Annotated in this window: 51 protein-coding genes (1 of these 51 running past the window's edge); 29 read left to right on the forward strand and 22 right to left on the reverse strand. The window is 67.6% G+C overall.

Going from position 1 to position 56,530, the window contains the following annotated elements:
* A protein-coding gene (gloA2, locus tag GCU53_RS10755) for an SMU1112c/YaeR family gloxylase I-like metalloprotein (protein WP_152387610.1) crosses the window boundary here: on the forward strand, positions 1–147 show its final stretch. The gene continues 258 nt to the left of window position 1, outside the view; only the last 147 of its 405 coding nucleotides appear in the window; its start codon lies beyond the left edge, outside the window; it ends in the stop codon at positions 145–147.
* A gap of 153 nt (positions 148–300) precedes the next feature.
* Here gloA2 and GCU53_RS10760 read toward each other — a convergent pair whose 3' ends face one another.
* On the reverse strand, positions 301–1,269 hold the full coding sequence (locus tag GCU53_RS10760) for a glucokinase (RefSeq protein WP_152387611.1): 969 nt from the start codon (positions 1,267–1,269) through the stop codon (positions 301–303).
* A 727-nt stretch (positions 1,270–1,996) separates the two neighbouring features.
* A complete protein-coding gene (locus GCU53_RS10765) occupies positions 1,997–2,431 on the reverse strand; it encodes a helix-turn-helix domain-containing protein (protein ID WP_152387612.1) in 435 nt (144 codons plus the stop codon).
* 88 nt (positions 2,432–2,519) lie between these two features.
* Here GCU53_RS10765 and GCU53_RS10770 point away from each other — a divergent pair, with 88 nt between their 5' ends.
* Positions 2,520–2,783 (forward strand): helix-turn-helix domain-containing protein, encoded by a 264-nt coding sequence (locus tag GCU53_RS10770; RefSeq protein WP_152387613.1) that lies wholly within the window; start codon positions 2,520–2,522, stop codon positions 2,781–2,783.
* Between the two features lie 197 nt (positions 2,784–2,980).
* A complete protein-coding gene (locus tag GCU53_RS10775; RefSeq protein ID WP_152387614.1) occupies positions 2,981–3,214 on the forward strand; it encodes a hypothetical protein in 234 nt (77 codons plus the stop codon).
* Between the two features lie 195 nt (positions 3,215–3,409).
* On the opposite strand, the gene GCU53_RS26060 is transcribed toward GCU53_RS10775, so the two are convergent.
* Positions 3,410–3,715 (reverse strand): hypothetical protein, encoded by a 306-nt coding sequence (locus tag GCU53_RS26060; RefSeq protein ID WP_244307115.1) that lies wholly within the window; start codon positions 3,713–3,715, stop codon positions 3,410–3,412.
* A 3-nt stretch (positions 3,716–3,718) separates the two neighbouring features.
* Here GCU53_RS26060 and GCU53_RS26065 point away from each other — a divergent pair, with 3 nt between their 5' ends.
* From GCU53_RS26065 to GCU53_RS25710, 6 genes are all read left to right on the forward strand, one after another.
* Positions 3,719–4,048, forward strand: coding sequence for a hypothetical protein (locus GCU53_RS26065; protein WP_244307117.1), 330 nt, complete (start codon positions 3,719–3,721; stop codon positions 4,046–4,048).
* Positions 4,049–4,700: 652 nt separating this feature from the next.
* Entirely contained in the window at positions 4,701–6,320 is a 1,620-nt protein-coding gene (locus tag GCU53_RS10785; protein WP_152387616.1) for a malate:quinone oxidoreductase, read from the forward strand.
* A gap of 91 nt (positions 6,321–6,411) precedes the next feature.
* Positions 6,412–7,179 carry a haloacid dehalogenase type II gene (locus GCU53_RS10790; RefSeq protein WP_167520062.1) on the forward strand — a complete coding sequence of 256 codons (768 nt, stop codon included), beginning with the start codon at positions 6,412–6,414 and terminating at the stop codon, positions 7,177–7,179.
* 179 nt (positions 7,180–7,358) lie between these two features.
* Complete coding sequence (locus GCU53_RS10795; protein WP_152387617.1) at positions 7,359–7,604, forward strand: helix-turn-helix transcriptional regulator; 246 nt, start codon at positions 7,359–7,361, stop codon at positions 7,602–7,604.
* Entirely contained in the window at positions 7,594–8,052 is a 459-nt protein-coding gene (locus GCU53_RS25705) for a HipA N-terminal domain-containing protein (RefSeq protein WP_208845475.1), read from the forward strand. The genes GCU53_RS10795 and GCU53_RS25705 overlap by 11 nt, the downstream gene beginning before the upstream one ends.
* Positions 8,053–8,064: 12 nt before the next feature.
* Positions 8,065–8,865: a type II toxin-antitoxin system HipA family toxin gene (locus GCU53_RS25710; protein WP_208845476.1), complete on the forward strand. Its 801-nt coding sequence runs from the start codon at positions 8,065–8,067 to the stop codon at positions 8,863–8,865.
* Between the two features lie 10 nt (positions 8,866–8,875).
* On the opposite strand, the gene GCU53_RS10805 is transcribed toward GCU53_RS25710, so the two are convergent.
* The 6 genes from GCU53_RS10805 to GCU53_RS10825 all read right to left on the reverse strand — a co-directional run bounded on the left by GCU53_RS10805 (position 8,876) and on the right by GCU53_RS10825 (position 15,827).
* On the reverse strand, positions 8,876–9,631 hold the full coding sequence (locus GCU53_RS10805; protein WP_152387618.1) for a metallophosphoesterase: 756 nt from the start codon (positions 9,629–9,631) through the stop codon (positions 8,876–8,878).
* 81 nt (positions 9,632–9,712) lie between these two features.
* A complete protein-coding gene (locus GCU53_RS10810) occupies positions 9,713–10,537 on the reverse strand; it encodes an HNH endonuclease (protein ID WP_152387619.1) in 825 nt (274 codons plus the stop codon).
* A gap of 13 nt (positions 10,538–10,550) precedes the next feature.
* Positions 10,551–12,506 carry a DUF3427 domain-containing protein gene (locus tag GCU53_RS25715; protein WP_341873597.1) on the reverse strand — a complete coding sequence of 652 codons (1,956 nt, stop codon included), beginning with the start codon at positions 12,504–12,506 and terminating at the stop codon, positions 10,551–10,553.
* A complete protein-coding gene (locus GCU53_RS26070; RefSeq protein ID WP_244307119.1) occupies positions 12,487–14,436 on the reverse strand; it encodes a DEAD/DEAH box helicase family protein in 1,950 nt (649 codons plus the stop codon). Before GCU53_RS26070 ends, GCU53_RS25715 begins: the two co-directional genes overlap by 20 nt.
* A 39-nt stretch (positions 14,437–14,475) precedes the next feature.
* The gene (locus tag GCU53_RS10820; RefSeq protein WP_152387620.1) at positions 14,476–15,333 is read right to left on the reverse strand and encodes a restriction endonuclease; all 858 of its coding nucleotides are present in this window, start codon (positions 15,331–15,333) and stop codon (positions 14,476–14,478) included.
* A 233-nt stretch (positions 15,334–15,566) separates the two neighbouring features.
* Positions 15,567–15,827 carry a hypothetical protein gene (locus tag GCU53_RS10825; protein ID WP_152387621.1) on the reverse strand — a complete coding sequence of 87 codons (261 nt, stop codon included), beginning with the start codon at positions 15,825–15,827 and terminating at the stop codon, positions 15,567–15,569.
* 132 nt (positions 15,828–15,959) lie between these two features.
* Between GCU53_RS10825 and GCU53_RS10830 the strand changes: the two genes are divergently transcribed.
* Together GCU53_RS10830 and GCU53_RS10835 are read left to right on the forward strand one after the other, a co-directional pair.
* Positions 15,960–16,832, forward strand: coding sequence for a helix-turn-helix transcriptional regulator (locus GCU53_RS10830; RefSeq protein ID WP_152387622.1), 873 nt, complete (start codon positions 15,960–15,962; stop codon positions 16,830–16,832).
* Positions 16,833–17,425: 593 nt separating this feature from the next.
* Entirely contained in the window at positions 17,426–18,433 is a 1,008-nt protein-coding gene (locus GCU53_RS10835) for a substrate-binding domain-containing protein (RefSeq protein WP_244307121.1), read from the forward strand.
* On the opposite strand, the gene GCU53_RS10840 is transcribed toward GCU53_RS10835, so the two are convergent.
* Positions 18,400–19,380, reverse strand: a complete 981-nt coding sequence (locus tag GCU53_RS10840; protein WP_152387623.1) for a LysR family transcriptional regulator — start codon at positions 19,378–19,380, stop codon at positions 18,400–18,402. The two genes, GCU53_RS10835 and GCU53_RS10840, sit on opposite strands and share 34 nt — an antisense overlap.
* A gap of 192 nt (positions 19,381–19,572) precedes the next feature.
* On the opposite strand from GCU53_RS10840, the gene GCU53_RS10845 reads away from it, so the two are divergent.
* From GCU53_RS10845 to GCU53_RS10875, 7 genes are all read left to right on the forward strand, one after another.
* On the forward strand, positions 19,573–21,087 hold the full coding sequence (locus GCU53_RS10845) for an efflux transporter outer membrane subunit (RefSeq protein ID WP_152387624.1): 1,515 nt from the start codon (positions 19,573–19,575) through the stop codon (positions 21,085–21,087).
* A gap of 9 nt (positions 21,088–21,096) precedes the next feature.
* Entirely contained in the window at positions 21,097–23,280 is a 2,184-nt protein-coding gene (locus GCU53_RS10850; RefSeq protein WP_152387625.1) for an FUSC family protein, read from the forward strand.
* Positions 23,270–23,470: a DUF1656 domain-containing protein gene (locus tag GCU53_RS10855; RefSeq protein WP_152387626.1), complete on the forward strand. Its 201-nt coding sequence runs from the start codon at positions 23,270–23,272 to the stop codon at positions 23,468–23,470. The genes GCU53_RS10850 and GCU53_RS10855 overlap by 11 nt, the downstream gene beginning before the upstream one ends.
* Positions 23,471–23,493: 23 nt before the next feature.
* Positions 23,494–24,387: an efflux RND transporter periplasmic adaptor subunit gene (locus tag GCU53_RS10860; protein ID WP_152387627.1), complete on the forward strand. Its 894-nt coding sequence runs from the start codon at positions 23,494–23,496 to the stop codon at positions 24,385–24,387.
* Between the two features lie 578 nt (positions 24,388–24,965).
* Entirely contained in the window at positions 24,966–25,232 is a 267-nt protein-coding gene (locus tag GCU53_RS10865; protein WP_152387628.1) for a DUF2790 domain-containing protein, read from the forward strand.
* A gap of 248 nt (positions 25,233–25,480) precedes the next feature.
* Entirely contained in the window at positions 25,481–25,747 is a 267-nt protein-coding gene (locus tag GCU53_RS10870; RefSeq protein WP_152387629.1) for a DUF2790 domain-containing protein, read from the forward strand.
* Positions 25,748–25,857: 110 nt separating this feature from the next.
* Entirely contained in the window at positions 25,858–26,346 is a 489-nt protein-coding gene (locus GCU53_RS10875; RefSeq protein ID WP_152387630.1) for a nucleoside 2-deoxyribosyltransferase, read from the forward strand.
* Between the two features lie 60 nt (positions 26,347–26,406).
* On the opposite strand, the gene phaP is transcribed toward GCU53_RS10875, so the two are convergent.
* A complete protein-coding gene (gene phaP, locus GCU53_RS10880; RefSeq protein WP_152387631.1) occupies positions 26,407–26,946 on the reverse strand; it encodes a TIGR01841 family phasin in 540 nt (179 codons plus the stop codon).
* 262 nt (positions 26,947–27,208) lie between these two features.
* Between phaP and GCU53_RS10890 the strand changes: the two genes are divergently transcribed.
* Positions 27,209–30,001, forward strand: coding sequence for a DUF3141 domain-containing protein (locus tag GCU53_RS10890; protein WP_152387632.1), 2,793 nt, complete (start codon positions 27,209–27,211; stop codon positions 29,999–30,001).
* 60 nt (positions 30,002–30,061) lie between these two features.
* On the opposite strand, the gene moaA is transcribed toward GCU53_RS10890, so the two are convergent.
* From moaA to fdhD, 6 genes are all read right to left on the reverse strand, one after another.
* Positions 30,062–31,054: a GTP 3',8-cyclase MoaA gene (gene moaA / locus GCU53_RS10895; RefSeq protein ID WP_152387633.1), complete on the reverse strand. Its 993-nt coding sequence runs from the start codon at positions 31,052–31,054 to the stop codon at positions 30,062–30,064.
* 138 nt (positions 31,055–31,192) lie between these two features.
* A complete protein-coding gene (gene fdhE / locus GCU53_RS10900; protein WP_152387634.1) occupies positions 31,193–32,104 on the reverse strand; it encodes a formate dehydrogenase accessory protein FdhE in 912 nt (303 codons plus the stop codon).
* A complete protein-coding gene (locus GCU53_RS10905; protein ID WP_152387635.1) occupies positions 32,101–32,748 on the reverse strand; it encodes a formate dehydrogenase subunit gamma in 648 nt (215 codons plus the stop codon). Before GCU53_RS10905 ends, fdhE begins: the two co-directional genes overlap by 4 nt.
* On the reverse strand, positions 32,745–33,620 hold the full coding sequence (gene fdxH, locus GCU53_RS10910; protein ID WP_280115881.1) for a formate dehydrogenase subunit beta: 876 nt from the start codon (positions 33,618–33,620) through the stop codon (positions 32,745–32,747). The genes GCU53_RS10905 and fdxH overlap by 4 nt, the downstream gene beginning before the upstream one ends.
* A gap of 19 nt (positions 33,621–33,639) precedes the next feature.
* The gene (fdnG, locus tag GCU53_RS10915) at positions 33,640–36,696 is read right to left on the reverse strand and encodes a formate dehydrogenase-N subunit alpha (RefSeq protein ID WP_152387637.1); all 3,057 of its coding nucleotides are present in this window, start codon (positions 36,694–36,696) and stop codon (positions 33,640–33,642) included.
* Between the two features lie 98 nt (positions 36,697–36,794).
* Positions 36,795–37,622, reverse strand: a complete 828-nt coding sequence (fdhD, locus tag GCU53_RS10920; protein ID WP_152387638.1) for a formate dehydrogenase accessory sulfurtransferase FdhD — start codon at positions 37,620–37,622, stop codon at positions 36,795–36,797.
* A gap of 341 nt (positions 37,623–37,963) precedes the next feature.
* Between fdhD and GCU53_RS10925 the strand changes: the two genes are divergently transcribed.
* The gene (locus GCU53_RS10925) at positions 37,964–38,953 is read left to right on the forward strand and encodes an ABC transporter substrate-binding protein (protein WP_152387639.1); all 990 of its coding nucleotides are present in this window, start codon (positions 37,964–37,966) and stop codon (positions 38,951–38,953) included.
* A gap of 421 nt (positions 38,954–39,374) precedes the next feature.
* Positions 39,375–39,767, forward strand: coding sequence for a GFA family protein (locus GCU53_RS10935; protein WP_152387640.1), 393 nt, complete (start codon positions 39,375–39,377; stop codon positions 39,765–39,767).
* A 118-nt stretch (positions 39,768–39,885) separates the two neighbouring features.
* Here GCU53_RS10935 and GCU53_RS10940 read toward each other — a convergent pair whose 3' ends face one another.
* Positions 39,886–40,833, reverse strand: coding sequence for a ketopantoate reductase family protein (locus GCU53_RS10940; RefSeq protein WP_152387641.1), 948 nt, complete (start codon positions 40,831–40,833; stop codon positions 39,886–39,888).
* 58 nt (positions 40,834–40,891) lie between these two features.
* A complete protein-coding gene (locus tag GCU53_RS10945; RefSeq protein WP_152387642.1) occupies positions 40,892–41,890 on the reverse strand; it encodes an LLM class flavin-dependent oxidoreductase in 999 nt (332 codons plus the stop codon).
* A gap of 385 nt (positions 41,891–42,275) precedes the next feature.
* Between GCU53_RS10945 and GCU53_RS10950 the strand changes: the two genes are divergently transcribed.
* Positions 42,276–43,622 carry a cation:proton antiporter gene (locus GCU53_RS10950; RefSeq protein ID WP_152387643.1) on the forward strand — a complete coding sequence of 449 codons (1,347 nt, stop codon included), beginning with the start codon at positions 42,276–42,278 and terminating at the stop codon, positions 43,620–43,622.
* On the opposite strand, the gene GCU53_RS10955 is transcribed toward GCU53_RS10950, so the two are convergent.
* Positions 43,623–44,513, reverse strand: a complete 891-nt coding sequence (locus GCU53_RS10955; RefSeq protein ID WP_152387644.1) for a LysR family transcriptional regulator — start codon at positions 44,511–44,513, stop codon at positions 43,623–43,625.
* A 453-nt stretch (positions 44,514–44,966) separates the two neighbouring features.
* Between GCU53_RS10955 and GCU53_RS10960 the strand changes: the two genes are divergently transcribed.
* From GCU53_RS10960 to dctM, 6 genes are all read left to right on the forward strand, one after another.
* Positions 44,967–46,778: a sensor histidine kinase gene (locus GCU53_RS10960; protein ID WP_152389860.1), complete on the forward strand. Its 1,812-nt coding sequence runs from the start codon at positions 44,967–44,969 to the stop codon at positions 46,776–46,778.
* On the forward strand, positions 46,775–48,157 hold the full coding sequence (locus GCU53_RS10965) for a sigma-54-dependent transcriptional regulator (protein ID WP_152387645.1): 1,383 nt from the start codon (positions 46,775–46,777) through the stop codon (positions 48,155–48,157). The genes GCU53_RS10960 and GCU53_RS10965 overlap by 4 nt, the downstream gene beginning before the upstream one ends.
* 188 nt (positions 48,158–48,345) lie before the next feature.
* The gene (locus tag GCU53_RS10970) at positions 48,346–48,720 is read left to right on the forward strand and encodes a bacteriocin (protein ID WP_152387646.1); all 375 of its coding nucleotides are present in this window, start codon (positions 48,346–48,348) and stop codon (positions 48,718–48,720) included.
* A gap of 398 nt (positions 48,721–49,118) precedes the next feature.
* Positions 49,119–50,111, forward strand: a complete 993-nt coding sequence (dctP, locus tag GCU53_RS10975; protein WP_152387647.1) for a C4-dicarboxylate TRAP substrate-binding protein DctP — start codon at positions 49,119–49,121, stop codon at positions 50,109–50,111.
* A 92-nt stretch (positions 50,112–50,203) separates the two neighbouring features.
* Entirely contained in the window at positions 50,204–50,836 is a 633-nt protein-coding gene (locus tag GCU53_RS10980; RefSeq protein ID WP_152387648.1) for a TRAP transporter small permease, read from the forward strand.
* Positions 50,833–52,116: a C4-dicarboxylate TRAP transporter large permease protein DctM gene (gene dctM / locus GCU53_RS10985; protein WP_152387649.1), complete on the forward strand. Its 1,284-nt coding sequence runs from the start codon at positions 50,833–50,835 to the stop codon at positions 52,114–52,116. Before GCU53_RS10980 ends, dctM begins: the two co-directional genes overlap by 4 nt.
* Before the next feature lie 157 nt (positions 52,117–52,273).
* On the opposite strand, the gene aroE is transcribed toward dctM, so the two are convergent.
* Both aroE and GCU53_RS10995 read right to left on the reverse strand, forming a co-directional pair.
* The gene (gene aroE / locus GCU53_RS10990) at positions 52,274–53,125 is read right to left on the reverse strand and encodes a shikimate dehydrogenase (RefSeq protein ID WP_152387650.1); all 852 of its coding nucleotides are present in this window, start codon (positions 53,123–53,125) and stop codon (positions 52,274–52,276) included.
* A gap of 185 nt (positions 53,126–53,310) precedes the next feature.
* Positions 53,311–54,534, reverse strand: a complete 1,224-nt coding sequence (locus GCU53_RS10995; RefSeq protein ID WP_152387651.1) for an ROK family transcriptional regulator — start codon at positions 54,532–54,534, stop codon at positions 53,311–53,313.
* 453 nt (positions 54,535–54,987) lie between these two features.
* Here GCU53_RS10995 and fucP point away from each other — a divergent pair, with 453 nt between their 5' ends.
* Complete coding sequence (gene fucP / locus GCU53_RS11000) at positions 54,988–56,319, forward strand: L-fucose:H+ symporter permease (RefSeq protein WP_152387652.1); 1,332 nt, start codon at positions 54,988–54,990, stop codon at positions 56,317–56,319.
* Positions 56,320–56,530 lie beyond the last annotated feature (211 nt).

Below are 56,530 nucleotides of genomic sequence, written 5' to 3' on the forward strand. Positions count from 1 at the left end.
GCCTGCAAGGCGGAACTCGAGCACAGGGGAATAGCCGTCGAGCCCATCCGCATCGACGAGCATACGAACAGGCGCTTTGTCTTCTTCGCGGACCCGGATGGTCTGCCGCTGGAGCTGTACGAGGCGGACGTTCGCCGGGAAGGCTAGGACTTCACGACTGTACCCCGAGCGGCTCATCCCGAGCGGCTCTATTCGGGGTGGCGGGTACGGATGGCCTGCCCTGACGGGCGAAAGGAGGACAGGAGCAAGAGATATCGCGAACAGGCACCGGGGGCAGCGCCCCGGTGCCCTGCACACGACTCAGGCGGCGACGGGCTCCAGCACTTGCTGCAGGGCCACACCGGCGCCTTCCAGACCGGGGTATTCGGCGGTCACCAGCCAGACCGGCACGCCCTCGAGGTAGTGGCTCATGCAGCCCTTGCTGCACAGGCTGCTGGCGAAGCCGCTGGACTGGAAGAAGGCGGCGAAGCGCGGAATCACGCCACCGACGATATAGACGCCGCCCCGGGCGCCCATGGTCAGCACGCCGTTGCCGGCGACACGGCCAAGCCAGCTGCAGAACAGGCTCAGGACTTCCTCCGCGAGCGGATCGCCGGCCAGGGCGGCCGTGCTGATTTCCGCGGGAGTACCCAGATGCGGCACATGGTTGTCCAGGGTGCAGATCGCCCGGTAGAGCCGCACCAGACCGCTGCCGCTGAGCACGTCTTCGGCGCGCACATGACCCAGGTCGACGAACAGCTGCTGCCACAGCGCCGCCTCGCGCAGGCTGCCGATCGGCAGATCGACGTGCCCGCCCTCGCCCGGCAGCACCCGCCAGCGGTCATCGCCATCGGGCAACAGGGTGCTGACCCCCAGGCCGGTGCCCGGTCCTATCACCAGCGACGGGCTGCCAGGTTCCGATGCGCCGGGGCAGATCTGGATGCACTCGTGCTCGCGCAGGCGCGTCATGCCCAGCGCCATGGCGGTGAAGTCGTTGATCAGCAGCAGGTTGTCCAGCCCCAGCGCCTGCCGGAAGGCGCTGCGGTTCAGGGTCCAATGGTTGTTGGTGAAGCGGAAATCCTCGCCGGACACCGGCCCGGCGCAGCCCAGGCTCAGGCTGGAAAGACTGCTCGAAGGCAGCCCGAGGGAGGACAGGTAATGCTCGATCGCCAGCGCCGGCGTGGCGAAGTCGGCTGCGGCCAGCGTCTGTACCGACTCGATCCGTTCATTGCGCCACAAGGCGAAACGCGCATTGGTGCCCCCGATGTCTCCGACCACTGCCAGCTTCATTTCACTTGCTCCTGCAGTCTGGAGCACGTCCTGTGCAGGGTGGCCAACATCGAATGGAGCGCGGAGGGAAGGGTTTCGACAGTCATAGGCTTCACACTTTGTTGTATTTTATAGAAAGGTTAGAAAAGCTTCTGTAAAACGCTGAAACTGGCCGCGAACGCACGGCAACGCCGCCGCCTGCCGCGGGACTGGCCTCCCGGCCCCTGCAGGCCTTGCGCACGAAACCGCCCTTCCGGTCCCCCATATGGCGACCCAGGAAGGGCGAACGTCATCCCGGACGAGAAAGGTCGCTTACAGGCGCAATGCCGAAGCGTCGCAGCGCCATGCGCTTCTTGAGACTGCGCTATTTTCAAGACTCGCGCCGGCACGCAGCAGGCTCTGCTGCTGCCATCCCTTTGCCTTGACCGTGCAGCTTTTGAGCTATTCCCGACACAGGCCGGGACCAGGGCCTGGGCTTCGGCAAGCCTCAAACCACAAAGATAGCGCTACCTTAGCCTTTGGCATTTCGCTTAACAAGTCCGTTTCGTCCTCGATTGCATCCGCGGAAAGCCGGCAGCGCCCAAGCTGTCATGAATGCCCGAGAGGCTTTGGAACACCCGGCGACGAAAGGGTGCAGCCATGAGCGGTCGATGCCGGGCATGCCGAACGGGAACGGGATGGGCCCGCCTCCGGCGACCCCCGGCCCAGTGGTGAGCGCGTGTCCGACAGGCCCTCGAAGGCAGGCGCCCTAGACGGGTCGCTTGAGGGTGGCAACCACGGCGGCCAGTTCCTCGAGACGCTGCTCGATGAGGGCCAGGCGCTTTTTCTGCGAAGCGGCGTGCTGGAGCTCCTGGCGATCATCCTCATCGAGCGAACGGAACAGCTCGAGCAGGGCCCGCTCGCCGGGGCTGATGTCGTAGGCCGCCGCAGACTCCCGGGCTGCCGCGGGCACCTCCCCCTCTCCCCGGGTCATCGGCCCTTCGCCGACCAGCAGCCAGTCAAGCGAGACGCCGCGCTCGTCGGCCACCTCTACGCACAGCGCATAGGGAATGGTGTCCCTAGACTTCCAACTGCTCAGGGTCTGGGGGCTTATGCCCAGTGTGGAGGCCAGGGCCGTATCGGTTGTGCAGCCCGTCAGCACCTTGAGCCGCGCCAGCACAGTCGTCGCACTTTTCTTACGCATCTGGAGTATTACCGTTTGACTTATGCGTTTAGAATAGTTACTGTTACGCGTAACGAGTACATTCTAACCAAATGAGAACACCCGAGCCATGAACAAACGCCAGATCCAGGCCCGGCTGATAGAAAAAGGCAGCAACTTCCGCCAGTTCGCCCTCGCCCACGGCTACGAACCACGCACGGTGACCCAGGCTGTCCAGCGCTGGGCCGGCGCCAGCACCCTGCCCAACGGACGGCTGACCTTTTCCATCCTGCGCGACCTGTCGCTGGCGATCGGCGCCGAAGTGCTGCCGGGTATCCTGGCGGGTATGGATGCGAGGGAGCTGCCACATTCCTCCATGACAGGGAAGACCTGAGGGGAGCTGGACAGGAAGCTGCCGGCAACCCGGCCTCCCGGCCGGGCGCCGCCTCGCCAGACTGCGTCCCGGGATGCCGGTGCCTGCCGGATCGGACGTCCTCCCGCACGCGGATTGCCGCCGGCCGGGCCCGACTCGCAACAGCGCCGTACACGAGCGCAGGATCGAGAAACAGCGATTATTAGCCGAGAAAAGCCATGGAAAAGGCCATTTTCATCGAGTTGAAGCTGGAGCCGAAACTGGCGGAAGCCCTGTTGCTGTATCTGCGCCAGGAATTGCGCAGCGCCATTCAGCAGCAATGGCATGCCGCCCGCTACCTGCCGGTTCCCGAAGACAGCCGCTGCGGCGCCATCCTCCGGGACGCTCCGCACCTGGCTGCGCAGAAGAAGGCGCTCGGCGCCCTCAAGGCCGCCCTCGACCGCTTGCCTTAGGAGGCTGATCACGATCTGGCTGCCTCCCCCTCCCTGCCCCCCGCCCGAGAACGGAAAGAGCAGGCTCTCGCCGATGCCGCCCACCGCCCTGCCTGACGAAGGCACTGGAGAGAATCATCGCCGCCCACCTCCGGAGCCCGCAAAAGGCCGGACTCCGGGCGCAGCCCGGCCTTAAGGTGCGAACAGCGGCAAGGCTCAGCCCGCCTTGCCACCCACCACCCGCAACCTGGGCGCCGGCCGCTTTGCAGGAAGACTGCAGGAAGTGGCCTGGGCGGGCGACGGGCGTCTTTCCCGGAACAGCTCGATCATCGCGTGGTAGCAGGCGTTGAACAGGGGACCCTCCTTCCAGTCATCGCCCTGGTGCTCGGCACTGTCCTCCAGCCCTTCGATGAAGACGATCTCCACGAGCCCGACGCGCGTGCGCCGGCGAAGCTCGCTGCGATGAACGGGATTGACGTTCAGCAGGTCGCACAGGCCGTCGAAGCCCAGGGGCTCGATCATCCTTTGATCCCGTATCAATCTGCGCCCGAAGCTCGCCAAAACCCGGCAGAGGTCGCGCTTCGCATCGCTCCGGCAGATGCCGGCCTGTCGCTCCAGGTCGCTCACCGCCAATCTGGTGAACGGCAGAAAAGCTCGCAACTTGCCGGCCTGTCGGCGCAAGGCGCGGCGCTCGGCATCGATGGCCTCCAGTTCCCGGGCGAAAACCCGGCAGAGACGGCGGATCGCGAGCAAGCGGGTACGCACAGTGGCTGTCGGCCGGGCGGAGATGTCAGCGAGAAGACGCAGGTGTTCGGCTTTCATGGGAACGACTCCATCCTGGATGCATGGCCATGAGCAGCGTCCGGGGCTGCCGGCAGGAAATCCCTCCAGCTCCCGTCCGCTGCCATGCGGGTAGCGCAAGGCCACCCAACTTCAGTCTTGTGCCTCGTTTCGCATTCAGCCAGTGCCGATGTCCACTGTCTGGCGTCTCTGTCCGAGGCGGCCACCCCCGGCCCCGATGCGCAATGGCTCTAGCTCGCGGGCGCAGGCGGAATTCCGCCTCCCTGGGCGGCTTTTTCAGCCACTCGATGGCGACATTTCGCCACACAGCCCCGAAAAAACGCCGACCCATTGCTCCAGAGCATGGATTTTCGGCGCTTTTGCATGAATGGCACACATCCTGCTCCCTGACCATTCGTGCGATGCGGGACGGCCCCGCATCCAGCGACGAGAGCCTCCCGGAAACGGAGGCCAGCGCATCGACGGGTGTGCGCCCGACCGGGGTCGGGCGAGACACCCTCCAGGAGAAGCAGGTTCCGACGGTCTTGCGCGCCCGCGCGGCCGTTCTGGACGTGCCGAACAAGAACAACAGTTGATCCGGATGCGACAGCTTCATCGACAGTAGCGGCAGGCCTTGTCGGCGATCCCGACCGGCCATCGGCAGCGCGCCACCCAGTGTCTGCCGAAGCCTTGCGAAACCTACTCACACCTTCAACAGGTCCGTCTTATGAAAAAACTGTTACTGACTTTCCTGTGCGCCAGCATCGTCGGCTGCGCCAAGCAGGACGACGCGGAAAAGACCGTGGACGTTCTGCTGATCGGCGGCGGCATCATGAGCGCCAGCCTCGGCACCTACCTCAAGGAACTGGAGCCCGAGTGGACGATCGACATCTACGAACGCCTCGACCAGGTCGCCGCGGAAAGCTCCAACCCCTGGAACAACGCCGGTACCGGCCACTCGGCGTTCTGCGAGCTGAACTACACCCCCGAGAAGCCCGACGGCCACGTCGACATCAGCAAGGCCGTGGCGGTCACCGAGTCCTTCGAGATCTCTCGGCAGTTCTGGGCCCACCAGGTCGAGAAGGGCGTGCTGAGCAATCCGAAATCCTTCATCAACGACGTGCCGCACATCAGCTTCGTCTGGGGCGACGAGAACGTCGCCTTCCTGAAGAAGCGCCATGAGGCGATGCAGCACAGCACGCTGTACCGCGGCATGGAGTACACGGAAGACCACGCGACCATCGAGCAATGGGCACCGCTGGTGATGGAAGGCCGCCCGGCCGACCAGAAGGTCGCCGCGACCCGTATGCCGATCGGCACCGACGTCAACTTCGGCGAAATCACCCGCCAGCTGATGGGCGCGCTGACCAGGCACGACGACGTCAAGCTGAACCTCAAGCACGAGGTGCGCAACTTCGAGCGCAACGACGACGGCACCTGGAGCGTGACGGTCGCCGACCTGGCCAAGGGCGGCGAGGAAAAGACCGTCAAGGCCAGGTTCGTGTTCATCGGCGCCGGCGGCGGCGCGCTGCCGCTGCTGCAGAAAACCGGCATCCCCGAGGCCGACGGCTACGCCGGCTTCCCGGTGGGCGGCCAGTTCCTCTACACCAGCAACCCGGAAGTCGTCGAGCGTCACCTGGCCAAGGTCTACGGCAAGGCCTCCGTCGGTGCCCCGCCGATGTCCGTGCCGCATCTGGACACCCGCGTGATCGATGGCAAGCGGGCGCTCCTGTTCGGCCCCTTCGCCACCTTCTCCACCAAGTTCCTGAAGAACGGCTCGCTGCTGGACATGCCGCGCTCGCTGAGCTCGGACAACTTCATGCCGATCATGCACGCCGGCCTCGACAACCTGCCGCTCAGCACCTACCTGATCGGCCAACTGATGCTCAGCCAGGAAGAACGCATCGAGGAGTTGCGCGAGTACTTCCCGGAGGCCAAGGCCGAAGACTGGAAGCTGCTGACCGCCGGCCAGCGCGTCCAGGTCATCAAGAAGGATCCGGAGAAAGGCGGCGTCCTGCAGTTCGGCACCGAGGTCGTGGCCGCCGCGGACGGCAGCATCGCCGCGCTGCTGGGCGCCTCGCCGGGCGCCTCCACCGCCGCGCCGATCATGCTCACCGTGCTGGAGAAGACCTTCAAGGACAAGGTCAAGACCGCCGAGTGGCAGGCCAGGCTGAAGGAAATCATTCCCTCCTACGGCCAGAAGCTCAACGGCAACCTCGAGCTGACCAACAGCGTCCGCGCCATGACCAGCGAGCGCCTGCAGCTGAACTTCATGCCGGTCGAGCCGGAAGCCGCCGAGGTTCAGGTCGAAGCTGCTGCCGCCCAGCCCACCCAGGCGGCGCTGTAAGCCGTCCCGCCCCGACATCCCCCTCGCCCCGAGGGGGATGTTTTTTCGGGCTCCCGAAACAGACACCGTCCCCATCGCCAAGGAACTCCCGATGCGTCCCCTGCATATCCTCCTGATGCTGCTGACCTTCCTCATGGCAGGCCTGCAGCCAGCCCTTGCCGAGCCCGCGCCTGGGCAGACCCGCCTGAAACCCAGGGTCATCTTCTTCGATGTGAACGAAACCCTGCTCGACCTGGAGTCCATGCGCCAGTCCGTCGGCGCGGCCCTGGGCGGCCGGCAGGAGCTGCTGCCGCTGTGGTTCTCGACCATGCTGCACCACTCGCTGGTCGAAAGCGCCACCGAGAACTACCACGACTTCGGCACGGTCGGCACCGCCGCGCTGCTGATGGTGGCCAGGAAGCACGGCATTGCGCTGGGCGAAGAGCAGGCCCGCAATGCGATCGTCACCCCCCTGCTCAGGCTGCCGGCCCACCCCGAGGTGCGTGAAGGCCTGCAGGCGCTGAAGAACCAGGGCTACACCCTGGTCACCCTGACCAACTCCACCCGCCGCGGCGTGCAGACGCAACTCGAAAATGCCGGACTGGCGGACCTGTTCGCCGACAACCTGAGCATCGAGGAGATCAAGCTCTACAAGCCGCACCTGCGCACCTACCGCTGGGCCGCCGAACGGATGGGCGTCAACCCGGAAGAGGCGCTGCTGGTCGCGGCCCACGGCTGGGACATCGCCGGCGCCAAGGCCGCCGGCATGCCGGCGATCTTCGTCGCCCGTCCCGGGCAGACCCTCTATCCGCTGGCCGCCGAGCCCGACCGCACGGTCAGGGACATCCGCGAACTGGCCGAGGTGCTCGACAGCCGCTGAGCGGCGGTCGGGAATAAGGGGTCGAGTCCAGACATTCATGGAATGGAAAGCCGCCCATATTTTACCGACCGGGAATATTTTCTGGCATGGCGCTCCTGCAGCAACCCATATTCCCGATCGGTAAAATCATCTTGCCTTGTGGCTGGCATTGGCCAACACTTTCCCGAACGGGAAAATTCATGACCACTATTCATACCACCCAACAACTGGGCAAGGCTCTGCGCGCGGCCCGCAAGCAACTGGGGCTGACCCAGTCCCAACTGGCGCTGGCAGCCGGCGTCGGCTTGCGCTTCATCGTCGACCTGGAGGCCGGCAAGCCCACGCTGCGGCTGGAAAACAGCCTGCGCGTGATCGAAGCACTGGGCGGCGAAATCAGCCTGAATGGCCTGCCAGCGCCGACCGTGGGCGACGATCATGGCGCATAGGCTCGAGGTCTGGCTGTTTGCCACTCGCATTGGAACCCTGGCCCTGGTCGAGGGCCGACTCACTTTCCAATACGACTCCGATTGGCTGAAGCAGCCGAATGCGGTCGCGCTGTCGTGCTCGCTACCGCTGCAAGCCGAACCGTTCGACGAGCGCAGGACACGACCGTTTTTCGCCGGCCTGCTGCCCGAAGGCCATCTGCGCCGCCTGATCGCCCAGCAGCTCCAGGTATCCAGGCAGAACGACTTCGCCCTTCTGGACCACATCGGTGGCGAGTGTGCTGGAGCCGTCACCTTCCTGGCGCCGGAACAGGCCTTGCCCCAGCCTGCGGACAGCAGCGAGGTCGAGTGGCTGGGCAATACACAGATTATCGCCCTTCTGGACGAGTTGCCTCGCCGCCCCATGCTGGCAGGCCAGGATGGCCTGCGCCTCTCGCTAGCCGGCGCCTAGGACAAGCTTCCGGTGGTGGTCGACGGGGATCGGATAGGACTGCCCCGCAACGGCACGCCAAGCTCGCACATCCTCAAGCCGGCCATTCACTCCGTCGAGGACAGCGTAACCAACGAAGGATTCTGTCTGACACTGGCCGAAGTCATGCAACTGCGGCCCGCCCGCTCGACGATTCGCTCGATTCGCGATCGCCGCTTCCTTCTGGTCGAGCGCTATGACCGGACGACCGACGCCGAAGGGCGCATGCAGCGGCTGCATCAGGAGGATTTCTGTCAGGCGCTGGGCGTGGTGCCCGAAATGAAATACCAGAACGAGGGCGGCCCCGATCTCGCAAGCTGCTTTGCCCTGGTACGGCGCGTCACGCGCCCCAGCGCCCCCCAGGTGCTGCGCCTGCTGGATTACGTGGTCTTCAACGCCCTGATCGGCAACCACGAGGCGCACGCCAAGAATTTCTCCCTGCTCTACGCCGGCCAGGCACCCGTGCTGGCTCCGCTCTATGACACGCTGTCGACGGCGGTATACCCGAACCTCACGGCCAAGATGGCGATGAAGCTCGGCAGCCAATACAGGTTCGACGAAGTGCAGGCCCGACACTGGGAGCAGTTTGCGGAAGGTGCCGGTCTAGCCAGAGCCCAAGCCCGCAAACGCATCCTCGAGCTAGCCCGACTTCTGCCTGCGGCGGCCCGCAAACTCCAGGCCGATCCGAACCACAGCTTTTCCAGCCACGCGCTGGTCGAGCGAATCGTCAACCTGATCGAACAGCGCTGTCAGCTGACGATACGACGGCTGACAGCGCCGGCTGCCGAGGACTGATTCACCAGCCTCAGGCCACCCCGCTCTCCTCCAGCGTCACCACGCAGCACGGATCGAAGACGACCTGCTCGCCCGCGTAGCCGCGCGGATTGGAGATCACCCGGGTGCCGGCGACCTGGTAGTCGACCGCATAATGGGTATGGCCATGGATCCACAGATCGAGGCCCTCGCCCATCAGCTCGTCCCAGGCGTTGACGAAGGCGGCATCGAGGGGCGTGCCGGCGTAGGGATGGCCGGCGATCGAGCACAGCGATGGTGCGTGGTGGCTGATCACCACCGTCGGTCCGGCGAAGGGTTGCGCCAGCGACTCGCGCAGCCAGGCATGGGCGCGGCCGGCCAGGGCGGCGAAATCCTCCGGCACAGGCGGGCGTTCCTCGGCACCCCAGCGGATCTGCCGGAAATCCGAGACCCGCCGCTGCGCCACCTGCCGCGCCAGCTCCTCCTCGCCGGTCGCCCGGTAGTCCGTCCAGGCGGTGACGCCGAGAAAGCGCACCCCGCCCAGCACCACCTCGTCGAAATCCAGCACCCGCACCTGCTCGTCGGCCGCCTCGCGCAGCTGCGCCAGGATCGCCTGCAGATCGCCGCCGTAATACTCGTGATTGCCCGGCACGTAGAGCACCGGGCAATCGAATGCCTGCCGCGCCCACGCCACCCCTCGCGCCCCGACGTCGATATCGCCGGCCAGCACCACCACATCCGCCGCCACCGGCGCCGGGCTGAAGGGGGACAGTTCGTTGTGCAGGTCGGAGAGGATATGGATGCGCATGGGACTACACCTCGAAGTCACAGAGGACTATGGACTATAGCCGGGTGGTGTTGCGGGGAGGTGGATGGAAGCGGCGGCTACTCACATGCAGTCGCCAGTGCTCGGGCGCGCCGCAATGGAACCACCGCCGCCACTGTCGACGAATACATGCTGCCGATGCCAGGCGACGAAGCGAGCCTCCGGCCTGAAGCGCTCCGGCAGCATGATCGGGCGACCGGCCAACGGCTGCAACACTTGGCGCACGAAGGGATCGGCCGCTCGACGCAGCGGCTCGGCGAGCAGGATGCGGTACTCGTCGTCCAGGCTCAGCAGGCCCTGATCGAAAGCCCGGTCGTGCAAGGCCGACAGGCACAGGCCATTGGCGGGGTTGAGGCGATTCGCCGGGTCTTGGCACCAAGGGACGATATGGCTGGCGATCAGCAGGCCTGGTTCGGACAATCCGGACATGCAGCAGCGACCGACATAGCTGCCGAGCACCGCGCGGCGGAAGAACTGCTGCTTGATCCGCTGCTCGACCAGCACCTGCCGAGTCGCGCCGGTCAAATCCTCGGGAAGCTCAGCCGCCTCGTCCGCTTCCTCGGGGGGAAGCCCACGCTCGGCGCGCAAGGCTTGGCGCAAATACGCGCACTCCATGGCCAAGCCCTCCCAGTCGGCCTGAAAAAGCTCCCAAGTCTGCCGATCCAGTCTGGAAGCCCCTGCCAAACCCTTGCGTCCGCTGGCAACGATGGCCGGGTCGAGGCTGGCGAAATTGCACAGCTTCATCGCCAGCGCCGAAGGCGTGCGGCCGATCAGGCCAGCCAGTTCGACGACCTCGGGATTTCCTTGATGCAACTGACCGAAAGACAAACGGCAATACAGGTGAAAAGCCAGTTTGAGCTGATCGATGGTCCAGCGGTTCGAACTCATTGTTTTCCGCTCCTCACCCCATCACCTCGAACACAACACTCATCGGCCCGCTGCCGTTATGGCTGCGATAGCGTACCGGCCCGTGATAGACGAAAGGCGCGGCCTTGCCGTTTTCCAGTTTGTTCTCCCGCACGAACAGGTGGATAGAGAGGCCACGTTTCTCGTGGTCGATGATTTCCCGACCGCGCTTGCCCTCCGGAGTAGTCTTGTTCTGGCTCTGCCAATGAAAGGTTCGCTCGTCGACCCAGCGATCCAGATAGCGGTGCTCGTCGGCCTTGCCCTGTTTGTTCAGCGTGACCAGCAGCACATGGGCCTTGGCTTCCGTCAGGAATACATGCCCGGAATTCCAGTTGCCCGGATTGAACTCCTCGCCGAACAGCGCCGGAATCTCCTCGCGCAGCAGCCGCTGCCCGACCGCCAGTCGCAGCGGGTCGAGCACCGCCTTGAGTCGTGCGAAGGTGCGCAGTTGCTCGGTCAATTCGTCGTCGACCGCTATATCGGCATAGTCGGGGTTGTTGGCGCGCAAAAGATAGCTGCCGTCCGCCGCCTTGTGGATCACTCGTAGCAGGTACTGGTTGTCGCCCGCTTCCTCCTGACGTTCGATGGCCATGGTCAGCCCGGTGATGGAGCCGGCGCTGCTGGGCTGGATATGTTCCAGCAGCAGATAGTCGCCGTCGCGGATCGGGTGTTTGCCGCCGTTCATCGAGTTGCCCGAGGCGCGGGCGATGAAGTGACGAGCCGGGTCGAGGCGGCCGAAGCCCTCGCCGAGCAGGCGGTACTCCTCGCAGTCGGCTCGGCCGGTCTTGAAGTGGCCGCAGGCGATCTTCAGGTTGGGGAAGTACGGCAGTTCGGTGCCCATGCGCGGGGCAACGGGCAAGGCGACCACGGGCGCAACCTGGACGGCCTGGCGCACCTCATAGGCGGCCAGGCGGTAGTCGACCAGTTCTTGGATCCATTCGGCGAAACGTTCCCGGTCTTCTTCGGCTACCTGCAATAGCGGCACGAAGCGTTCGTCTTGTACGGAGAAGTAACGTTTTTCGCCGGTCTTGCGGTTGCCGCCAATCCAGGCATTGACTGGGTTACTCATCCAATAGCGCAGCCATTGCGGCTCCCGGCCGTTGGCCAGTTGCGCCGGCTCGGGCGGCAGGTCGGCGAGCAAGGGGCGGCGTCGCTGCAACAGTTGCCAGGAGCGCTCCGCCAGATCGGCGAGCGTCGGCGCTTGGCGCCAGCCGTCCAGCTCCTGAAAGGCTTCCAGCAAGATCATCTTGAAACTCTTGGCCATGGCGGTGATTTCCAGCTCGCACAGGAAATCCCGATGGGCGACGAGCAGCGTGCGCTCCGCGTCGTCGAGATCGCCCATGCTCTCCAGCAAAGAGAACCAATCGCCGTGCTGCTTGCGCACCTCCCTGAGACTCGCGCCGGCGCGGTAGAACTCGCTCAGCGTAGGGCGCCGGCCCAGGCTTTCGCGCAAAGCCTGGTAGTCCTGCCGGATGCCACCGCCGCCCAAAGCCTTGAGGAAGTCGATCAGTTGCAGGTCGTAGTTGACGAAGCAGCCGTCGGGCAACGCCAACCTATGTTCAGCGGCGGCGCGAGCATACTCGGCCAACTGCCGGTGGTTCATGCTCCGACCCATCAGAGCCTGAGGCTTGTGCAGGAAGCTCTGGTGGTTGCCGATGAAGTCGAGCACCACCAACTCCTTCTTACCCGGCGACTTGCGCAGACCGCGGCCCAGCTGCTGCAGGAAGAGAATCTTCGACTCGGTGGGCCGTAACATCATCACCGTGTCGATGGCCGGCAAGTCGACGCCCTCGTTGAACAGGTCGACCGAGAAGATCACCTGCAGACGGCCGTCGTCGAGCTGCGCCAGCGCCTCGCCCCGCGACAGCGTGGAGTTGGCGTAAACCGCGCTCGCCCTAATCCCGTGCTTGCGGAACTGCTCGGCCATGAACTCAGCATGGCGGATCGACACGCAGAAGGCCAGGGTCTTGCTCTGGGCATGCTGGCGCCACTTGCTCAGGGCATGCCGGGCGCGGCTGAGGGTGGCGAGCTTGTGGGCCAGCTGCTCGGGATCGAAACGGCCGTTGCGCCAGGGAATCTCCCGGTAATCCACGTCCTCGTCGAAGATCCCGTAGTAGTGGAAAGGCACCAGCAGTTGGCTCTCGATGCCGCGAAACAAGTGAGTTTCGAACACCAGGTTGTCGTCGCACAGCGAGAGAATGTCCGAGCAGTCGGTACGGTCCGGAGTCGCCGTCAGGCCGAGCAGGAAGGCCGGGGCGAAGTGCTGGAGCAGGCGGCGATAGGTCGGCGCCGCGGCGATAGGTCGGCGCCGCGGCGTGGTGGAATTCGTCGATGACCAGATAATTGAAGTGCTGCGGCGCGAAGCGCTCCAGATGCTCGGCGCGGCCGAGGGTCTGGATCGAGGCGCAGAGCACGTCCGCCTGGCTGTCGCGCTGCTGGCCGCGGTAGAAGCCGATCCGCCAACTCGGCCGGATGCGCAGGAAGGTCTCCGCCGCCTGGTCGAGGATTTCCTCGCGATGGGCGACGAAGAGCACGCGCCGGGCATCGGCCTGGACGGCGTCGAAGGCCGCCAGCCAGGTCTTGCCGAGACCGGTGGCGAGCACCACCAGGCCACGCCGAAACCCGTTCTCGCGGGTTCGCGCCAAGGCCTTGAGAGCTTCGACTTGCACCTCGGTCGGCAGTGGTGGTGACTCCACTTCCTGGCTGCCCGGTGCGACAGCGCGGGGCGGTGGAATGCGCCGCGCCTCGTAGTCGTCGATCCAGGCATGGCTCAGCGGCTTGGCGCGGGGCTGGGCGAACAGTTCCTCGAAGCGGCTGCGCGCCTCGAGAAAGCCCGCATCGCCGGGATAGTCGATGCGGTAGTTCCACTCCAGACCATCCGTCAGCGCCTGTCGGCTGATGTTGCTGGAACCGATGAAAGCCTGGCCGCGCAACTGACCATTCCCGTCTTGGCCGGCAAACAGGTAGGCCTTGAGGTGAAAGCTGCTGCCGCCAGTCTCGTAGACGCGCACCTGGGCACCCTGCTCCTGCAGGAGCATCAGCCGGCGCAGGGCATCCGGATCGGTGATGTCGAGGTAATCGCTGGTGAGGATGCGCACGCGCGCCGTTGCCCCGGAACAGTCGCTTTCCCCCGCACGCCCCAGGGCGGTGAGCAGATCCGGTAGCAGCAGGCGCAAGCCGGTGTTTTTGACGAAGGCCACCGCCATGTCGATCTCAGTGGCACTGTGGATGGCGGCGCAGAGGTGCGGCAGGAAAGGATCGCCTTCGCCACCTGTGACCAGGCCCGCCACAGGAGCGGCGGCGCGACGGATCAGACCGTTGAGCCATTGCTCGCTGCGCTCGGGACGCCGGTCGGCGCTGCGCCAGAGCTGAATATCGGCCACCGCATCCAGGGTTTCCAACCAGGCGCCCAGCCGCGCCTCGTCGGCATCGGTGAAGTGTCGGCCCTGCTGCTCGCGCTCGCCCTGGCCGAGCTTGAAACTGCAATAGAACACACCGCCCGGCTTGAGCGCTCGCCAGAGACGGGCCAGCATATCCGGCATCTCGTCCGGAGCAACATGCAACAAGCTGGCACAGGCCCAAATGCCGTCATAGAGCCCTTCCTCCTCGACCTCGGCAAAGCGGCGCACGACCACCGGCTGCCCCAGGTGCTCGCTGGCCAGGCGTGCCAGCGCCGGCGAAGCATCGAAGGCGCTGACCCGGTAACCACGCCCGAGGAATACCCGTGCATCGCGTCCCGAACCACAGCCGGCATCAAGCAGATAACCACCGGCGGGAATGAGGGCGAGAAAGCGCTCGTGTAACTCGCCCATCTCCACTGCCACGGTTGCATCGAAGAACTGACGGGCATTGCTCTCGTAGTAGCTATACGTATCGCTCAATCGTGTGCGTCCTTGTACATGCAGAAGTTCAGCCGCCCATCACACCCGCGTCCCCCGGCAATCCGGGTAGTTCGAGCAGCTCCAGAAGTGGGTGCCGGCCTTGCTGCCGCGCTTGATGGTGCGCCGCACCATGGGCGAGCGGCAGAGCGGGCAGCTGCGGGATGGGGCTTCCGGGGCCGGGCGGCCTGCCGCGCCGGCGATCCAGTAGTCCAGGGTTTCGCCATCGACGAGGGTAAGCTTGCAACTGGCGGCGAACTGCCGGGCATCTTCGGTGAAACTTCCAGAAGTCACCACGAAACCGCCCGTCGCGCCCTGCGCCGCGACCACCCCGTAGAGCTCGCGCACCACCTTGACGCCGACCTTGAGGGCGCGCCACTGCTTGCACTGCACCAGGTAGCGCTTGCGGCCCTTGCGCACGATGAGGTCGACGCCGCCGTCCGGTCCGGCGGCCCCGGTCTCCTCGACGGCATAGCCCTGGCGGCGAAACACCTCGCCGACCAGGCGCTCGAACTGCTGCCAGTCGATCCCGTCCGAAATGGACGCCGGATTGTTCAGCGCCTTGCGGAACAGCCAGCCGCGCTTGATGCGCCGGCCAATCGACAGCAGTGCGCCGAGGCCCAGCAGGCCGGGCAGCAGGTACTGTCCGGCCCAGGCGGCGAGCGGGACGAGCGGTTCGAGAGCCTGCTGGGGATCGCGGCTCAGGTTCTGGAGCAGTCTTTCCAGGTCGGCCAGTGTGCCGAGCGCGGGCAGGCCGTCCAGGCTGGGCAGCGGGCCCTGGCCGGCCAAAGGATGCAGAAACCACCAGGCGCCGAAGCCGGCGGGCAGACTCAGCCACCAAGGCAGCAGGGCACAAAGCCGGATCAGGCCGGCGACGAACGAGCTTCTTCTTCGGGGCAACGGGGGCTCCTGTCAGGCGATGGTGCGCCGATGTTCAGGAGCCTTGCCAGGGGAACATGCGAGTCGGGCGGACAGCACTGCGGCTGTCCTGCTGCCGGCTCCCTGGCAGGCGAGGCAAGTGCTGGACTGAATCACGGTCAGCGGGGGTGAAGTGGATCTGGCTGCAAGATTACTGCAATATCAGGGCCACTGGCCATAAAACCGCTCTATCTCCGGACCAATTGCAGCCTCTCCTACTCCGCCGTCCATTGCCGCAGCAGCTTCAGCTGCGTCTCCAGGCGCTCTCTGCGTCCCCGTTCGGCGCGCAGCGCCGAGCGCAGCTCGCGGCACTCCAGCTGCAGCTCCAGCTCCGCAACGCGCAGGCGCTCCACAGAGGCGCCGGACTCCTCGAGCGCTTCCTCCAGGTTGCATATCCGCAGGCCCTGCAGCAGCAGGCCCAGTATGGACACACCGCCCAGCGCCAGCACTCCGCCCACCTCCCACAGCAAACCCATGACCTCCATTTCTTCTCCTTTTGATCTATCTGGCAGCACGTTCTCAGTGATGGCGGCAGGATATGTAGCCTCAAAAGACATATCTAGAATGTGGACTTGTACAGGTAAAGTTTTCGTACGGATGGAGAGGCCATGAAACGGGGACAATCGATTGCCCAGGTGCGCTGGGACCTGGCATTGCGCTATCGGCTGATCGAGACGATCGCCTGGTGGGAGGGGCGGCTGACCACGCAGCACCTGATGCAGAGCTTCGGCATCAGCCGGCAGCAGGCCTCCAAGGACATCAACACCTACATCAATGAGCATGCGCCAAAAAACCTTACATATGACCGGCACCTCAAGGGCTATGTACCCAGCCCGAAGTTCAAGCCGCTGTTCATCGAGGACAGCGCCAGCGCCTACCTGCGCCTGCTGAACCAGAGCCACGAGCGCGCCCCGCACATCGAGGGGCTGGCCCTGGCCTACGCGCACACCGAAGTGCTGCGGGTACCGGACCGCACGGTGCGCGCCGAGGTGTTGCGCCCGCTGCTCAAGGCCTGCCGCGAGGGGCTGCGCCTGGAGACCGAGTACGTCTCTCTGGCCAACCCGCTGCCGGAAGTGCGCCTGATCGCCCCCCATACCCTGGTCTACACCGGGATGCGCTGGCACGTGCGCGCCTACTGCGAGAAGAACCGCGCCTACCGGAATTTCGTGCTGAGCCGCCTGCGCGGCGAGCCGGAATTGCTGGACGCCTCGAGTCATGGCCGGGACGGGGACGAAGGCTGGAATACCGAAGTGACCATCCGGATCGAACCGGATCCGCGCCTCAGCGCCGAGCAGAAGGCGATCATCGAGACCGACTACGGCATGCGCGACGGGCACCTGGCGGTCGCCAGCCGCGGCGCCTTGGTGCAGTATGTGTTGCAGCGCTTCCAGATCGACACGACCAAGATCGAGCCCAAGGCCGCCGCCCAGCAGATCGTGGTGGCCAACCTGGAGGAACTCGAGCGCTGGCTGTACAGATAGGACACAACCTCCCGCTTTCTGCCAGGCCTTGTAAGACATCGACCATGCGTGCGGTAAGCCGGAAGAGGCAAACCCAATACTGGCAAAGTGCCAAATAATTGAAAAGCGAGGGGTGCTTTGCTGCACTGCAACATGAAGAGCGAGCGAAGGGAGATTTTCGTCCGCTTGTCCCATCCCACCGAGGTATTAGTATCACTCCCAGGTCGAGGGAACGACACAGGCTGGCAGGGATGGCAGCCAGGAACATCGCAGGACGGCGATTCACCAGGATGGTGAACCAGGGAAGAATGAAACGAACAAGGAGGCGGGGCCCACCCCCCGCCTCCTTTGTTTTGTCTGCAGAGGCGCCTCAGAAGCCCCGTCGAAGCCGCCCGCCCCGGCAAGCATTGCCGCGCCGCAGCACCGCTGGCCGCCCCTACGCGCCGTAACCCCGGGGTCGCAGCAACCTCGCTACACTCCCTCTTCGCTTCACCATCGCCAGTTCGTCGATGATCCGCCAGGGTCGTCGGGCGTGCCCTGGGAGGGCTGCCAGACCAAAAGAACAGAAAAGCACGGTCGGCCGCCAGGATGCTGCCGCCGGCTAAGGATTCGGTGTGAACAGGCCGTTGCTCCTTCATCGCCTGCCTTGCCTTGCCACTCTGCTCTGCGCCCTGCTGTCGGCGCCGCATGCCGCCGCCGAGCCCCGGCAGTTCGCACTGCTCGCCAAGCGGATCGACCAGCACTTCTTCATCCAGGCCGGCCGGGGCTGTGCCGAGGCCGCTGCGGCCGAAGGCGATACCTGCCTGCTGCTGGGCGCCTCCGGGCCGGCGCATTTCCGCCGGCAGAACGAGGCCCTGGAGCAGGCCCTCGGCCGCGGCCTGGACGGCATCGCCCTGTCGGTGACCCATTCCCGCTGGCTGGCCGAGCACGCGCTGAAGCACCTGGGCCGGACGCCGCTGATCACCTTCGATTCGGACCTGGCGCCGGCCGAGCGTCATCTGCGCCGCGGCTACGTCGGCATCGACAACCTGGCCTTCGGCCGGCAGCTCGGTCTGCTCGTCCAGCGCTTCAGACCTGAAGGCGGCAGGCTGTGCATCCTCAACGGCAGCCAGCAGGATCCCAACCTGCGCGAGCGCCTGGCCGGCATCCGCCAGCAGCTGCGCGGCGCCCGGGACGCGGATGGCAACGATCGGCTGGCCGGCGAAAACGGCTGGATCGAGGTGAAGCGCTGTCCGCTGTACACCGCCGACAATCAGGAGAAGGCCCTGCTTCAGCTCTCAACCCTGCTGAACACCACCGAACTCGATGCGATCGTCGCCGTCGGCAGTTGGCCGATCTACGCAGCCGAGGCCTTCCGCCGGCAGCTCGGCCCGCTGCTCGCCGAGCTCGACGGCCAGGGCAGGCGCCCGGCCATCGTCATGGCTGCCGACGAGCCCGACGCCCGGCAACTCGCCCTGCTCGACGACGGCCTGATACAGGCCTACGTGGGGGCGAGAAGCAGCGAGATCGGCCGGCAGAGCTACTACATGATGAAGCGCCTGGCCCAGGGGCAGCCGATCGCCGGGCAGATCCTCGTCGACAGCCAGGTCTATCTGCCCGGCAGTGCCCCGGCGGAGCCCTGAGGCGCCTCTTCGGGCCGGCTGCACGCCCCCAGGCTGCGCAGGTCGGCCTCCAGGTGGCGCGGAATGTAGTCGCGCAGGAACTCCACCCAGGTGCGGATCTTGGCATCCAGGTACTGCCGCGACGGATACAGCGCATAGACCCCGAGCGGATAGAGCGTGTGCTCGGGCAGCACGCGCACCAGGCTGCCGTTCTGCAGGCTCTCCAGGGCCGAATAGACCGGCAGGGCGCCGATCCCCATGCCGGCCTTGAGCGCCACGGTCATGGCATCGACGGTGTTGACCTGAAAGTGGGTGTGGCTGATGGTCACCAGCTCCTCGCCCCGGGGACCCTCGAGCAGCCACTTGTCGAGGCTCATCACCGGGTAGACCAGGCGCAGGCAGCGGTGCGCGGCCAGCTCGGCGGGCGCCCGGGGCAGGCCGTGACGGGCGAGGTAGGCCGGCGAGGCGCAGAGCACGCTGTAGATCTTGCCGAGTTGCTTGGAGATGAACCCGGAGTCCGGCAGTTCCGGCGCCGTCACCACCGAGACGTCATAGCCCTCCTCGAGGATGTCGGTGGTGCGGTTGGCCAGGGTCAGATCGAAGCTGACCTCCGGGTACTGCTCGCTGTACTCGGCGACGGCCTTGATCAGGTAGTGGTGGCCGATGCCGGTCACCGCGTGGACCTTCAGGTTGCCGGCAGGGCGCGCATGGGCCTGGCTGGCCTCGGCCTCGGCCTCCTCGATGTAGCCGAGGATCTGCTCGCAGCGCTGCAGGTAGCGCTGGCCGGCCTCGGTGAGGGCGATGCGCCGGGTGGTGCGGTGCAGCAGGCGGGTGCGCAGGTGGGTCTCGAGGGAGGCGACCGCCCGCGAGACGTAGGAGGTGGTCAGGTCGAGACGGGTCGCTGCGGCGGTGAAACTGCCGGTTTCCGCCACGCAGACGAAGATGCGCATGTGGGAGAGGATATCCATGGATCGCTGTTCCGCAGAATGACGGAGCCGGGCACGTCGCAGGCTGCTACTGGCAGGAAGTCTGCCAAGGATTATGGCCTTTTAGTACAAAATTCATCACCAAACTGTCGCCTTATTCTGATCCTTGCGAACTCTTAGAATTGATTTATCTCAAGACCTCCCGTCTTCATCCCGTATAGCAGGATCACGACAGTGCCTCGCAACCTGTGGTCAGGCCTCTGCCTGTCCAGTCTGCTCGCTGTGCTCTCGACACTTTCCGGCTGCATCAACAGCCAAGGCATCATCCCCAAAGCCCTGCGTCTGGACGACGCCGGACTGCTCGCCGACAAGCCCATCCGCAAGGCCGCCAGGGAGGTGGAATGGCCGCGCGACCGCTGGTGGGAAGCCTATGGCGATCCGCAGCTGAACGCCTGGGTCGAGACGGCCCTGGCCGACAGCCCGAACCTGGCCGTGGCCGCCGCGCGCGTACGCCGGGCCCGGGCGCTGGCCGGGGTCGCCGAGTCCGAGCATGCCCCGCAGGTGAAGTTCGGTGCCTCGGTGCAGCGCAAGCACTGGCCGGACGACCAGTACTTCTACGGCCCCGGCCTGCTCGCCGACACCACCGGCTGGAACGCCACCTCCTCGCTGGACCTGAGCTACGACCTGGACCTCTGGGGCCGTCTGCGCAGCGACACCGAGCGGGCCCTGAGCCTGGCCGAGGTGGCGGCGACCGAGGAGCGCGCCGCGGCGCTCGAGTTGCAGAACAAGGTGGTCGGCACCTACATCCGGCTCGCCCTGCACCACGCCCGGCTGGAGATCGCCGAGGCCGAGCTCAGGCAGCGCGAACAGCTCCTGGCGCTGGCCCGCGAACGCCTGGCGATCGGCCTCGGCACCCAGCTGGAGATCAGCGAGGCCGAGGCGCCGCTGCCGGAGGCGCATCGCCAGATCGACCTGATCCGCGAGGCCATCGCCCTGACCCGCAACCAGCTGGCCGCCCTGGCCGGCAAGGGCCCCGGCGAGGGTACGCGGCTCGAACGGCCGAAGCTGTCGCTGCACGGCGAGCCCGCCCTGCCCTCGAGCCTGCCGCTGGAACTGCTCGGCCGGCGCCCGGACGTGGTCGCCCGCCGCTGGCAGGTGGCCACCGAGGCGCGCGGCATCGAGGTGGCCAAGGCGGACTTCTACCCCAACGTCAACCTGGCCGCCTTCTTCGGCTCGGGCTCGACGACCGGCGAGATGCTGAACTTCCTGACCAACGCCAACAAACTGACCTACGGCATCGGCCCGGCCCTGAGCCTGCCGGTGTTCGACGGCGGACGCCGGCGCGGCCGCCTCGGCGCCGCCACCGCCGCCTATGACATCGCGGTCGAGCAGTACAACCAGACCCTGGTCGAGGCGCTCAGGAGCGTGTCCGACCAGTTGATCCGCCTGCACTCGCTGCACGAGCAGGAGATCTTCGTCGGCCACGGCCTGGAAACCGCCGAGCGCCGCTACCGTCTGGCCGAGGAAGCCTACCGCCGCGGCCTGACCGACTACCGCGCGGTGCTCGAGGCGCAGAGCGCGCTGTTCGACCAGCAATTCCTCGAACAGCAGGTGCACGCCGAACACCTGACCGCCCAGGCCGGCCTCTGGGTCGCGCTCGGCGGCGGCGTACTGACGGACGACAGCGGCCCTGCCGCCGGGCAACTGGACGCTCGCGAAATCTCCCTGCACCTCCCCGGCCGTCACTGAGGAACACGCATGAAAACCGTGGCTGACGCACCGGTCGGCGCCTTCCGTCGTGCCCTGGGCGACTGGGCGCTGAGCGAGGGGCTGACCTGGGTGTTCGTGTTCAAGGCCCTGTTGACCGCCTTCGTCGCCCTCTGGCTGGCCTATCGCCTGGAGCTGCCGCAGCCGAGCACCGTGCTGGCCACGGTGTTCATCGTCATGCAGCGGCAGAGCGGCGAGGTGCTGGCCAAGAGCTTCTACCGCATCGTCGGCACCCTGCTGGGCCTGACGGTGATGGTCACCCTGATCGCCCTGTTCAACCAGGAGCGCGTGCTGTTTCTGCTCTGCCTGGCGATCTGGGTCGGCCTGTGCACCGCCGGCGCGGCGCGCTACCGGGACTTTCGCGGCTACGCCTGCGTGCTCGCCGGCTACACCGCGGCGATGATCGGCCTGCCGGCCACCTTCGACCCGGACGGCGCCTTCATGCAGGCCCTGTGGCGGGTGCTGGAAATCACCGTGGGCATCCTCTGCACCGGCCTCGTCATGGGCCTGATCCTGCCGCAGACCAGCGGCGCCACCCTGCGCAGCACCCTCGCCACGCGCTTTCGCGACTTCGCCGGCTTCGCCTGTGCGGGGCTGGCCGGCGAGCTGGAGCCACAGCGCATGGAGGAGATCAGCGCACGCTTCGCCGCCCAGGCCGTGGCCCTGGAGAACCTGCGCAACGCCAGCGCCTTCGAGGACCCGAACATGCGTCTGCGCAGCGGCCGCCTGGCGCGCCTGAACAACGAGTTCATGGTCCTCTCGACCCGCTTCCACGCCCTCTACCAGTTGCTCCAGCGCCAGCGCCTGCAGGGCGAGACCGGCGCCCGCGTGCTCGAAGCCCTGCAACCGTGCCTGGCGCAGGTCGGCTCCGAGCTCGCGCCGCTCGCCGAGCGCCTGTACAGCGATCAGGACGCGACGACGCTGGCCCGGGGCCTCGAAATCAGCAAGCAAGCGCTGATGCAGCGCATCCGCGACGGCCGCCAGCGACTGATCGAGCAGCAGGCCGACGAGGCGCAGCTGACCGACTTCAACACCGCCGCCGAACTGCTGTTCCGCTTCACCGACGACCTGCACGGCTATGCCCAGACCCAGGCCTCGCTGGCCGAGCAGCACCACAGCCGGGAGAACTGGAAGGGCAACTTCACCCCGCGCGCCAACGGCCTGGCCGCGGCGGTGGCGGGCATCCGCTGCGCCCTGCTGATCCTGGTGCTCAGCGCCTTCTGGCTGGCCAGCTCCTGGCCCAGCGGCAGCACCTTCGTGCTCACCGCCGGCCTGGTCTCGGCGCTGAGTTCGACCTCGGGCAACCCCGCACGCCTGAGCCGCCAGCTGCTGATCGGCGCGGCCGGCAGCGCGGTAGCCGGCTTCGCCCTGCAATTCTGGGTCTTCCCCTGGCTGGACGGCTTCGCCCTGCTCTACACCTCGCTGGTGCCGGTGATCGCCTTCGGCGCCTTCCTGCTCGCCCGTCCGCAGACCCTGGGCTACGGCGTCGGCCTGCTGATCTGGTTCTGCATGCTCGCCCTGCCGGCCAACCAGACCCACTACCTGCCCTACCGCTTCTTCAACGAGTACCTGGCGGTGCTCGCCTCCATGGGCCTGGTGGTGGTGTCCATGCTGATCCTGCCGCCCGACCGCCCCTGGTTGTGGCGGCGTCTGGAGCGGGACCTGCGGATGCGCGTGGTGTTCGCCGTCAGCGGCAAGCTCAAGGGGCTGGTCGACGGCTTCGAGAGCGGCACCCGCGACCTGCTCAACCAGGCCTACGGCCTGGCGGCGCGCCGCCCGGACGTGCAGCGCCGGCTGCTGCGCTGGATGTTCGCGGTGCTGGAGATCGGCCATGCGGTGATCGAGCTGCGCCAAGAGCAGGCTGCCCTGCCGGACGAGCCCTGCTACGCCGAGGACACCGCCTGGCAGCAGGGCGTGCGGGTCATGGGCCGCGCCCTGGTGCGCCTGTTCATCCAGCCCGAAGAGATCAACCGCCAGCGCGCCCTGGCCGCGGTCGAGCAGGCGATCCAGGCGGTGCGCGACACCCCCGAGCCGCGTCCGCCGCAATTCGACACCTCGCCGCTGCGCCGGGTCCTCAGCTACCTGCACTTCATCCGCAGCTCGCTGCTCGACCCCCGCTCGCCGCTGGCCGAGGGCTTCGCCAACGCTGCCGGGAGACTCGCCAATGCCCCGTGAAATCGCCCTGTTCGGCGTCTACCTGCCGAGCCTGACCCTGCTGTTCCTGGCCACCCTGGCCGGCGGCTGGGCCCTCGACCGGCTGGCCGCCTGGTTCGGCCTGTACCGCCACGCCTGGCACCCGACGCTGCTGCGCATGAGCCTATTCACCTGTCTGTACGGGCTCATCGCCCTGTACATCTACCGCTGATCGCCCCCCACATAGGCCCGGATATGTCCTGGAAAAGAGTCATCAGTGTCGTCTTCACCCTGCTGGTCGCCGCCGTCGCCGCCTACATCGTGCGCACGCTGTGGGTGCACTACATGGATTCGCCGTGGACCCGCGATGGCCGGGTGCGCGCCGACGTGATCAACATCGCCCCCGATGTCGCCGGTCTGGTGGTCGAGGTCGCGGTGAAGGACAACCAGCAGGTCAGGAAGGGCGACCTGCTGCTGCGCATCGACGACGAACACTACCGCCTGGCGCTCAAGCAGGCCGAAGCCCTGGTGGCGGCGCGCAAGGCCCAGCTGCAGATGAACGAGGAGAACGCCCAACGGCGGACCGACCTGGATGCGCTGGTCGTGTCGCGCGAGAGTCGCATCAACGCCAGCCACCTGGCCCATGCCTCCCAGGCCGACTACCAGGAAGCGCTGGCGCAGCTCGACCTGGCCCGGCTCAACCTGAGCCGCACCGAAGTGCGCGCGCCGGTGGACGGCTACGTCACCAACCTCAACGTCTTCGAGGGCGACTTCGCCAATCGTGGCGAGCCGGCCATGGCCCTGGTCGACAGCCACTCCTTCTACGTCTACGGCTACTTCGAGGAGACCCGCCTGCCGCTGATCCGCATCGGCGACAAGGCCGAACTGCGGCTGATGAGCGGCGAGCGCCTGAGCGGCCGGGTCGACAGCATCGCCCGCGGCATCTACGACCGCGACAACCCGGAAAGCCGCGAACTGGTCGCCGACGTCAACCCCACCTTCAACTGGGTGCGTCTGGCGCGCCGCATCCCGGTGCGCATCCAGATCGACGAGGTGCCGGAAGGCGTGACCCTGGCCGCCGGCCTGACCTGCACAGTGATCGTCGCCCCTCCCGCCGACCGGCCGCGCCCGGTGCCGGACCGCTGGTAGGGCGCCAGCTTTCGTGGGGGCGCCGGAAGTTCGGCGCCCTTCACGGAAAGTTGAAACTTTCGCACAACTTCCGCCGAGCCCCGCACATCGACCGGGCGTGAAGCGGCGAAACAGTGCGCATACTTTTCAGCACAACTCCCCCTCACCGTCTTGCAACTTTCCGCAAACTTTCCTGCCGCGCCCCAACTTCCCACGGCAATACAGCGATGCAACTTCGCTCGGTTGCCATGGCCGCGAAAAACGACCGGCACTGTTGCGCACGACGTACGGCAGCTTCTCGCAACCTTATGAAATAAATGAGCTTTCTCCTTTCCTTGAGCTCAAGAACCCTGACTTCTCCAGCCGCATGCCATTGTCCGTCGGCATTATTGCTCATCCACTCAACAGTCCTTGTGGTTATTGCCTATGTAACGGGATTTTCACAACTCTTAAAATGAACTCACCTTCCGGAAAGAAGTTGAAAACCGGAAGCGACCCGTTGCCCAACCGCAGTACCCATACGTTGGACAAGTACCTGCCCCGGCTCGTGCGAGGCCGGCCAGGTTTCCGACACAGTTTCGCTCTACAGGTGATTTTCGATGAAAGCGTTGGCCTTGCTGGCTTTGGCTGGGGTTTCGTGCATTGCGGTGGCCGAGGAACAGTCCACCTCCGCAAATACCCAGGAATCGTTGGAAGTGGAACGCTACGAATACGCCATGGATCTGGATATCGCCCATGTCATCAAGAGTCCCGATATCCCCGAGGTCTGCGGGGTGGTACCGGTGCAGATGACCTACGAGGACCATCAGGGCAAGCGCCACGTCCTCGAATACCTGGTCATGGGCAAGGGCTGCCAGAACGGCTGAGCGCCACGCGCGCCGGCAAGGGGTCGCAGCATTGTTGCCGATCCACTCAACGCTCCTTGTCGCAATCGGCCATATGAGCCGCTCCCCGCACTTATTAAAGTGAACGGGCCTTCCGGGAGCGACGACGACCTTGGAAGGCCCTCTGCCCAACGGCCGCTTCTCTCCGCATGTTGAGCATCCGCGCCGGCCGGTCCCTCCGCAAGACCGGCCGGCGCACTTCAAGGCGGCCCTCCCCGACAGGTACTCCGATGAAAGCCCTGATTCCGCTGGCATTGGCCGGCCTCTCATGCATGGCAGCCGCCGAAGGGCGGACGCCGGCAGCAAAGGACGCGACCACGGCGCAGGTCGCACGCTACGACTACTCGATGGACCTGGACATCGCCCGGGTCATCCATACCGACGAAATCCCCGACGTCTGCGAAGTGGTGCCGATCCGCATGGTCTACGAAGACAGCCGTGGCGAGCGGCACACCGTCGAGTACAGTGTCATGGGCCGCGGCTGCGGGGGCTTCTGAGATACCGGCGCATTGACGAGGGGCCTGCGCCGTCCGGCTTGCCCTGCCCCGGCTTTCGCGCGAACCTCGCCCTTGCCGGCCGCGCCCGGCCTTGCAGAGAGGAATACCCCATGCCCAAGATCTATCTGGCCGGTCCGGACGTGTTCCGCCCCGACGCCGTCGAGCACGGCGCCCGTCTCAAGCGGCTGTGCGCCGAGCATGGACTGGAAGGCCTCTATCCCCTGGACAACGCGCTGCCCCCGGGACTGTCCCCGGCCGCGGCGGCGCAATGGATTCTCGAAGCGAACATCGCCCTGCTGCGCAGCGCCGATGCCGTGCTGGCCAACCTCGAGCCATTCCGCGGCCGGGAGCCGGACTCCGGCACGGTGTTCGAAATGGGCATGGCCGTGGCCCTCGGCAAGCCGGTGTGGGCCTGCTTTGCTCCAGCCGGCGACCTGCGCAGCCAGGTTCCCCACGGGGCGGATGGACGCGATGCGCAGGGCTGGCTGGTGGAGGATTTCGGCCTGCCGCGCAACCTGATGCTCGCCTGCAGCTGGACAGGGCACAGCGCCACGCCGGAAGCGGCGATCGCCGAGCTGGCCCGGCATCTCGGCGTCTGAAACGGGAGCGGTCGTCGCGAAGACATGATCGCCGCGCCCGTCGCAGCCAGGGCTTCGCCGCTACCTCTCGGGTCTGACCGTATCGGCGGCGGCGCGGCCGGCCTCGCGGGTCAGGCGGATCACGTTGTCGGCCAGCGCCACGCCCTGTCCGGCGGCCTCCAGGCCGCGGCCGTACAGGTAATCGACTCCCTTCGCCGCCGCCTCCAGGGCGCCCACCAGAGGCTCGGCATCGGCCGGGGCGTTCTTCGCCACCTCCGCGACCATCCCGTGCAGCTGCCGGGTACCGGCCTCCATCTGCTGGCGGGCCAGATCGAGAAAGACCTTCTGACTCGCCGCCATCAATTCCTGGGCCTGCCGTCCGTACTCCATCATGCGCACCGCCTGGACTGCCGGCGACAGCTCGACGATCGCCTCCGACCCGCGCGCCGAGAGCAGCCGCCGCCAATTGGCGAAGAACAGGTCGGAGGTCATCTGCAGCGCCTGGAACTGCAGCCGGACCAGCCGCTCGCTGCCGTCGATCACTCCCTCGCCGAGGCGCCGTGCGGCCTCCAGCCCCGACGGCTGGCCGTTCTGGAACGCATTCGAATCAAAGATGGACATGTCTCAATCTCCCAAAGGCAACGACCGGGTCGGCCAGACGCGCCGGATCGCGGCAGGCCGGTCTGCCGCATTATTACTTTCCGGAATGCTTCGGCGCATGCATTTTTTGCACCGCAAAAAAAGTTTGCTCCCTGGTTTACCCTCCGCTATAAGAAACGGGCCATTGTCCCCGAGCCTCCATGACCCACGAATCCAGATCCGCTGGCTTCTTCTTCTGGAGGAGCGCACTGCTTGGCCTTACTCCAACACGAAGAGGGCGATCATGAGCCAGGACACTTTTTTTGCGCAGCAGGAAGACTGCTTCTCCTCTTTCCACAACTACATCCAGCATATCGGCAAGCTGCAGAGATTGCAGGCGAACAACCTGCAGGACAGCTTCCGGCAGCGCCAGGAAAAATCGCTGCAGAAACTGGTCGCGTGCTCCGCGCAGCCGATCGGCGCCAGCGACGGGCTCGACTACCTGACCGACTTCAACCAGCGCACCCTGCTGTTCTGGGACACCCTGCGCCAGCGGGCCGACAACACCCTCAAGCATCGCCAGGCCGGCTACCCGGTGCTGCTCAAGTTCGACCACGAGCTGCTGCTCGACGGCCGCGACCTGCCGACCCCGGTGAACTACTCGCTGCTGCGCATCCTGCCCGGCCCGGGCCAGACGACCGACTCCACCCTGCCGCCGGTGATCGTCATCGACCCCCGCGGCGGCCACGGCGCCGGCATCGGCGGCTTCAAGGAAGATTCGGAGATCGGCGAGAGCCTGCGTGCCGGGCACCCGACCTACTTCATCTCCTTCAGCCACAGCTCGGAACCGGGACAGACGCTGAGCGACATCGCCCTCGCCCAGGCCCGCTTCATCGAACTGGTCACCGAGCGCCACGCCCATGCCGGCAAGCCGGTGCTGATCGGCAACTGCCAGGCCGGCTGGGCGCTCATGGGCCTGGCGGCGCTGCGCCCGGAGCTGCCGGGGCTGCTGGTGGTGGTCGGCGCCCCGCTGTCCTACTGGGCCGGGGTCAACGGCCGCAACCCGATGCGCTACGCCGGCGGCCTGCTCGGCGGCGCCTGGATGACCCGTCTCGGCAGCGACCTCGGCAACGGCCGCTTCGACGGCACCTGGCTGGTTAGCAACTTCGAGAACCTCGATCCGACCCATGCCCTGTGGAGCAAGTACTACGAGCTGTTCTCCAGGGTAGACGGCGAGGCGCCGCGCTTTCTCGACTTCGAGCGCTGGTGGGGCAGCCCCAACCTGCTCAACAGCGAGGAGATCGAAACCATCGTCGACGAGCTGTTCATCGGCAACCGCCTGACCGGCGGCCAGGGCACCCTCACCGACCTGCGCCAGATCGAGGCGCCGGTCGTGGTGTTCTGCTCCTACGGCGACAACATCACTCCGCCGCAGCAGGCCCTCAACTGGATTTCCGATCTCTACCCTTCCGACCTGGCACTGCACTCGTCCGGGCGCACCATCATCTACCTCAAGCACGCCAGCGCCGGGCACCTGGGCATCTTCGTTTCCGGCCAGGTGGCGCGCCGCGAGCATCGCCAGCTGATCGGCGCCATCGATGCGATCAGGGCCCTGCCGCCCGGCCTGTTCGAGCTGATCATCGACGACGTGCCGCATCCCGACGGCGGCGTCCAGGGCTACAAGGTGCACTTCGAATCGCGGCGGATCGCCGACATCCTCGCCGAGGACGACGGCTACGACGACGAGCGGGAATTCGAGCTGGTCAACCGCGTCTCGGCGATCAACAGCACCGTCTACGACTGGACGGTACGCCCCTGGCTGAGCCGGGCGATCAACGAGCCGATCGCCGAGCAGCTGCGCCAGCACCATCCCTTCCACCTGCAGCGGCAGGCCTGGAGCAGCCTGAACCCGGCGACCTGGTGGCTGTCCGGCATGGCCGAGCTGGCCCGCCGCCAGCGCCATCCGGCGCGCCCCGACAATCCGCTGCTCGCCTGGCAGGAACTCTTCTCCGACTGCATCGAGAACACCCTGGACACCTGGCGCGACCTGCGCGACGCCGGCCAGGAGCTGGCCTTCCACGCCGTCTACGGCTGGCTCAGCACCCTCACCGGCGGCCAGCGCACCAGCGCGGCCGAGAAGTTCGCCAGCGAACGGGAACGGGCGCTGCTCGAACGCCTGTACGAAGCCCTGCCGCTGGGCGGCGCGCGGGAAGCGGCCATCCGCATCCTGCTGCTGCTCGCCAGGGCCAGCGGCCGGCTGGACAAGGCCATGCTGGAAAGCATCGTCAAGGATTACCGCCGCCGGGCCATCGCCGATCCGCACATCCCGGACGTCGCCAGCCTGCGGGAAATCACCCGCCAGCAGAACCTGCTGGTGTTCGCCTATCCCGAGGAGAGCGTGCAGACGCTGCCCGAGCTGCTGCCCGAGCGTGCCGAGCGCCAGCGCATTCTCGCCGAGGTGATGAACATCGAGCCGGGCTGGCAACGCAGCGACGGCCCGCTGGGCGCCCTCTGGCGCCAGCTGTTCGAGGTGCTGGAACTGCCGCTGGCAGACTTCGCCCAGCTGCGCCTGGAAACCCCCAGGCTGCTCGCGGAGACGCCCGCCGAGGCGAGCGCGGCCGCGCCGGCCGCGATCCCGGAAAGCACGCCGCCGGCGCCCGAGCCGAAGGTGCGCCCGGCGGCCGAAACCGCCGCCGTGCCGGCCAGGCGGCAGGATGCGCTGATCGAGCCGGTTCCGGTCGCCACCCCCGACAGCGCGGCTGCCGCCCCCGAGGCCGAACCGGCCGCGGCACCGGCGCAGGCCGAGCCCGCCGCCGAAGCGCCGGCCGAGGCCAAACCCATGGAGGTTGCGCCCAAGCCGCACATCCGCGTCCGCGCCAACACCGTGATCGCCGAGCCGGAGGAGGCCCAACCGGCCGCCGAAGCCGCGCCGACCGGCGCCGAGGCCGTACCGGCCAGTACCGAAGCGGCTTCGGCCGAAGCTTCTCCGGCCAGTACGCAAGCCACTTCCGCCCCGGCCGAGAGCGCACCGGCGCCGAAGGCCGCCAAACCGCGCCGGCCACGCAAGCCCAGTGGCAGCAAGCCCGCCAACAAGTAACGCACGCAGCCGGCAGGCACCAGGGGGACACGAGATCCTCGCTGGCGCCTGCCGTCCTCCTTATCCCCCGCTGGCGTTCATGAAGCGCAGTACCTGAACCTCTCCGCTCGCCAAGAAGTCGTGCTGCTGCGGCTTGTGCAGCAGGGCGCGGTCGATGGCTTCCGAGAGTGGCCGGTCGTCGGTCGGGTGGCGACGCAGCAGGGCACGCAGGTCTAGCGACTGCTCATGGCCGAGACAGAGCAGCAGGCGGCCCTCGACGGTCAGCCGCAGGCGGTTGCAGCTGGCGCAGAAGTTGTGGCTGTGCGGCGAGATGAAGCCGATGCGGCTGGCCGGATGCGCCGGCAGGCGCACGTAGCGCGCCGGCCCGCCGCTCTGCTCGGCGCAGTCGAGCAGCGCGTAGCGGCTGGCGATCCGTGCCCTCACCTCGTCGCTGGAGCAGAAGGCCTCGCCGCGCGAGCGGCCGACCTCGCCCAGCGGCATTTCCTCGATGAAGCTGATGTCGAGCCCGCGCGCCACGGCATAGTCGACCAGCTCGAGCACCTCGTCGGCGTTGCGCCCCTGCATCGCCACGGCATTCAGCTTGATCCGCTCGAAGCCGGCGGTGCGGGCCGCCTCGATGCCGTCGAGCACCCGCGCCAGCTCGCCGGTGCGGGTGATGGCGCGAAAGCGCGCCGGGTCCAGGCTGTCCAGGCTGATGTTGAGGCGCCTCACCCCGGCCTCGGCCAGCGGCCGGGCCAGCTTGACCAGCTGCGAGCCGTTGGTGGTCATCACTAGTTCGCGCAGACCGGGCAAGGCGGCGATCCGCTCGCACAGGCCGAGGATGCCCTGGCGCACCAGCGGCTCGCCGCCGGTGAGGCGGATCTTCCTCACCCCGCGGCCGACGAACAGCCGGGCCAGGCGGTACAGCTCCTCGAGGCCGAGGATCTGCTGGCGCGGCAGGAAGCGCATGTCCTCGGCCATGCAGTAGACGCAGCGGAAGTCGCAGCGGTCGGTCACCGACAGCCGCAGGTAGTCGATGGTGCGTCCGAAGCCGTCTTGCAGTGCACGGGCCATGGGGATTCTCGTCAAAGGGATTCGGTGAACCGTCGTAGGGTGGATAACGGCGTAGCCTTATCCACCGTGCAGGACTCCGGTGGAAAACGCTGCGCGGTTTTCCACGGGGTGGCCATCCACCCTACGCATCGTCCTCGTTCAGCCGGGGAAGAGGAACGGATTGAGGCCGCTGCGGTAGAAGCCCTGGCGCTCCACCTCGGCGTCCAGCGCCAGGGAGGCCAGATCGTCGGCGATCACCTCCAGCTGCGGGTCGCGGTCCTCGTGGAGGACCTTGAGGTAGCTGTTGCAGTCGCCGCAGCTTTCCGCGCGGATCGCCGCCTGCTCGCTGTCCAGCGACCAGTAGTCGAGCCGGCCGCCCTCCTCGCAGTTGCTGCACTTGGTGCGCACCATGTGCCAGCGGCTCTCGCACAGCCCGCAGTGCAGGTAGCGCAGGCCGCTCTGGGCGCCACCGCGGATCACGCTGGCCACCGGCGCGCCACCGCACACCGGGCAGCACTGGCGCCCCTCGCCGACGCCGGCCTGGCCGGAGGCCGGCAGCTGCGCGGCCATCTGCGTCCAGTACAGCGACAGCGCGGCCCACAGGAAGGGCGCGCGGTCGCTGCCGACCACCCGGTAGTCGCCGGCCAGCAGGGCGTCGGCCAGCTTCTCCAGCGCGACCCCGTCGCAGCTGCGCAGGCCGGCGAGGGTCTGCGCCACGGCCGGGGTCGGGCTGTCCTGCAGGCGCCCGAACAGCGCCTGCAGCAGGTCGCGCCAGTGCCGCTCGCGCGGCAGGCTGGTGGCCTCCAGCGGCGGCCGCGCCCCGCCCAGACGGGCGGGCAGCGTGGCGGCCAGCGCCGCGGGCAGCGGCAGCGCCTCGGCGACCTGCTGCTGCGCTTCGGCGATGCCGGCGGCGAAGCGCAGGTAGTCGGCCATCGGGTGAGCCTCGGCGAGCTGGCGCAGGCGTCCGGCGCGGCGCCCGTAGCGGTTTTTCAGGTCGGGCAGGATCAGCGGCACGATGGCGCCGACGCCACCGCTCGGCTTCTCGTCGGCAACCAGGCGGATGCTGTTCATTCGCGCCCCTCGCTCTTGGCGGCCGGCTTGGAGATCTGCCGGTACCAGCGGTCGTGGTGGCTCCTGGCCCAGGCGCGCGAGACGTAGCCGGTGACCATCCCGGAAATCGAGCCCTTGACCCAGAAGGCCAGGTAGGCGTGGCCGAGGATCAAGAGGATCAGCGCGATGCCGGCGGCGGCGTGCAGGAACAGGCCGAGGCGGATCAGCGGGATGGGCAAGGCCGGGGCGAAGTACGGCCGCCAGATCACCAGGCCGCTGAGCAGCAGCACGCTGATCAGGCTCATGATCCCCCAGAACAGGATCTTCTGGCCGGCGTTGTACTTGCCGATCTGCAGGGGCTTGTCGTGGTTGCCGAGCAGCACGTCCTTGAGGTTGGCGAACCAGGCGAGGTCCTCGCGCTCCGGCAGGTTGTATTTGACGAAGCGGATGAACAGGTAGACCAGGGCGAGAAACACCGCGACGCCGAGGAAGGGGTGCAGGATGCGCGCCATCTGCGGCGTGCCGAGCACCGCGCCGAGGCCGCTCAGGGTCGGGAAGAACCAGGACAGCCCGGAGAGCGCGGCGAGGAAGAAGCAGATCACCATCACCCAGTGGCAGGCGCGCTCGGGGAAGCGGGTGCGCAGGATCATGTCGCGCTTGTTCATGCCTCGGTCTCCTCATGCTCGTCGACCTGGTTGGGGCCGACGCCGACGTAGTGGAACAGGGTGCCGGCCAGGGTGGCGAAGAAGGCCACGGCGGCGGCCGGCTTCATCCAGCCCTTCCAGCCGTGGATCGCGCTGCTGATGCGCGGGTCCCTGGGCAGGTTGTGGTACAGCTCGGGCCGGTCGGCATGGTGCAGCACGTACATCACGTGGGTGCCGCCGACGCCCTGCGGGTCGTAGAGGCCGGCGTTGGCGTAGCCGCGGCCGTGCAGCTCCTCGACGCGCTGGCCGGCCAGGTGCTGCATGTCGGCCTTGGTGCCGAAACTGATCGCCCCGGTCGGGCAGGTCTTGGCGCAGGCCGGCTCCTGGCCCACTGCCACGCGGTCGGAACACAGGGTGCACTTGTAGGCCTTGTTGTCCTCCTGACTGATCCGCGGCACGTTGAACGGGCAGCCGGCGACGCAGTAGCCGCAGCCGATGCAGTGCTCGGACTGGAAGTCGACGATGCCGTTGGCGTACTGGACGATGGCGCCCGGGCTCGGGCAGGCCTTGAGGCAGCCGGGGTCCGCGCAGTGCATGCAGCCGTCCTTGCGGATCAGCCATTCCAGCCTGCCGTTCTCCTGCTCGACCTCGTCGAAGCGCATCACCGTCCAGCTCTTGGCGCTGAGGTCGATGGGGTTGTCGTAGACACCGACGTTCTGGCCGACCTCGTCGCGCAGGTCGTTCCACTCCGAGCAGGCCACCTGGCAGGCCTTGCAGCCGATGCAGATGCTCACGTCGATCAGCTTGGCGACTTCCGCCTTGTGGTCGCGGACCTGGGTCGGCGGGGTCAGGGCGCTGGTCGCCGAGCGCTTGATGATGTCTTGAGATTGCATGGACATGGAAAGCCCTCCATCAGACCTTTTCAATGTTCACGAGGAAGGCCTTGTACTCCGGCGTCTGCGAGTTGGCGTCGCCAACCGCGGGCGTCAGGGTGTTGGCCAGGAAGCCCTTGCGGGTGGTGCCCTCGAAGCCCCAGTGGCAGGGGATGCCGACGGTGTCGACCGGCTTGCCGTCGATCTCCAGGGTGGCGATGCGCTTGGTCACCACCGCCTTGGCCTTGATGAAGCCGCGCATGGAGCTGACCTTGACCGTGTCGCCGGCGCGGATGCCCTTCTGCGCCGCCAGTTGCTCGCCGATCTCGACGAACTGCTCGGGCTGGACGATGGCGTTCAGCCGCGAGGCCTTGGTCCAGTGGCGGAACATCTCGGTGATCGAGTAGGTGGTGGCGACGTAGGGGAAGTCCGCCGCGCTGCCCATGCGCTTGCGGTCGTTGTCGAACAGCCGGGTGGTCGGGTTGAAGGTGACCTTCGGGTGCAGCGGGTTGTGCTCCAGCGGCGACTCGATCGGCTCGTAGTGCTCGGGGAAGGGCCCGTCGCCCAGCGCGCCGACCGCGAACAGCCGGCCGAGGCCCTCGGGCAGCATGATGAACGGATTGGCCTCGCTGCCCGGCGCGACGGTGGCGGCGAAGTCGGCGACGTCGATGCCGCTCCAGCGCTGGCCGTTCCACTCGATCAGCTTGCGTTTCGGGTCCCAGGGCCTGCCCTGCGGGTCGACCGAGGCGCGGTTGTAGAGGATGCGGCGGTTCTGCGGCCAGCACCAGGCCCAGCCCGGGGTGCTGCCGAGGCCCGCGGCGTCGCTGGCGTTGTCGCGCCGCGCCATCTGGTTGCCGGCCTCGGTCCAGGAGCCGGCAAAGATCCAGCAGAAGCTGGCGGTGCTGCCGTCGGCGCGCAGCAGCGCGAAGTCGCGCAACAGCTCGCCCTTCTTCGCCAGCAGGGTGCCCTGCGGGTCGTAGAGGTCGGCCAGGGCGTAGCCGTTGGCCTCCCTGGCGACCTCCTCGGGCGCCGGGTCCTCCGGATCGCTGTAATTCCAGGCCATGTTGAGCAGCGGCGCGGGGTTGGCGCCGCCCTCCTTCGCGTACAGCTCGCGCAGGCGGAGGAACAGGTGGCCGAGGATCTTGCCGTCGTGCCAGGCCTCGGCCGGCGGCGCCGCACCCGCCCAGTGCCACTGCAGCCAGCGGCCGGAATTGGCGATCGAGCCGTTCTCCTCGGCGAAGCAGGACGACGGCAGGCGGAACACCTCGGTCCGGATCTCGGCGGGGTTCACATCGTTGGCTTCGCCGTGGTTCTGCCAGAAGTTCGAGCTCTCGGTGACCAGTGGGTCGATCACCACCAGGTACTTGAGCCTGGACAGGGCGGCGACCGCCTTGTTCTTGTCCGGGAAGGCGGCGATCGGGTTGAAGCCCTGGGCGATGTAGCCGTTGACCTTGCCCTCGTACATCAGCTCCATATAGCGCAGCACGTCGTACTCGACGTCCCACTTGGGCAGCCAGTCGAAGCCCCAGTCGTTCTCCCTGGTCGCCTTGTCGCCCCAGACGCTCTTCATCAGGCTGACGAAGAACTTCTCGGTGTTCTGCCAGTAGTTCACCTGGCCGGGCAGCAGCGCCTTGGGCGTGCTCTGCGCGAGGTAGGTGGCCAGGTCGGGCTGGTGCTCCGAGGGCAGGTTCAGGTAGCCCGGCATGCGCACCGAGAGCAGGCCGAGGTCGGTGTAGCCCTGGATGTTCGAGTGCCCGCGCAGGGCGTTGATGCCGCCGCCGGGCATGCCGATGTTGCCGAGCAAGAGCTGGATCATCGCCGCGCCGCGGATGATCTGCACGCCGCTGGTGTGGTGGGTCCAGCCGAGGGCGTAGAGGAAGGTCGCGGTCTTGTCCGGCGCGCTGGTATCGCCGAGCAGCCGGCAGATCTCCAGGAAGTCCTCCTTGGGCGTGCCGCACAGGCGCGTGACCATCTCCGGGGTGTAGCGGCTGACGTGCTGCTTCAAGAGGTTCCACACGCAGCGCGGATGGCTGAGGGTCGGGTCGCGCCGGGCGTGGCCGTTCTCGTCCAGCTGGTAGGCCCAGGAGCTGCGGTCGTACTGCTTCTTCGCCTCGTCGTAGCCGCTGAACAGGCCCTCGTCGAAGGCGAAGTCGTCGCGCACCAAGAGGCTCGCGTTGGTGTAGGCGCGCACGTACTCGTGCTGGATCCTGTCGTGGGCGATCAGGTAGTTGACCACCCCCATCAGAAAGGTCACGTCGGAGCCGGCGCGGATCGGCGCGTAGAGGTCGGCGACCGCGGCGCTGCGGTTGAAGCGCGGGTCGACCACGATCAGCTTGGCGCCGTTGCGGATCTTCGCCTCGATGGCCCACTTGAAGCCCACCGGGTGGGCCTCGGCGGGGTTGCCGCCCATGACCAGCACGACGTTGGCGTTCTTGATGTCCACCCAGTTGTTGGTCATCGCGCCGCGGCCGAAGCTGGGCGCCAGGGCGGCCACGGTCGGGCCGTGGCAGAGCCGCGCCTGGCAGTCCATGCCGAGGATGCCGAGGGCGCGGGTGAAGCGCCAGTCGAGGGCGCCGGTCTCGTTGCTGGCCGCCGAGGAGCAGAGCATGCCGGTGGTCAGCCAGCGGTTCACGGTGAGCCCGGCGGCGTTCTTCTCGACGAAGTTGGCGTCGCGGTCGTCCTTCATCAGCCGGGCGATGCGCTCGATGGCCTCCTCCCAGCTGATCCGCTGCCACTTATCCGAACCCGGCGCGCGGTACTCGGGGTACTGCAGGCGCTGCTCGCTGTGGATGAAGTCGACCAGTCCGGCGCCCTTCGGGCACAGCGAGCCGCGGCTGACCGGATGGTCGGGGTCGCCCTCGATGTGGAAGATCCGCGGTTTGGCGTTCTTCGCGCCGTCGCCGAGGCTGTACATCAGCACCCCGCAGCCCACCGAGCAGTAGGTGCAGTTGTTGCGGGTCTCCCTGGCGCGCAGCAGCTTGTACTGGCGCGGCTGGGTGGCGTGGGCGACGCCGGGGGCGAAGCCGAGGGTGGCGGCAGTGGCGCCGGCCACCCCGACGGTACAGAGCTTGAAGAACTGTCTTCTGCCAAGTTCCATGACGATCTCCTGAAAGGTAGGGACGAGCGCGGTCCGCGCTTCGCGACGGGAAACGCTCGGGACTTTCGATTGGGTGTGCAGGCGGCGGCGGGCAGGCCTTACGGGGCGCGCGGTACCGGGCTGTAGACCCGCGCCGCGCTGTGGTGCGGCAGATGGATCAGGTTGAGGTGGTGGTGGCGTGCCCAGTCCACGGTCAGCGCGGTGGGCGCCGACAGCCCGACCAGGGTGCCGATGCCGGCGCGCACCGCCTTGTGCAGCAACTCGACGCCGCAGCGGCTGGTGACCACGGCGAAGCCGCGGCCGGGCTCCAGGCGTTCGCGCCCGAGGGCGCCGATCAGCTTGTCGAGGGCGTTGTGCCGGCCGATGTCCTCGCGGCACAGGCGGATCTCGCCGGCCTCGTCGACGAACAGCGCGGCATGCAGGGCGCCGCTGTGGCGGGCCAGGCGCTGCTCGGCGGCGATGCTCTCGCGCAGCCCCTGCAGGTGTCCGGCCGGCGGCAGCGGTACCGGCTCGAGCGCCGGCAGCTGCGGCAGCGCCTGCTCCAGCGCCTCCACCCCGCATACGCCGCAGCCGCTGCTGCCGGCCAGTTGGCGGCGCTGCCGCTTGAGCTGCCAGAAGGCGCGGCTGGCGATCTCCACCTCGGCCCGCCAGGCCTCGGCGCCCTCGACGAGCCGCAAGTCGTAGACTTCATCGGCACTATCGATGATGCCGGCGGTCAGAGTGAAGCCGTGGACGAAATCTTCCAGCGCCTCGGGCGTGACCATCATCACCGCATGGTTGAGGCCGTTGTAGCTGATCGCCAGCGCGCATTCGGTGGCCAGCTGCGTCTCGCCGACCCGCTCCGCCTGTCCCAGCTCGGCATAGCGGTAGGTGCCCGTGACGGTCGGGGGGGGCTCCTTGGCAGGGGGACTGGCGTGATGCGGCATGGCAGCGCACTCGGCGATCAATTGACACAAGTCAAGTCTATTCTTGGCCCAGTCGTCCGACCAATCGCTATTGCCGATTCGTTGATCGACCACGTCTATCGACTCTGCCGTCACATGCGGCATCCTGCCGCGCAGGCCGCGCCGTTTCGCTGTCCGTTGCTCCGACGCCGGCGCCTGCCCTCCCGAAGCGGCCGCACACGCCTTAGCCTTTGGTCTACCCTGCCCGCGCCATTAAATGCATAAAATTCATATAAAAATATAATTATTATTCATTTAATGAATTAAAAGCGCAGCGCTAGCATCCCTCTCAACACATGGACACTCACTGAGAGGGAACACCGATGTCGCACCGTTCGGGCGGTTTGTCGCGCCGCCGCTTTCTCGCCAGCACCGCCAGCGCCCTGGCACTGGCGCCCCTGCTGCTCGATGGCAGGCACGCCGAGGCGGCCGCACCGGGCCGGCTGCGCATCGCCCAGTACAAGGGCGGCGACAAGCTGCTGCTGGAGGTCGCCGGCCTCGCCGACACGCCCTACCCCATCGACTGGGCGAAATTCGCCTCGGGCAACCTGATGGTCGAGGCGATGAACGGCGGCTCGCTGGATCTCGCCTACGGCAGCGAGATCCCGTCGCTGTTCGGCTTCATCAAGGGCGCACGAATCCGCGTGGTCGGGGTGATCAAGGGCGACGTCAACGAGCAGACGGTGCTGGTGCCCAGGGACTCGCCCATCCGCTCCATCGCCGACCTCAAGGGCAAGCGCGTCGGCTACGTGCGCGCCACCACCACCCAGTACTACCTGACCAAGATGCTCGCCGAGGTCGGCCTGAGCTTCGCCGACATCCAGGCGATCAACCTCACGGTGCCCGACGGCGCCGCCGCCTTCCGCACCGGCCAGCTCGATGCCTGGGCGATCTACGGCTACTCGGTGCCGCTGGCGCAGACCTCGGTCGGCGCCCGGGTGCTCAAGCGCGCCAACGGCTACCTGTCGGGCAACTACCTGTTCTTCGCCGCCCCGGAGGCCATCGCCGACCCGCAGCGCCACGCGGCGATCGCCGACTTCTTCGTGCGCCTGCAGAAGGCCTTCGCCTGGCGCCAGGCCAACTCCGAACGCTACGCCGCGGCGCTCGCCGCGGAGATCGGCGTACCGGTCGAGGCGGTGCTCGCCCTGCTGCGCAACGAGAGCCAGGTGCGCCGCCTGGTGCCGGTGGACGACGCGGCGATCCACAGCCAGCAGGACGTGGCCGACACCTTCCTCAAGGCCGGGGTGATCGAGCGGCCGGTGGACGTGCGGCCGCTGTGGGACCGCAGCTTCGCGGCCGCGCTGGGCGGCTGAGGCCGCGAAAGCGCAGCGCCCCTTTCTCCACCTGACCTGCACGGAAACCTGCCATGACGCATTGTTCCCGACGGCGTTTTCTCACTCTGGCGGGCGGCGCGCTGCTCGACGCTCCCCTGGTCGGCTGGCGGGCGATCACCAACGAGCTCGCCACCCTGCTCGGCCAGCCGGTGGTGGTCGGGAACCGCCCTGGCTGCCGCCGTCCGCAGCGAGGCCTTTCGCAAGGTCGCCGAGGGCCAGGGCAACCGGGCGATCTTCCAGACCGGCGAGGAAGCCAGCGCCCGCCTGCGCCGGAAGCTGGACAGCCGGCGGCGCTTCCAGGCGCAGATCGCGCAGGGTGCTCCGGCGGCCTGAGCAAGGGCCGGCGAGCGGCCCTATGCCCCCTATAAGCAAACGGCCAGCAACTCGGGCACGAACGACGATGACCCTTTACACCGGCGCTTGCCACTGCGGTGCAGTCCGCTTCGAGGTCGAAGCCGAGATCGACCATGTGCGTGTATGTGATTGTTCGATCTGCTCGATGCGCGGGGCACTGAACGTTCGGGTTCCGAAGGAGAACCTGCGTCTGCTGACGCCCTGGGAGAATTTGTCGCTCTATCAGTGGGGGTCCCGGACGGCGAAAGACTACTTCTGCCCGCAATGCGGCATCCTGCCGTTCAGGCGCCCCAGCGATCCGACACCCCAAGAGCTTGGCGAAGGCGTGCCGCCCTTCGATGGCTGGGCAGTGAATGTTCGTTGCCTAAAGGGGATCGATTTCCACTCGCTTCCGGTCAGGCGGATTCACGGAAGTCGAATCCGACTAGAACCGACCTGAGCAAGCAGCCCGGCCATCCGCGCCGCACGGAAAGCTGCCGTGACGGATTTTCCGCCATCCCATGGCCCGCAATGCCGATCCGCTCAAGTGAACGGCATTGCAGAGCGACGGCCGGCCATCAGGCCGGTTGCCGCTGCGCCTTGTCGTTCTCCAGCGCCAGGCAGCCGAGCAGGGTCCTGAGCACCGGCACCGGCTCGCCGTAGCGCTCGGCGATGGCGATCGGCGCGGCGAGCAGCGCCTCGGTCTCCAGGCGGCGACCGGCCAGACGGTCCTGCAGCATCGAGGTGCGCGTGCCGCCTACCTCCTCGGCGCGCCGCACACGGACCTCGGGGGTCATGCTCGGCGGATGACCGTCGCGCTCGGCCAGGCGGGCGATTTCCGCCATGCCGGCGAGCAGCACCGCGCGGGTGCGCGGCGTGCGCGCCAGCTCGCCGACCGTCGCCCCGGTGATCGCGCTCAGCGGGTTGAGGGTGACGTTGCTCATCAGCTTGGTCCACACCTCGCGGCGGATGTCCGCCGAACTCTCGGCCGGAATCCCGGCCGCCTGCCAGAGGGCCACCAGCGCCAGCAGCGGCGCGTCCGGCTCGCCCTGCACCCGCGCGCAGATGTAGCGGTCGCTGTCGGTGCGGCGCACGCGGATGCGCCCGGGCGCAGTGCGCTCCACCGCATGCTGCACGACCAGCGCCACGCTACGCGCCAGAGGCGGCGCGCCGGCGATCTCGCCGTCGCGGTGCGACCACCACCAGGGGATGCCGTTCTGCAGGAAGACGTACTCGGTGGCGGCATCGCCGAGGGCCGTCAGGCGCGGCAGCAGCTCGTCCAGGTCGTGCGACTTCACCGCGACTATGACCTGGGCGAAGGGGCCCCGCAGTTCGTCGAGCGGCACATGGCGCACCGCCGGGGCCTGCCAGGACTCGTCGCCCTCGGCGCTGACGCCGCCCGCCTGCGCGCCGGCGCCCGGGCGTAGCGCCACCGTCACGGCATGCCCGGCCAGGCTCAGGCGCCCGGCGAGGTAGAGGCCCAGGCTGCCGCCTCCGACGACGGCGATGGATGGTTCCGTGGACATGCGTGTTCTCCTTGCAATGGGCCGGCGACGGCGTGGTCCGCCCCGCCGGCGGGGGAAGTCAGAAGGGCGAGAAGGCCTCGACCGGCAGGCGCAGGGGAATCCGCTCGCGCACCTGCGGCAGCAACTCGCGGCCGAATTCGAGCGCGTCGGCGAGCGGGTCGAAGCCGCGCACCAGGAAGCTCTCGACGCCGAGGCGGTGGTAGGCGGCGAAGGCTTCGGCGACCTGCCTCGGGGTGCCGACCAGGGTCGCGGAGTCGCCGTCGAGGCCGCACCACAGGCAGTCGTCGAACACCTGGCCGTGCGAGGCGAAGGGCAGGAGCCGGCCGGCCCGCGACCAGGCCTCGGCCTCGCTGGCGCCGAGGATCACCCGCAGCGAGAGGCCGAAGCGCACCGCCCCGGCGCGCCCCTCGCGCGCGGCGGCGGCGCGCACCATGCCGATGCGCACGGCGATGGTGGCGAGCGGCTCACCGATCATCACATAGACGTCGGCATGCCGGCCGGCCAGCCTGGCTGCGGCCGGCGAGGCGCCGCCGCAGTGGATCGGCAGGCGCGCCTGCAAGGGGCGCAGGGCGGCCTGGTGGCCCTTCACCCGGTAGTGGCGGCCGTCGAAGTCGAAGGGCTTGGTGCCGCTCCAGGCGCGCCGCAGCAGGGTCAGGTACTCGTCGCTGCGCGCCGGCCAGTCGCTGCGGTCGAGAAAGTCGCCGTCGCGTTGCGGCATCCCGTCGTCGACCAGGCGCAGCGCCACACGGCCGTCGCTGAAATGATCGAGGGTGGCGAACTGGCGCGCCGCCTCGGTCGGCGCCAGCAGGCCCGGCCGGTGCGCCACCTGCAGACCGAGCCGGCGGGTCTGCTGGGCGACGTGGGCAGCCACCTGCAGGCCGTCCGGGGCCGCATCGTGCCAGCCGATCAGCGCCGCGTCGAAGCCGCCGTGCTCCAAGGCACGGGCGCAGGCGCCGAGGTAGGCCCTGTCCAGCGGCACGGCGCCGGACGGCAGGGGTTTGCGGATCTCCCGCGCGGGGAGGACGCCGATGAATTCGAGGCGGCTGACGCTGAGCATGCTGCGGCTCCGATAGGCGAATGTGCGGAAGGGAATGCTGGAGCGGGAGCCTACTGAGCCGGCTCGTTAATATCCAAAAACCATTATTCATATGGTTATAAAGATCTTCATGTTCTAAGAAGCCACCAAGCCTCCTCTTCGCCATCGGCCCGACGGGCAATACAGGCCCCTACCGGGCCGCCTTCCATGGCCGGCGTACCCGCGCCCGGCGAACCTTCTTTCCTCGCCCGCCCTACCGGCATGGCGATGGCCTGTCTTTACTCCAGCGGACAAGCACAGCGCATTGGCCGATGCCGACGGAACGGTTTGCCGGGCAGCCAGGCGCCGAACCGTCGCCCGAATCGCACCTCGAATCCTTATCGCTCGCCGTTCCGGAGCCGCCGCCATGAGCTTCATCGACTGGACCGCCGTACTCAGCTCGCTTCTGCTCATCCTGGCCCTGGGCTCGGCCTATCTGCGCTGGCTTCCGGTGACCACCTCGGTGGTCTGCCTGGGCTTCGGCCTGGCGATCGGGCCACAGGGCCTGGGCCTGTGGCACGAGGCCTTCCAGGAGGTCGCGCCGTGGATGGAGCACCTGACCGAGGTCGCCGTGCTGGTCTCGCTGTTCGTCACCGGCCTCAAGCTGCGCCTACCGCTGCTGGACCGCGCCTGGCTCAACGCCTACCTGCTGGCCGGCCCGATCATGCTGGTGTGTATCGCCGGCACCAGCCTGGCCTGCCGCTACCTGTTCGGTCTGGACTGGGGCAGCGCGCTCTTGATCGGCGCCGTGCTGGCGCCGACCGACCCGGTGCTGGCCGGCCTGGTCCAGGTGGTGCACGCCCGCGATTTCGACCGGGTGCGCTATGCCCTTTCGGGTGAGGCCGGACTCAACGACGGCACGGCCTTCCCCTTCGTGGTGTTCGCCCTGCTGTTCATGCAGCACGGCGGCCTCGAGACCGACTGGCTCGGCGGCTGGGCACTGCACCGGCTGCTCTGGGCAGTCCCGGCCGGCCTGGCGATCGGCTATTACCTCGGCCGGCAGATCGGCCGCCTGTCCATCTACCTGCGGGCCAAGTACAGCGACAGCATCCTCTCGCCCAACGACTTCCTCGAGCTGGCGCTGATCGGCATGGCTTACGTGCTGGCCGACCTGGCCGGCGCCTGGGGCTTCCTCGCGGTGTTCGCGGCCGGCGTCGGCCTGCGCCGCGCCGAGGTGTCCTCGTCCCGGCACGCCGCCATTCCCGCCGAGGAGCGCACCCTGCCGGTGATCGGCCACCTGGGCGGCACGGTCTCGCCGAGCGGCCGGCTGGACCCGCGCAAGCTGTCCAATCCGACCTTCGCCGCGGGCGTCCTGATGCGCGACATGCTGGCCTTCGGCAATCTGCTCGAGCGCTCGCTGGAAGTGCTGCTGGTGACCCTCCTGGGCGTTCTGCTCGCCACCCACTGGGATGCCCGGGCGATCGGCCTGGGCCTGGTCCTGTTCTGCCTCATCCGCCCGCTGAGCGCGCGCCTGCTGCTCGACCGCCACGGGCTCAGCCGGGCCCAGGGCTTTCTGATCGGCTGGTTCGGCATCCGCGGCATCGGCAGCCTCTACTACCTGAGCTATGCGGTGAACCACAGCACCACGCCGGCCGCGCTGCACGACAGCGTCGACATCACCCTGTCGGTGATCGCCCTGAGCATCCTGATCCACGGCGTCACCACCCAGCCGCTGCTCGACCGCTACGAGCGCCAGCGCTCGCAGGAGCCCTGATCAGCGCGGCGTGCGAAAGAACGCCTTGGCCTCGCGAAAGCAGGCCTCCGCCAGCGGCGAGCGCGGCGCCGCGCGGCGGATGATCAGGCCCAGCGGGGCGAGGGTGTGAGCGTCCTCGATGGGCGTCAGCCGCAGATGCTCGGACTCGCGCTCGAAGCCGCCCTCGAGGGGGACGATGCCGCAGCACAGGCCGGCGCCGACCGCGCGCACCAGCAGGTAGACGGCATCGGTTTCCAGGCGCAGGTTGGGGGTCAGGCCGTGGCGGCGAAAGCCGTGGTCGATCGACTGGCGGAAGTGCATGCCGGTCGACAAGAGGCCCAGCGGCAGGTCCGCCAGCTCCGCCCAGCCCAGCGCCGGCGCGGCGAAGTCGAAGCGCCGCGGGTCGTGCAGCAGGCCCATGTGCACCTCGGTCAGCGGGTGGGCGTCGAACAGCACGCGGTCGAGCTGTTCGAGATAGGAGATGCCCAGATCGAGCTGGTTGCGCCCGAGCTGCTCGAAGATCTGCTCGCTGCTGAGCACGCAGATCCTGAAGCGCAGGCTGGGATGCAGCTCGGCGAACAGGCCGACCAGATTCACCGGGTCGAAGCCGGCCAGCGGCACCACGCCCAGGCGCAGGGTGCCGACCAGTTGGCCGCGGCAGGCGGCGGCCTCGGCGTGCAGGCCTTCCTCCGCCGCCAGCAGGGCCCGCGACCAGGCCAGCACGCGCAGGCCGGCCTCGGTGAAGCCCTCGAAGCGGTGGCTGCGGCGGATCAGCTCCAGGCCCAGCTCCGCCTCGAGGTCGCGGATGCGCATCGACAGGGTCGGCTGGGTCACGTGGCAGCGAGCGGCGGCCTGGCCGAAATGCCGGGTCTGTTCGAGGGCGACGAGGAATTTGAGCTGCTTGATGTCCACGCGACGGCCTTTGCTAGGGTCTGTTGACGTTTTGGCGTGAGCCGCGTTGCCGCGCCAAATGCCGCCAGGTTAGGCGCGGGTCGCCGGCAATGGTCATTCCCTTGCCAAGACCCGCAACGCCGCATGGCGGCATTTGACGCGCAACCCATAGGGACGGGGCCCGTTTGGCGCAGCACGGCGTCGCTCGTCGTTCATTTGGAATGACCAAACTTCTCTCCTCGTTCCTTGTTTTGCGCCAAACGGGCCGCCGTCGCGGCCTACGCCAAAACGTCAACAGACCCTGTAACCAGGCGCCAGCTTGCCGGCAATCGTCCCAGGAGAAAAGCACGCCAGTGCCTGGAAGCGTGCACGATTCCTGCAAGCGATACGTCAGTCGAGAGTCGGTCATCCATTACCCGCCGTCGTGGGAAATAATGGATGACAGGCCCCACCCCATCCGTCGAGCGCATTCTCATGCAACTGCCCTCCTTCCTCCGCCGTCCGCGCTGGCGCAGCCTGGCGCTGCTCGCCCTGCTGCTGGCGCCGCTGCTCTGGCCGCTGCAGCAACTGGCCGAGCGCTATTACCTCGGCGAGCTGCTGCAGCAGAACCGCCAGACCCTCGACCTCTACGTCGCCAACCTGCTCGGCACCCTGCGCCGCTACGAGGTGTTGCCGCAAATCCTCGGCGACCTGCCGGCGCTGCACAACGTGCTGCGCCAGCCCCAGCAGGCCGAGGCGATGGCCGAGGCCAACGAGTTGCTCAAGAAGATCCGCGAGCGCACCGGCGCCGACTCGCTGTACCTGATGGATGCCAGCGGCCTCGCCCTGGCCGCCTCCAACTGGGACCAGCCGGACAGCTTCATCGGCCGCAACTTCGCCTTCCGCCCCTACTTCAGCGAGGCCATGGCCGGCCGCCAGGGACAGTTCTTCGGCCTCGGCACCACCTCCGGCAAGCGCGGCTACTACTTCGCCGCCGCGGTGCGCAACGGCGGCGAGCCCCTCGGCGTGCTGGTGGTCAAGGTCGACCTCGACCGTACCGAACAGCTCTGGGGCAATACCCCCGAACGCCTGCTGACCACCGACAAGCACGGCGTGGTGATCCTCACCTCGCACGCCGACTGGCGCTTCCGCGCCACCCGGCCGCTGGAGGCCGGCGAGCTGGCCGAGATCGCTGCCAACCTGCCCTACCCGACCCGCGATCCGCAGCCGTTGCAGTTGAACTCCAGGGACTGGCTGATCCAGCAGCAGCACATCGAGGAAACCGGCTGGACGGTGCAGATCCTCGCCCCGCGCACGCTGCTCGAACGCTCGGTGCGCGCCGTGCTGGTCAGCGGCAGTGCCGGGCTGCTGGTGCTGATGCTGCTGCTCGGCCTGCTGCTGCAGCGGCGCCGCCACTACCTGGAGCGCATCGCCCTGGACAGCCGCACCCGCCAGGAGCTGGAGCGCCGCGTGCAGGAGCGCACCCAGGATCTGGAAGACCTCAACCAGCGCCTGAAGCGCGAGGTGCTGGAGCGCGAGCAGGCCCAGCAGGAGCTGGTCCGCGCCCAGGACGACCTGGTCCAGGCCGGCAAGCTCTCGGCCCTCGGCACCATGAGCGCGAGCATCAGCCACGAGCTCAGCCAGCCGCTGGCGGCGATCCGCAGCTATGCCGACAATGCCGGCGTGCTGCTCGACCACGAGCGCTATCCCGAGGCCCGCGACAACCTGCAGCAGATCAGCCAGCTGACCAAGCGCATGGCGCTGATCATCGCCCACCTCAAGGCCTTCGCCCGCCGCGACCGCCAGGCCCCGGAAAGCGTCGCCCTGCAGCCGGCGCTGGAGGACGCCCTGGCCCTGCTCGCCAACCGCCGGCGCAGCCTGGAGGTGGAGCTGATCCGCGACCTGCCGGACGCCACCCTCTGGGTGCAGGCCGGCGAGACGCGCCTGCGCCAGGTGCTCGGCAACCTGCTGGCCAACGCCCTCGACTCGCTGGCCGACCGGGCGCCGCCGCGGCGTCTGTGGCTGAGCACGCGGATCCTCGACGACGGGCGCATCAGCCTGAGCCTGCGCGACAACGGCCCGGGCTTTTCCGCCGAGGCCCTGGCGCGCGCCCGCGAACCTTTCTACACGACCAAGACCACCGCCCGCGGCCTGGGCCTCGGCCTGGCCATCTGCGACAGCCTGGTCAACGCCCTGGGCGGCGAGCTGTTGCTGGCCAACCAGCCGGGCGGCGGCGCACTGGTCACCCTCAACCTGCAGCCGGCCACCAGCGCGGTCGGCGCCCAGACCGTGGAGGACTATCCATGACCGTCGATGCCACGACCCAGGTGCTGCTGATCGACGACGACCCGCACCTGCGCCAGGCCCTCAGCCAGACCCTCGACCTGGCCGGCCTCAAGGTCTGCGCCCTGGCCGATGCCCGCGGCCTGGCCGAGCGCATCGACCGCGACTGGCCGGGGGTGGTGGTCAGCGACATCCGCATGCCCGGCATCGACGGCCTGGAGCTGCTCGGCCAGCTCAAGGCGCTGGACGCCGGGCTGCCGGTGCTCCTGATCACCGGCCACGGAGACGTGCCGCTGGCGGTGCAGGCGATGCGCGCCGGCGCCTACGACTTCCTGGAGAAGCCCTTCGCCAGCGGGGACCTGCTCGACAGCGTGCGCCGCGCCCTCGACCTGCGCCGCCTGGTGCTGGACAACCGCAGCCTGCGCCTGGCGCTGGCCGACCGCCAGGAACTGGCTTCCCGCCTGCTCGGCCAGTCGCCGGCCATCGCCCGCCTGCGCGAGCAGATCGGCGCCCTGGCGGCGACCAGCGCCGACGTGCTGATTCTCGGCGAGACCGGCAGCGGCAAGGAGGTGGTGGCGCGCGCCCTGCACGACCTGTCGGCGCGCCGCGACGGGCCCTTCGTGGCGATCAACGCCGGCGCCCTGGCCGAATCGGTGGTCGAGAGCGAGCTGTTCGGCCACGAGGCCGGCGCCTTCACCGGCGCGCAGAAGCGCCGCATCGGCAAGTTCGAGTTCGCCAACGGCGGCACCCTGTTCCTCGACGAGATCGAGAGCATGAGCCTCGACGTGCAGGTCAAGCTGCTGCGCCTGCTGCAGGAGCGGGCGGTCGAGCGGGTCGGCTCGAACCAGCTGATCCCGCTGGACATCCGGGTCGTCGCGGCGACCAAGGAGGACCTGCGCCAGGCCGCCGACCAGGGCCGCTTCCGTGCCGACCTCTACTACCGGCTGAACGTCGCGCCGCTGCGCATCCCGCCGCTGCGCGAGCGCGGCGAGGACATCCTGCTGCTGTTCCAGCACTACGCCGACGCCGCCAGCGCCCGCCACGGTCTGCCGCCGCGCAGCCTGCAGCCGGAGCAGCGCGCCCAGCTGATGCTGCACCCCTGGCCGGGCAACGTGCGCGAGCTGCAGAACGCCGCCGAGCGCTTCGCCCTCGGCCTGGAGCTGGGCCTCGGCCCGGCTCCGGGCCAGACCGCCATGGAGCCGCCGGTGGCCGGCGGCCGGCTCACCGAGCAGGTGGAAGCCTTCGAGCGCGCGCTGATCGCCACCGAGCTGAGCCGTCCGCACGGCTCCCTGCGCAGCCTGGCCGAAGCCCTCGGCATACCGCGCAAGACCCTCCACGACAAGCTGCGCAAGCACGGCCTGAGCTTCGCCGATGGCGGAAACCCGCCAGATGACGCCGCCTGAGCGGCGGATTGCCGCCACCGCCCGGAAAGCCTTACGCCAGAGCGGTCGACGCACCGACGACCGCGCCCGAAGGGCTTCGGCGTCCGCCTTGCCACCAGGCAGGCAGACAGACGGCAACCCGGGCGTTTGCCCAACACCCGGCCGCCCGCCACAATGCGTTGCCTTTTCCTTGAATCAGAGGTTGCAGTATGCGTAGAGCACTTTCCGTTCTGAGTCTGAGCCTTCTGCTCGCCCAGGGCGTCATGGCCGGCGACGGCACCAAGGCAGCCCTGGGCGGCGGCGTGGGCGGCGCCCTGGGCAACGTCATCGGCCAGAAGCTCGGCGGTAGCACCGGCGCCGCGGTTGGCGCCGGCCTGGGCGCGGCGGCCGGTGGCGCCGTCACCGCCAGGGATGGCAAAAAGACCAAGGCGGCCATCGGCGGCGGTCTCGGCGCCGCAGGCGGCTCGCTACTCGGCAACAAGCTCGGCGGCAGCACCGGCGCCACCATTGGTGCCGGTCTGGGCGGTGCGGCCGGCGGCGCCATCGGCACCAACGTAGGCAGTTCCAGGCACCGGCACGACTGATCGTCCCGGCTGCACGGCAAGGCCTGCACACCGCAGGCCTTGCCCATGCCCCAGCGCCCCGGCCGGGGCGCGGGCAGGACGCCCGGCGGCGAGATTCCGCCGGGTTCCCACCATCGCACTGGCGGATTTCCGCCAGGCGGCCCCACCGAACATCCCTGCGGTCACCGCACGCACCATTGCCGGGGCCGCCGGGCTCGCCGTCACACCCTCTGCGAAGACAGCGGAGCCAAGCCGCGCTGGCATGGCAATTGCTATGGCCCTTCCCCGGCAAGCACAGAGTCTGTCGAAGGCCTCCTGCCGACCCACCGGCAAATGCCGCCTAGACTTGTCCTGAGCGCTTGCCCGAGCCCCGCGTCCGGGGTCGCCAACAATCACAACAAGCAAAAAAGGAAGTATCCATGCTCAGGTTGACTGCCAAAGCACTCGTCTGTGCCCTCTCCGTCGGCCTTGCCGGTCTGGCCCAGGCCGCCGACCCCGTGGTCATCAAGTTCTCCCACGTGGTGGCGGAAAACACCCCCAAGGGCCAGGGTGCCCTGATGTTCAAGCGGCTCGCCGAGGAACGCCTGCCCGGCAAGGTACGGGTCGAGGTCTACCCGAACTCCTCGCTGTTCGGCGACGGCAAGGAAATGGAGGCGCTGCTGCTCGGCGACGTGCAGATCATCGCCCCCTCGCTGGCCAAATTCGAGCACTACTCCAAGGGCGTCCAGGTCTTCGACCTGCCGTTCCTGTTCGACGACATGGCCGCGGTCGACCGCTTCCAGGCCAGCCCGGCCGGCCAGGGCCTGCTGAGCTCGATGGAAAGCAAGGGCATCACCGGCCTCGGCTACTGGCACAACGGCCTGAAGCAGCTGTCGGCGAACAAGCCGCTGTACGAGCCGAAGGACGCCCGCGGCCTGAAGTTCCGCGTGCAGGCTTCCGCGGTGCTCGAGGAGCAGTTCAAGGCGGTGCGCGCCAACCCGCGCAAGATGAGCTTCGCCGAGGTCTACCAGGGCCTGCAGACCGGCGTGGTCAACGGCGCCGAGAACCCCTACTCGAACATCTACAGCCAGAAGATGCACGAGGTGCAGAAGTACATCACCGAGTCCAACCACGGCCTTCTGGACTATATGGTGATCACCAACACTAAGTTCTGGAACGGTCTGCCGGACGACGTGCGCAGCGAGCTGCGCAAGATCATGGACGAGGTCAGCGCCGAGGTGAACAAGCAGGCCGACGCCCTCAACCAGGGCGACAAGCAGCGCATCCTGGCCGCCGGCACCACCGAGATCATCGAGCTGACCCCCGAGCAGCGCGCCAAGTGGCGCGAGGCCATGCAGCCGGTGTGGAAGAAGTTCGAAGGCGAGATCGGCGCAGACCTGATCAAGGCCGCCCAGGCCGCCAACCAGCCCTGATGTCCCGCGGATAGCCCCGCCGGGCGGGTCGGCTGCAGCGTCGTCACCCGCCACGGGGCCCGCTCCTGGTCCCCCTACCGGAGACACCTGCCATGCATGCCCTGCGTCAGGTCTGGGACCGCTTCGAGGAAGGTTTCATCGCCTTCCTGCTGGCGGCCATGACCCTGGTGACGTTCGTCTACGTCATGCTCAACAACCTCTACGCCTTCTTCTACGCCCTGGGCGACCGCTTCGCGTTCGCCAGCGACTTCTTCTACGCCCTCGGCGACCCGATCCTCGAGTGGGCTCAGGCGATGACCTGGAGCAACGCCCTGACCAAGGCGCTGTTCGCCTGGCTGATCTTCTTCGGCCTGGCCTACGGCGTGCGCACCGCCGGCCACATCGGCGTCGACGCGCTGGTCAAGCTGGCCAGCAAGCCGGTGCAGCGCATCATCGGCCTGATCGGCTGCCTGGCCTGCCTGGCCTATGCCGGCCTGCTCGGCGTGGCCAGCTTCGAATGGGTGAAGACCCTGTTCGACGCCGCCATCGGCGCCGAGGACCTCGGTCACTTCGGCATCCAGCAGTGGCACATCGGCCTGATCGTGCCGCTGGGCTTCGCCATGGTGTTCATCCGCTTCATGGAGATCTTCGTGCGCATCCTGAAAGGCCAGCAGACCGGCCTGGGCCTGGCCGACGAGGCCGCCGAGGCGGCCAAGCTGACCGACCACGAGGAACTGAGAAAATGACCATCCTGTTCCTCTTCCTCGTCCTTTTCGCGCTGATGTTCATCGGCGTGCCGATCGCCGTGTCCCTGGGCCTGGCCGGCTCGCTGACCATCATGCTGTTCAGCCCGGACTCGGTGCGCTCGCTGGCGATCAAGCTGTTCGAGACCTCCGAGCACTACACCCTGCTGGCGATCCCCTTCTTCCTGCTGGCCGGCGCCTTCATGACCACCGGCGGCGTGGCGCGCCGGCTGATCGACTTCGCCAACGCCTGCGTCGGGCACATCCGCGGCGGCCTGGCGATCAGCGCGGTGCTGGCCTGCATGCTGTTCGCCGCGCTGTCCGGCTCCTCGCCGGCCACGGTGGCGGCGGTCGGCTCCATCGCCATCGCCGGCATGGTGCGCTCGGGCTACCCGCAGGCGTTCGGCACCGGCATCGTCTGCAACGCCGGCACCCTGGGCATCCTGATCCCGCCCTCGGTGGTGATGGTGGTCTACTCCGCCGCCACCGAAACCTCGGTCGGCAAGCTGTTCATGGCCGGCGTGGTGCCGGGCGTGCTGCTCGGCACGGTGCTGATGGTCGCCATCTACATGGTCGCGCTGAAGAAGAACCTGCCGGCGCTGCCGCGGGCGACCTTCCGCGAGTGGCTCTCCGCGGCGCGCAAGGCGATCTGGGGCCTGCTCTTGATGGTGATCATCCTCGGCGGCATCTACTCGGGAATGTTCACCCCCACCGAGGCCGCTGCCGTGGCGGCGGTCTACTCCGGCTTCGTCGCGCTGTTCGTCTACAAGGACATGACCCTGCGCGAGGCGCCCAAGGTGATTCTGGAGTCGGGCAAGCTGTCGATCATGCTGATGTTCATCATCGCCAACGCCATGCTCTTCGCCCACGTGCTGACCACCGAGCAGATCCCGCAGACCATCACCGCCTGGGTGATCGAGATGGGCCTGTCGCCCTGGGCCTTCCTGCTGGTGGTGAACATCGTGCTGCTGGTCGCCGGCGCCTTCATGGAGCCCTCGGCGATCATCCTGATCCTCGCGCCGATCCTCTTCCCCATCGCCGTGAAGCTGGGCATCGACCCGATCCACCTGGGGGTGGTCATGGTGGTGAACATGGAAATCGGCCTGATCACCCCGCCGGTGGGTCTCAATCTGTTCGTCGCCTCGGCGGTGACCGGCATGCCGATCGGCCGGGTGATCCATGCCGCGATGCCCTGGCTGCTGATGCTGCTCGGCTTCCTGCTGGTCATCACCTACGTCCCGGCTATCTCCCTGGCCCTGCCCAACTGGCTGGGAATGAGCTGAGTCGCCACGCAACCGACCCTTGCCTTTGCCCGGCCCTGCGCCGGGCTTTTTTTCGACCTCGCCGCGCCGGGCAGCGAAAGGTTCGTCGCCCCTGCCCGGCGAAGGCGGCCTGGATGCTCAGGGAGAGACAGCCGGGCTCCCGAATCGAGGGCCGGCGCTATGCATGAAAGATGTTCTCCAGCGCCCGGCGCATCACCGCTGCGTCGACATCGATGCCCGTCCAGTATTTGATGCCGATGACGCCCTGATTGACCAGCATGCCCAGCCCGTCGAGCACGCGGCAGCCGCGCGCCTCGGCGCTGCGGATCAGGTGGGTTCGCGGTGGGTTGTGGATGCCGTCCGCAACCACCATGCCGGGATGCAGCGAATCCAGATCGAGATCGAGACGCTGGTCGACGTTCGGATACAGGCCGATGGAGGTGGCGTTGATCAGCATGTCGGTATCGCGCGGCACGTCCACGGTGCCGTTCCACTGGCGCAGCTCGGCGCAGGTGCCGGTCTTCTCGTTCAGCAGATCGACCAGCGTCTGGCCGGTGTCGCGACTGCGGTTGACCACGGTGATGTAGCTGGCGCCGGCCAGGGCGAGTTCCACGCTCACCGCACGCGCCGCGCCGCCCGCGCCGAAGATCACCACGGACTTGCCACGCGGGTCGACGACCTCGCGCATGGCCTGGACAAACCCCTTGCCGTCCGTGTTTTCGCCGATGAAGGCATCGCCGCGCCGGACGATGGTGTTGACCGCGCCGATGATTTCGGCCGACGGGCCGAGCCCGTCGAGATGCTCGATGACCGCGACCTTGTGGGGAATCGAGCAGTTGAAGCCGGCCCAGCCCATGGCCTTCGCGCCCCGCACGGCATCGCCGAGAAACTGCGGCGCCACCTCGCAGTTGATGTAGCGCCAGTCGAGTCCGTGATGGCGATAGGCGGCCTCGACCATCGCCACCGTCGGATTCTCGGCGGCCGGCATCGCGAACGATCCGGTCAGCGTGCTCAGGAAGTTTGGCTCCATGGTGTACTCCCACAACGGTCTGTCGATTGATGGATTGATTCGACCGCGACCGATTAATTCACGATGAATGAATTATTAATCCGAAGCAAGCCCGGCGACGAACGACGCACGAGTGCCGCTCCTCCACGGAAGAATCGGCAGACAGGAAAAGGGAGGTTGACCAGGATAGCCGGGATAGCCGCGCCTCAGCTGGCGCCAGCCGAGGCGAAGGCCTGCAGGTCGAGCAGGAAGCGGGCCGACAGCGGCAGGCTCGCCGCGCCGAGCGAGCGGGCATGGGCGCCGATGGTGCCCGCCTCGATCAGCGGCAGGCGGATGCCGCTGGCCGGGATTTCCGCCAGATGGACCCGCACCCTCTCTACCAGCAGGGTCCGGATGCGGACGGGCATCCAGCCATCGACGAGGCAGGCCTCGAAGTCGTAGACCGCTGCCGCCGCCGCGGACGCGGCGGCGATCGCGCGCGCCGCCTCGTCGGCCCAGGCCTCGACCAGGGCCTGCGGGAAATGCCATTCCGAGGGTGTGTCCCACAGGCGGTCGGCCGCCTCGTCCGCGGCGCCCAGCGTCCGCTCCAGCACCGACAGCGAGGCGATGTCGAGCAGCACGGCCTGTCCGCCCCGCCCGTCTGGCACCGGCATGGAGCCGATCGCCCCGGCATTGCCGGTTCGCCCGGGCACCAGACTGCCGTTCAGGACGATCCCGCCACCGATGAAATACCCGACATAGAAATACAGGAAGTCCCGCGGCGTGTGCCCGTGCCCGAAGAGCAGCTCCGCGCCGCAGGCGGCCGTGGCGTCGTTCTGCACGTAGACCGGAAAGCCGGTCGCCGCGCCGATCTCGGCCCCGATATTGCGCTCGCGCCAGTCGATCAGCGCTTCCTCCGGAACGCCCAGGGTGCGCCACCAGTCCCAGATCTGGAACGGCATGGCGATCCCCAGTCCGGCGATCCGGGCGCGCTCTTCGGCGCCGATCTGGCTGAGAATGTCGGCGACCGCGGAGTTCGCGAAACGCACCACCGCGTCGGGCGTCGGGTAGTGATGGCGTTCGGTCACCCGGGAGCGGATGCCGCCGAGGAAGTCCACCAGCACCAGGTCGAGGCTGCGATGGCCGACCTTCAGGCCGAGGCTGAACGCCCCCTCCCGCGCCAGCCCGAGCGGCACCGACGGCTGGCCGATCCGGCCGCGCAGCGGCTGGCCGCGACAGATCAGCCCGTCGTCCTCCAGCGCGCGCATGATCACGGAAACCGTCTGCGCCGAGAGCCCGGTCACCCGGGTGAGTTCGGCCTTGGTCATCTCGCCACGGCTGCGCAACAGCGACAGCACGAGACGTTCGTTGTGCGCCCGCACGCCGCGCAGATTCGAGCCGCGCAGGCCGCCCATGCCGTCATGCTCCACCCCTTCGGGTACGATCGTCATGCCGTTCAATCTGTGCGCGTCCTCCAGCCTCGGGGCAAGCGCCGAATCGGCCCCGCGGCCTCCCGGCCGCGCGGCCGGCTGCGCGAAAAAGCAGCAATGCCGCGGTAGTTCAAGACATCCCCTCCCAATTCCCATGGTGCATTTCGGGGTCGCGCCTGCGACCTGCCCGACCTCGCCGAAAACGCCCCCGCTACAGGCCGTTTTCCTGGCGAAAGGGGCGTATTTCACCAGATCGGGAAGGCTTTTTCAGGAAATCTTCAGAAACCCGGCGAATGGCCTGCCGAGCCACGACTATCGGCAAATATGAAAAAATCATTGACATGAATCGTTTCAGCAAGCATTTTTCCCGGCAATCCGACAGCCATTCAGTGGACTTTTCTTGTCCAGGGAAGGGGCGGACAACGGCACTTCGACAAAATAATTCACAAGAATTGAACTTCTGGAGACGCAGATATGCCGACACGTCGAGAATTCGTACACCGGGACAAGCTCCTGCCCTTCATCCTGCTGGTCTGCTGCTTCGCCGCCTGGGGCGTGGTCGCCAACATGACCGACCCGCTCGTGCAGGTCTTCAGCACGGTCTTCAGCATGAGTTCCCTGCAGGCCTCGCTGGTCCAGTTCGCCTACTACGGGGCGTATTTCCTGCTGGCCATCCCGGCGGCGCTCATCAACCAGCACTACTCCTACAAGACCGGCGTGCTGGTCGGCCTGGGCTTGGCCATCAGCGGGGCGCTGCTCTTCTATCCCGCCAGCCTGGCGATGACTTACGGCCTGTTCCTGCTGGCGCTGTTCACCCTGGCCGGCGGGCTGGCGATCCTGGAAACCTCGGCGAACCCCTTCGTCATCTCCATGGGGCCTGAAGGCAACGCGACCCGCCGCCTGAACCTCGCGCAGTCCTTCAACCCGGTCGGGACCAACATCGGCGTCCTGCTGGCGGCCACCCTGATCCTACCGAACCTGAACTCCGCCACGGCCGTCGAGCGGGCCACGATGAGCCAGGCGGACCTGCTCACCATCCGCTCGACCGAACTGCAGGCGGTCATGCTGCCCTACGTCGGCTTCGCCTTCGTCCTGCTGGCGATCTGGATCGGCATCGCTCTGACCCGCATGCCGGCCCAGGAGAAAGCGAAGGCGAAGGAAGCGCAGCCGGGCAACGGCGGGTTCGCCGCCATTTGCGGGCGACTGTTCCACAACGCGCATTACCGCTGGGGGGTCGTGGCGCTGTTCTTCTACATCGCGGCCCAGACCTGCACCTGGACCTTCACCATCCAGTACGCGCAGCAGGCCACCGGCGCCGACCACGCCTCGGCCGGGATGTATCTGCAATACAGCATGATCGTCTTCCTCGTCGCGCGCTTCGTGGCGACCTGGGCGATGGGTTATGTCCGTCCCTCCCTGCTGCTGGTGCTGCTTGGCTTCGCGGCCGCGGGCCTTTGCCTCTATGCCGTCCTCAACCCCGGCGCCTCCGGTGTCTGGGCGCTCGTGGCGGTCTCCGCCTGCCTCTCGCTGATGTTCCCGACCATCTACGGCATTGCGCTGATGGGACTCAGCGAGGAGGAGACGAAGTTCGGCTCGGCGGGGCTGGTCATGACGCTCCTGGGCGGCGCATTGATGCCGATGGTCCAGGGCGCGGCGATCGACGCCTACGGCGCGGCAGCTTCCTTTGCGGTGCCGGGATTCTGCTTCCTGCCGGTGGCGGCATACGGCCTGTTCCACCTGAGCACCTCGAAGGCCGGCCTGTTCGACTTCCGCTCCACCGCACGCAAGGTGGCCGAACTCGCGTGACGACGCGGTCACTTCCCGACCGCGGCAGACCGATCGGCAAGAAAGGCGCACCCATGGTGCGCCTTTCCGCATCCGGCCAGTGCAGTCCGAGCAAGAGACGGCGCAGCGCCACAACCGCCGCGAAGCGGTGTCAGACCGGCGTCGGCGCCCCCTCTGTCGATGCATGCCTGCCGGTTGACAATGACAGCTCCTCCCGCTGACCGGAATAGCC

The organism is Azotobacter salinestris (assembly GCF_009363155.1).
Lineage (GTDB): Bacteria > Pseudomonadota > Gammaproteobacteria > Pseudomonadales > Pseudomonadaceae > Azotobacter > Azotobacter salinestris.

Coding starts and splice junctions, on each gene's coding strand:
- GCU53_RS10760 (WP_152387611.1), bottom strand. CDS start 1,269: ATGAAGCTGGCAGTGGTCGGAGACATCGGGGGCACCAATGCGCGTTTC.
- GCU53_RS10765 (WP_152387612.1), bottom strand. CDS start 2,431: ATGCGTAAGAAAAGTGCGACGACTGTGCTGGCGCGGCTCAAGGTGCTG.
- GCU53_RS10770 (WP_152387613.1), top strand. CDS start 2,520: ATGAACAAACGCCAGATCCAGGCCCGGCTGATAGAAAAAGGCAGCAAC.
- GCU53_RS10775 (WP_152387614.1), top strand. CDS start 2,981: ATGGAAAAGGCCATTTTCATCGAGTTGAAGCTGGAGCCGAAACTGGCG.
- GCU53_RS26060 (WP_244307115.1), bottom strand. CDS start 3,715: ATGATCGAGCCCCTGGGCTTCGACGGCCTGTGCGACCTGCTGAACGTC.
- GCU53_RS10785 (WP_152387616.1), top strand. CDS start 4,701: ATGAAAAAACTGTTACTGACTTTCCTGTGCGCCAGCATCGTCGGCTGC.
- GCU53_RS10790 (WP_167520062.1), top strand. CDS start 6,412: ATGCGTCCCCTGCATATCCTCCTGATGCTGCTGACCTTCCTCATGGCA.
- GCU53_RS10795 (WP_152387617.1), top strand. CDS start 7,359: ATGACCACTATTCATACCACCCAACAACTGGGCAAGGCTCTGCGCGCG.
- GCU53_RS25705 (WP_208845475.1), top strand. CDS start 7,594: ATGGCGCATAGGCTCGAGGTCTGGCTGTTTGCCACTCGCATTGGAACC.
- GCU53_RS10805 (WP_152387618.1), bottom strand. CDS start 9,631: ATGCGCATCCATATCCTCTCCGACCTGCACAACGAACTGTCCCCCTTC.
- GCU53_RS10810 (WP_152387619.1), bottom strand. CDS start 10,537: ATGAGTTCGAACCGCTGGACCATCGATCAGCTCAAACTGGCTTTTCAC.
- GCU53_RS10825 (WP_152387621.1), bottom strand. CDS start 15,827: ATGGGTTTGCTGTGGGAGGTGGGCGGAGTGCTGGCGCTGGGCGGTGTG.
- GCU53_RS10830 (WP_152387622.1), top strand. CDS start 15,960: ATGAAACGGGGACAATCGATTGCCCAGGTGCGCTGGGACCTGGCATTG.
- GCU53_RS10840 (WP_152387623.1), bottom strand. CDS start 19,380: ATGGATATCCTCTCCCACATGCGCATCTTCGTCTGCGTGGCGGAAACC.
- GCU53_RS10850 (WP_152387625.1), top strand. CDS start 21,097: ATGAAAACCGTGGCTGACGCACCGGTCGGCGCCTTCCGTCGTGCCCTG.
- GCU53_RS10855 (WP_152387626.1), top strand. CDS start 23,270: ATGCCCCGTGAAATCGCCCTGTTCGGCGTCTACCTGCCGAGCCTGACC.
- GCU53_RS10860 (WP_152387627.1), top strand. CDS start 23,494: ATGTCCTGGAAAAGAGTCATCAGTGTCGTCTTCACCCTGCTGGTCGCC.
- GCU53_RS10865 (WP_152387628.1), top strand. CDS start 24,966: ATGAAAGCGTTGGCCTTGCTGGCTTTGGCTGGGGTTTCGTGCATTGCG.
- GCU53_RS10870 (WP_152387629.1), top strand. CDS start 25,481: ATGAAAGCCCTGATTCCGCTGGCATTGGCCGGCCTCTCATGCATGGCA.
- GCU53_RS10875 (WP_152387630.1), top strand. CDS start 25,858: ATGCCCAAGATCTATCTGGCCGGTCCGGACGTGTTCCGCCCCGACGCC.
- phaP (WP_152387631.1), bottom strand. CDS start 26,946: ATGTCCATCTTTGATTCGAATGCGTTCCAGAACGGCCAGCCGTCGGGG.
- GCU53_RS10890 (WP_152387632.1), top strand. CDS start 27,209: ATGAGCCAGGACACTTTTTTTGCGCAGCAGGAAGACTGCTTCTCCTCT.
- moaA (WP_152387633.1), bottom strand. CDS start 31,054: ATGGCCCGTGCACTGCAAGACGGCTTCGGACGCACCATCGACTACCTG.
- fdhE (WP_152387634.1), bottom strand. CDS start 32,104: ATGAACAGCATCCGCCTGGTTGCCGACGAGAAGCCGAGCGGTGGCGTC.
- GCU53_RS10905 (WP_152387635.1), bottom strand. CDS start 32,748: ATGAACAAGCGCGACATGATCCTGCGCACCCGCTTCCCCGAGCGCGCC.
- fdxH (WP_280115881.1), bottom strand. CDS start 33,620: ATGCAATCTCAAGACATCATCAAGCGCTCGGCGACCAGCGCCCTGACC.
- fdnG (WP_152387637.1), bottom strand. CDS start 36,696: ATGGAACTTGGCAGAAGACAGTTCTTCAAGCTCTGTACCGTCGGGGTG.
- fdhD (WP_152387638.1), bottom strand. CDS start 37,622: ATGCCGCATCACGCCAGTCCCCCTGCCAAGGAGCCCCCCCCGACCGTC.
- GCU53_RS10925 (WP_152387639.1), top strand. CDS start 37,964: ATGTCGCACCGTTCGGGCGGTTTGTCGCGCCGCCGCTTTCTCGCCAGC.
- GCU53_RS10935 (WP_152387640.1), top strand. CDS start 39,375: ATGACCCTTTACACCGGCGCTTGCCACTGCGGTGCAGTCCGCTTCGAG.
- GCU53_RS10940 (WP_152387641.1), bottom strand. CDS start 40,833: ATGTCCACGGAACCATCCATCGCCGTCGTCGGAGGCGGCAGCCTGGGC.
- GCU53_RS10945 (WP_152387642.1), bottom strand. CDS start 41,890: ATGCTCAGCGTCAGCCGCCTCGAATTCATCGGCGTCCTCCCCGCGCGG.
- GCU53_RS10950 (WP_152387643.1), top strand. CDS start 42,276: ATGAGCTTCATCGACTGGACCGCCGTACTCAGCTCGCTTCTGCTCATC.
- GCU53_RS10960 (WP_152389860.1), top strand. CDS start 44,967: ATGCAACTGCCCTCCTTCCTCCGCCGTCCGCGCTGGCGCAGCCTGGCG.
- GCU53_RS10965 (WP_152387645.1), top strand. CDS start 46,775: ATGACCGTCGATGCCACGACCCAGGTGCTGCTGATCGACGACGACCCG.
- GCU53_RS10970 (WP_152387646.1), top strand. CDS start 48,346: ATGCGTAGAGCACTTTCCGTTCTGAGTCTGAGCCTTCTGCTCGCCCAG.
- dctP (WP_152387647.1), top strand. CDS start 49,119: ATGCTCAGGTTGACTGCCAAAGCACTCGTCTGTGCCCTCTCCGTCGGC.
- GCU53_RS10980 (WP_152387648.1), top strand. CDS start 50,204: ATGCATGCCCTGCGTCAGGTCTGGGACCGCTTCGAGGAAGGTTTCATC.
- dctM (WP_152387649.1), top strand. CDS start 50,833: ATGACCATCCTGTTCCTCTTCCTCGTCCTTTTCGCGCTGATGTTCATC.
- aroE (WP_152387650.1), bottom strand. CDS start 53,125: ATGGAGCCAAACTTCCTGAGCACGCTGACCGGATCGTTCGCGATGCCG.
- GCU53_RS10995 (WP_152387651.1), bottom strand. CDS start 54,534: ATGACGATCGTACCCGAAGGGGTGGAGCATGACGGCATGGGCGGCCTG.
- fucP (WP_152387652.1), top strand. CDS start 54,988: ATGCCGACACGTCGAGAATTCGTACACCGGGACAAGCTCCTGCCCTTC.